Origin of the sequence: Devosia sp. (genome assembly GCF_041917035.1) — a bacterium.
GTDB lineage: Bacteria > Pseudomonadota > Alphaproteobacteria > Rhizobiales > Devosiaceae > Devosia_A.
Genome location: NZ_JAYRYM010000007.1, coordinates 1 through 44676, shown reverse-complemented (window position 1 = coordinate 44676; position 44676 = coordinate 1). Strand labels below are relative to the sequence as shown.

General features: G+C 65.2%; 33 protein-coding genes, 1 tRNA gene and 2 pseudogenes. 19 read left to right on the top strand and 17 right to left on the bottom strand.

Annotated features, from left to right (window positions below; genetic code table 11):
- The coding region (locus tag ACE3TU_RS02005; protein ID WP_374619551.1) for a helix-turn-helix transcriptional regulator at window positions 1-240 on the top strand (240 nt) is incomplete at its 5' end.
- Between the two features lie 391 nt (window positions 241-631).
- Here ACE3TU_RS02005 and ACE3TU_RS02000 read toward each other — a convergent pair.
- The 3 genes and pseudogenes from ACE3TU_RS02000 to ACE3TU_RS01990 all read right to left on the bottom strand — a co-directional run.
- Window positions 632-916, bottom strand: a pseudogene (locus tag ACE3TU_RS02000) (DDE-type integrase/transposase/recombinase); the annotation flags it as partial.
- Between the two features lie 99 nt (window positions 917-1015).
- Window positions 1016-4342 (bottom strand): AAA family ATPase, encoded by a 3327-nt coding sequence (locus ACE3TU_RS01995; RefSeq protein WP_374619549.1) that lies wholly within the window; start codon window positions 4340-4342, stop codon window positions 1016-1018.
- A gap of 714 nt (window positions 4343-5056) precedes the next feature.
- On the bottom strand, window positions 5057-5731 hold the full coding sequence (locus ACE3TU_RS01990) for a Crp/Fnr family transcriptional regulator (RefSeq protein ID WP_374619546.1): 675 nt from the start codon (window positions 5729-5731) through the stop codon (window positions 5057-5059).
- A gap of 108 nt (window positions 5732-5839) precedes the next feature.
- On the opposite strand from ACE3TU_RS01990, the gene ACE3TU_RS01985 reads away from it, so the two are divergent.
- Window positions 5840-6472, top strand: coding sequence for a helix-turn-helix transcriptional regulator (locus tag ACE3TU_RS01985; protein WP_374619543.1), 633 nt, complete (start codon window positions 5840-5842; stop codon window positions 6470-6472).
- A gap of 96 nt (window positions 6473-6568) precedes the next feature.
- Here the strand turns inward: ACE3TU_RS01985 and ACE3TU_RS01980 are convergent, their stop codons facing one another.
- Window positions 6569-11674 (bottom strand): RecQ family ATP-dependent DNA helicase, encoded by a 5106-nt coding sequence (locus ACE3TU_RS01980; RefSeq protein ID WP_374619540.1) that lies wholly within the window; start codon window positions 11672-11674, stop codon window positions 6569-6571.
- Window positions 11675-11856: 182 nt separating this feature from the next.
- Window positions 11857-12098 (bottom strand): annotated as a pseudogene (locus ACE3TU_RS01975) (IS3 family transposase); the annotation flags it as partial.
- A 331-nt stretch (window positions 12099-12429) separates the two neighbouring features.
- On the opposite strand from ACE3TU_RS01975, the gene ACE3TU_RS01970 reads away from it, so the two are divergent.
- Entirely contained in the window at window positions 12430-13368 is a 939-nt protein-coding gene (locus ACE3TU_RS01970; RefSeq protein ID WP_374619537.1) for a carbon-nitrogen hydrolase family protein, read from the top strand.
- 930 nt (window positions 13369-14298) lie between these two features.
- Here the strand turns inward: ACE3TU_RS01970 and ACE3TU_RS01965 are convergent.
- Window positions 14299-14877, bottom strand: a complete 579-nt coding sequence (locus ACE3TU_RS01965; RefSeq protein WP_374619534.1) for a GIY-YIG nuclease family protein — start codon at window positions 14875-14877, stop codon at window positions 14299-14301.
- 126 nt (window positions 14878-15003) lie between these two features.
- On the opposite strand from ACE3TU_RS01965, the gene ACE3TU_RS01960 reads away from it, so the two are divergent.
- Together ACE3TU_RS01960 and ACE3TU_RS01955 are read left to right on the top strand one after the other, a co-directional pair.
- The gene (locus ACE3TU_RS01960) at window positions 15004-15222 is read left to right on the top strand and encodes a helix-turn-helix domain-containing protein (protein WP_374619531.1); all 219 of its coding nucleotides are present in this window, start codon (window positions 15004-15006) and stop codon (window positions 15220-15222) included.
- Window positions 15223-15299: 77 nt separating this feature from the next.
- Window positions 15300-15500: a hypothetical protein gene (locus ACE3TU_RS01955; RefSeq protein WP_374619528.1), complete on the top strand. Its 201-nt coding sequence runs from the start codon at window positions 15300-15302 to the stop codon at window positions 15498-15500.
- Between the two features lie 314 nt (window positions 15501-15814).
- Here ACE3TU_RS01955 and ACE3TU_RS01950 read toward each other — a convergent pair whose 3' ends face one another.
- From ACE3TU_RS01950 to ACE3TU_RS01940, 3 genes are read right to left on the bottom strand one after another with little or no spacing between them, the layout of a single operon-like run.
- Window positions 15815-16579, bottom strand: coding sequence for an ImmA/IrrE family metallo-endopeptidase (locus ACE3TU_RS01950; RefSeq protein WP_374619525.1), 765 nt, complete (start codon window positions 16577-16579; stop codon window positions 15815-15817).
- The gene (locus ACE3TU_RS01945) at window positions 16576-16998 is read right to left on the bottom strand and encodes a hypothetical protein (RefSeq protein ID WP_374619522.1); all 423 of its coding nucleotides are present in this window, start codon (window positions 16996-16998) and stop codon (window positions 16576-16578) included. Before ACE3TU_RS01945 ends, ACE3TU_RS01950 begins: the two co-directional genes overlap by 4 nt.
- Window positions 16995-17579 (bottom strand): RNA polymerase subunit sigma-24, encoded by a 585-nt coding sequence (locus ACE3TU_RS01940; protein ID WP_374619520.1) that lies wholly within the window; start codon window positions 17577-17579, stop codon window positions 16995-16997. The genes ACE3TU_RS01945 and ACE3TU_RS01940 overlap by 4 nt, the downstream gene beginning before the upstream one ends.
- A 148-nt stretch (window positions 17580-17727) precedes the next feature.
- Here ACE3TU_RS01940 and ACE3TU_RS01935 point away from each other — a divergent pair, with 148 nt between their 5' ends.
- The 3 genes from ACE3TU_RS01935 to ACE3TU_RS01925 are packed head-to-tail and all read left to right on the top strand — an operon-like array spanning window position 17728 to window position 20572.
- Window positions 17728-18828, top strand: a complete 1101-nt coding sequence (locus ACE3TU_RS01935) for a multiubiquitin domain-containing protein (protein ID WP_374619517.1) — start codon at window positions 17728-17730, stop codon at window positions 18826-18828.
- The gene (locus tag ACE3TU_RS01930; RefSeq protein WP_374619514.1) at window positions 18825-20201 is read left to right on the top strand and encodes a ThiF family adenylyltransferase; all 1377 of its coding nucleotides are present in this window, start codon (window positions 18825-18827) and stop codon (window positions 20199-20201) included. Before ACE3TU_RS01935 ends, ACE3TU_RS01930 begins: the two co-directional genes overlap by 4 nt.
- Window positions 20198-20572: a DUF6527 family protein gene (locus tag ACE3TU_RS01925; protein ID WP_374619511.1), complete on the top strand. Its 375-nt coding sequence runs from the start codon at window positions 20198-20200 to the stop codon at window positions 20570-20572. Before ACE3TU_RS01930 ends, ACE3TU_RS01925 begins: the two co-directional genes overlap by 4 nt.
- A gap of 158 nt (window positions 20573-20730) precedes the next feature.
- On the opposite strand, the gene ACE3TU_RS01920 is transcribed toward ACE3TU_RS01925, so the two are convergent.
- A tRNA-Met gene (locus tag ACE3TU_RS01920) sits at window positions 20731-20807 on the bottom strand.
- A 203-nt stretch (window positions 20808-21010) separates the two neighbouring features.
- Here ACE3TU_RS01920 and ACE3TU_RS01915 point away from each other — a divergent pair.
- Window positions 21011-22246 (top strand): glycoside hydrolase family 5 protein, encoded by a 1236-nt coding sequence (locus tag ACE3TU_RS01915; RefSeq protein ID WP_374619508.1) that lies wholly within the window; start codon window positions 21011-21013, stop codon window positions 22244-22246.
- Between the two features lie 3 nt (window positions 22247-22249).
- Here ACE3TU_RS01915 and ACE3TU_RS01910 read toward each other — a convergent pair whose 3' ends face one another.
- Both ACE3TU_RS01910 and ACE3TU_RS01905 read right to left on the bottom strand, forming a co-directional pair.
- Window positions 22250-23668 carry a CoF synthetase gene (locus ACE3TU_RS01910; RefSeq protein WP_374619505.1) on the bottom strand — a complete coding sequence of 473 codons (1419 nt, stop codon included), beginning with the start codon at window positions 23666-23668 and terminating at the stop codon, window positions 22250-22252.
- 10 nt (window positions 23669-23678) lie between these two features.
- Window positions 23679-24674 (bottom strand): lipid II:glycine glycyltransferase FemX, encoded by a 996-nt coding sequence (locus ACE3TU_RS01905; RefSeq protein WP_374619503.1) that lies wholly within the window; start codon window positions 24672-24674, stop codon window positions 23679-23681.
- Window positions 24675-24955: 281 nt separating this feature from the next.
- Between ACE3TU_RS01905 and ACE3TU_RS01900 the strand changes: the two genes are divergently transcribed.
- The gene (locus ACE3TU_RS01900; RefSeq protein ID WP_374619501.1) at window positions 24956-26425 is read left to right on the top strand and encodes a lipopolysaccharide biosynthesis protein; all 1470 of its coding nucleotides are present in this window, start codon (window positions 24956-24958) and stop codon (window positions 26423-26425) included.
- A 78-nt stretch (window positions 26426-26503) separates the two neighbouring features.
- Window positions 26504-27004: a response regulator gene (locus tag ACE3TU_RS01895; RefSeq protein ID WP_374619499.1), complete on the top strand. Its 501-nt coding sequence runs from the start codon at window positions 26504-26506 to the stop codon at window positions 27002-27004.
- A gap of 70 nt (window positions 27005-27074) precedes the next feature.
- Here the strand turns inward: ACE3TU_RS01895 and ACE3TU_RS01890 are convergent, their stop codons facing one another.
- Both ACE3TU_RS01890 and ACE3TU_RS01885 read right to left on the bottom strand, forming a co-directional pair.
- Entirely contained in the window at window positions 27075-28190 is a 1116-nt protein-coding gene (locus ACE3TU_RS01890; RefSeq protein ID WP_374619497.1) for a glycosyltransferase, read from the bottom strand.
- Between the two features lie 6 nt (window positions 28191-28196).
- Window positions 28197-29813 carry a GumC family protein gene (locus tag ACE3TU_RS01885; RefSeq protein ID WP_374619494.1) on the bottom strand — a complete coding sequence of 539 codons (1617 nt, stop codon included), beginning with the start codon at window positions 29811-29813 and terminating at the stop codon, window positions 28197-28199.
- Between the two features lie 257 nt (window positions 29814-30070).
- Between ACE3TU_RS01885 and ACE3TU_RS01880 the strand changes: the two genes are divergently transcribed.
- Genes ACE3TU_RS01880 through ACE3TU_RS01870 form a run of 3 tightly spaced genes read left to right on the top strand, consistent with a single transcriptional unit; the run spans window position 30071 to window position 34569 of the window.
- Window positions 30071-31336 carry a nucleotide sugar dehydrogenase gene (locus ACE3TU_RS01880; protein ID WP_374619491.1) on the top strand — a complete coding sequence of 422 codons (1266 nt, stop codon included), beginning with the start codon at window positions 30071-30073 and terminating at the stop codon, window positions 31334-31336.
- Window positions 31333-32598 carry a glycosyltransferase family 4 protein gene (locus ACE3TU_RS01875; protein ID WP_374619485.1) on the top strand — a complete coding sequence of 422 codons (1266 nt, stop codon included), beginning with the start codon at window positions 31333-31335 and terminating at the stop codon, window positions 32596-32598. The genes ACE3TU_RS01880 and ACE3TU_RS01875 overlap by 4 nt, the downstream gene beginning before the upstream one ends.
- Before the next feature lie 3 nt (window positions 32599-32601).
- The gene (locus tag ACE3TU_RS01870; RefSeq protein ID WP_374619482.1) at window positions 32602-34569 is read left to right on the top strand and encodes a heparinase II/III family protein; all 1968 of its coding nucleotides are present in this window, start codon (window positions 32602-32604) and stop codon (window positions 34567-34569) included.
- A 6-nt stretch (window positions 34570-34575) separates the two neighbouring features.
- On the opposite strand, the gene ACE3TU_RS01865 is transcribed toward ACE3TU_RS01870, so the two are convergent.
- Both ACE3TU_RS01865 and ACE3TU_RS01860 read right to left on the bottom strand, forming a co-directional pair.
- Window positions 34576-35718 carry a glycosyltransferase family 4 protein gene (locus tag ACE3TU_RS01865; protein WP_374619479.1) on the bottom strand — a complete coding sequence of 381 codons (1143 nt, stop codon included), beginning with the start codon at window positions 35716-35718 and terminating at the stop codon, window positions 34576-34578.
- A 12-nt stretch (window positions 35719-35730) separates the two neighbouring features.
- Entirely contained in the window at window positions 35731-36738 is a 1008-nt protein-coding gene (locus tag ACE3TU_RS01860; protein ID WP_374619477.1) for a lipid II:glycine glycyltransferase FemX, read from the bottom strand.
- 242 nt (window positions 36739-36980) lie between these two features.
- Between ACE3TU_RS01860 and ACE3TU_RS01855 the strand changes: the two genes are divergently transcribed.
- The 3 genes from ACE3TU_RS01855 (at window position 36981) to ACE3TU_RS01845 (ending at window position 40226) form a co-directional block, all read left to right on the top strand.
- A complete protein-coding gene (locus tag ACE3TU_RS01855; RefSeq protein ID WP_374619475.1) occupies window positions 36981-38252 on the top strand; it encodes a VpsF family polysaccharide biosynthesis protein in 1272 nt (423 codons plus the stop codon).
- A gap of 137 nt (window positions 38253-38389) precedes the next feature.
- Window positions 38390-39847, top strand: coding sequence for an exopolysaccharide biosynthesis polyprenyl glycosylphosphotransferase (locus ACE3TU_RS01850; protein ID WP_374619472.1), 1458 nt, complete (start codon window positions 38390-38392; stop codon window positions 39845-39847).
- Between the two features lie 19 nt (window positions 39848-39866).
- The gene (locus ACE3TU_RS01845; protein ID WP_374619469.1) at window positions 39867-40226 is read left to right on the top strand and encodes a hypothetical protein; all 360 of its coding nucleotides are present in this window, start codon (window positions 39867-39869) and stop codon (window positions 40224-40226) included.
- An 8-nt stretch (window positions 40227-40234) separates the two neighbouring features.
- Here ACE3TU_RS01845 and ACE3TU_RS01840 read toward each other — a convergent pair whose 3' ends face one another.
- Window positions 40235-41398 (bottom strand): MFS transporter, encoded by a 1164-nt coding sequence (locus tag ACE3TU_RS01840; protein ID WP_374619466.1) that lies wholly within the window; start codon window positions 41396-41398, stop codon window positions 40235-40237.
- A 308-nt stretch (window positions 41399-41706) separates the two neighbouring features.
- Here ACE3TU_RS01840 and ACE3TU_RS01835 point away from each other — a divergent pair, with 308 nt between their 5' ends.
- The gene (locus ACE3TU_RS01835) at window positions 41707-43512 is read left to right on the top strand and encodes an ABC transporter ATP-binding protein (RefSeq protein ID WP_374619463.1); all 1806 of its coding nucleotides are present in this window, start codon (window positions 41707-41709) and stop codon (window positions 43510-43512) included.
- Window positions 43509-44676, top strand: a 1168-nt coding sequence (locus tag ACE3TU_RS01830; protein ID WP_374619461.1) for an ABC transporter ATP-binding protein, incomplete at its 3' end; no start/stop codon positions are given. The genes ACE3TU_RS01835 and ACE3TU_RS01830, both read left to right, overlap by 4 nt.

Below are 44676 nucleotides of genomic sequence, written 5' to 3'. Positions count from 1 at the left end.
GACCCATCGGCCACGCTGGAACTGCTGGGCCTCACCCCCGCGGAAGCGCGCCTGGCATCGGAGGTCGGGAACGGGCTGTCGCCGAAGCAGGCCGCGACCAGGCTGGGCATCACCACGAACACGGCGCGATCGACGCTGCAGGTCATCTACGAAAAGCTGGGCATCGGAAAGCAGAGCGAACTGGCCCGGATCGTCACCAGACTCGAGGTATTCGGCAGACCACCCCCCGCAACTCGATAGACCGCGAGCATGGCGTGCTAAGCCGGGATCTCGCTCGCCCTAAGGCAAGGCAAAGCTCACCACCATCGCGACGGTCGGTCGGCCGTAATATTCTGAATATGTTGAGGAAGCTTGGTAGCGGAGGAGGGATTTGAACCCCCGACACACGGATTATGATTTAGCTTGGGATCCGTCCCATGTCGACGCAATTGGCGTCATTCCGCAGCGCTAAGTGGTGGCAAGTGCTCGCAATTTTTGCGCCTCGAGTGAAGCGTACGGTTCCAATGCGTTGCATCCTAGCGCGAGCGAATTTGCACCCTGTTGTTACCCACAGCCTCAGTCAGTCGTCCATACGGGTGCAGACATTGTCGAGTGACCAATGTAGGTCGGGGTGACGTTGCGTAGCGACTTAGTGCCAGTCGATGCGCTGCCGGTCGGCGAAGCCAAGGATGGCGTTCGAGGTGAACTCGGTGCCGTTGTCACTGACGATCATTCTGGGCCGACCTCGGTTGGCGATCAGTGCCTCGAGCTCCCGCGCCACCCTCAGGCCCGACAGCGACGTATCTGCAACCAAGGCCAGGCACTCGCGGGTGCAGTCATCGACCACCGTGAGCACCCGGAAGCGGCGACCGTCGGTGAGCTCATCGGAGACGAAGTCCAGCGACCACCGGTCATTGGGCTGCATCGGGATCGTGAGCAATCGCGCCGGCCCATTGCGTATTCTGTCGATGAACTGCTGCATCTCGCGAAGACGCCAGATGCTGGGGAGGCTCTCGTTTGCCAGCTCAAGGCGATGTCAAGTGACGTGCTTCGCGTTGACCACGGCCGGACGCAGTTGTGCGATGAGGTTCTTCGCATGGACGAGCTCGGGCAACGAATGGCCCTCTGTGAACCAGTCATAGACGGGGGCCACCACATGCAACGCGGCAGCATTCCTGCCCTGAGACCGCAGCAAGTCAGCGTGTGCCACTGCCGCGCGCAATTCCCACCATTTCGCTTCCATCGCACGGGCCTGCCGAATGGCCCTCTGGTATTCGAGCTCTGCGCTCGGGTCGTCTCCGTAGACAAGACGGTGCAGGTCGCCCTTGACGCGAATTGCCTCAGGCAGAAACAGCAATTCACCGCTGCTCTCTGCAGATTCGATGCCGGTTTCGATCGCGGCCCATGCGTCGTCCCGTCGGTCCAGGCGCGCGAGCAACTGCGCCAGGAGCGTGTAGTGCAGGCAGTTGGAGATTCGGGCGCCGATGCTTGCCCAGTCTGCCATTGCCTTCTGCATGATGTCGCAGCCGGTCCGAAGGTCTCCGACATGGGCTATCGCCACGCCATAGAATACCTCGGCTTCGACTTGCCGGATGAAGATCCTGTTTTCCTTGCTGTAGTCGATGCCCTGCTTCGCGAACGATAGCGTCGCCGCCCAGTCGCTGCGAAGACTGGCGACGAGCGCGGAGTGGGCCAGAACGGTGGCAATGGTTACGGGGTCCTTCGCCCGCAATGCGGCCGCGATTGCCGTGTCTTGAGAGGTGACGGCACGATCGGGATACCCCAGGATCTGCGAGATGAACCCGTCGAAGTCCTTGGAGAACACGCCGGCGTTCATTCCGTAGCGGTGGTGTAGAGCCGGTTCGCGCAACTCCTGGTAGAGCGACCAGCTCGTCTCTGCCTTCGCCAGCGCGGGCTGCAACTTGCCTACGAAGAAGTCATCGATCGACAAAGTCATAGAAGCGGCAAGGAGCGCCTCTCGGTCGGGAGTGTGCAACGACATCTCCTCGGCGAGTGGGCTGCTCTTGTCGTATTCCGCGCGCATCAGATAGTAGAGCCAGAGCCCGCTGATTGTCGCGTGTCGCTCGGGAAACTCACCTACTGTCGCCGACAACTCCAGCGCCCGCCCGAAGGCGGCACCGACTTCAGGCGGTGTGTAGCCTTGCTGGCTCCCCAGGGCTGTCCCCAGTCCATGCTGCAGCTGCAGCTCAACCGTATCGCGTTGCATTCCCGGGGGTAAGCGCGGAATGAGCTCCAGGCCGTGACGAAAATGCGCTATGGCTTCCTCGTTTTCGAAGCGTGCGGCGCTGCGCTTCCCGGCCCTTAGCCAGCAATCCACGGCTTTGTCGACCACACCGGCCAGCGAATGGTGATGGGCCAGGAGTTCAGGGCTGCTGGCGGCGCGCTCGGGAAAGCTTCGTTCGATCGCGTCGGCGATCTTGCCATGCACAATGGCTCGTCTTGCGGTCGGCAGGGACTCATACGCGGCGTCGCGCAGCAGGCTATGGTGGAAGCGATAGGTCGACTCTGCCGAGCCCCTCGTGTGCACGAGGATCCGGGCATCGAGGGCGTCAATCAAGTCATAGGTCGGGTCAACGGCATCCGATATGGCGTCAAGCAGCTCGGCGTCAAACGTGGCGCCGATGCAGGCGCCCAGCTGCAAAGTCGCCCTGGCGTGGGCGATCGGTTCAAGGCGCGCCAGCAGGCTGTCCTGAAGCGTCGCCGGTATGGCACCAAGGTTGCGCTCGCGCCCGAGCAAAACGGCTCGGGTAATTTCTTCGGCAAAGAGGGGTACCCCGTCTGCACGTCGAACGATTTCGGTCTGCAGGTCCGCGTCAAGCCATCCAGGTCCGGCAATGTGCTGGACGAGTTGCGCGGTGTGCGAAGCATCAAGTCGCTCGATGATGAGCAAGTCACCATCTGCCCCCTGCCATTTCGGACGGTATTCCGGCCGCGATGTCGCAAGCAGCAGAATCGATTCCTTTCGGCACCGCGCCGCGAGCAGCCCCAGCAGTTCCTCCGTGGTAGGGTCGATCCAGTGAAGGTCCTCGAAGATCAGGATCGAGCCCGACCGCCGGGAAGCAGCACAGAGATAGCTGACCAGGCTTTCCAGGAGGATATCCTTGTGGCGCTCGGCTGACACGTTCAGCTCTTCGCCCGTTGCAATGGAGAGCATCCCGGCGATCACCTGAAGCGCCGTCGCATCGGTCTGGCCGACCCCCGCCAAAATGGCTCGGAGCTTCTCGAGACGACTCAGCTCGTCGTCATCCTGCCGAATGCCGCTCGCGGCCGTGAGGTGTTCGATCACGGGATAGAGAGCTGAAGTGCGGTGAAGGGGTGAAGCCTCGAAGCGCGGCAGCGGCCGGCTAACCTTGATACGATCCTCGAAGGCGTGAAGCAGCCGGCTCTTGCCGATGCCAGCCTCGCCCGACATGAGGACGACCTGCCCCTCGCCCGACGTCGCCTTTTCACAGTAGTCCAGGAGGGACTGCAGTTCGGCGCCTCTTCCCAACAAGACCGAAACGCCGGTACTCGCGGCCCTAGCAGCAAAACGCCCCGTGACATTCGCAACGCCATCCACACGAAAGGCGGCAATGGGGTGCGCGACCCCCTTGAGTGGACGTGGTCCGAGGTCAGTGAGCAGGAACGTTCCGCCCACGAGTCCGCGGGTCGTCGGCCCGATAACGACTTGCCCCGGCTCAGCCAGCGTCAGCAGCCGCGCTGCCAGGTTGGGGGCCTCGCCCACCGCCAGGCCCTGTTCTTCGACCTTGCCTCCGCCTACGGTGACCGTGCCAGTTGCGATCCCCGCGCGCAGTTGCATAGGCGGATCCACGGGAAGCGTCCCGACGCCGGCCCTCAACGCCAGAGCGACGTGGACGGCACTCACCGCGCCATTTTCCTGCGCACGCGGCCAGCCGAAATAGCAGAGCACGCCATCGCCCAGTGTCTGAGCGACATGCCCGCCATATTGCTCCGTGACCTGACGGACAAAGCGGCGAAAGCGTTCAAGCTGGGCCCGCAGTATCTCCGAATCCAGTTCTTGTGAGCGTTTCGTCCAGTCCACCAGATCGGCAAATAGTACAGTGAGTTGGCGCCGCTCCTGATCCAGCAGCAGGGCGTCGTGCTGCATGGCCCCGAGTTCTGCGGCGGCGGCGAGGAAACTCCTTCGCGCCCCAACGGTCAGTCCAAGCGCGACAAGGTCGCTTTCAGTCAAGAGACTGGCGTTCTTCAGGCTGACGTCGTTCGCCTCGAGGATCTCCCGATACCTGGCAAGCCCGGCATGGTTCAGCCAGTTGCGAAACGCACCGGCCTGTGTACTGCCCGATGCCGGGCTGTGTGCGGATAGATCTTCTTCCTCGCTCATTTCCGGGGCTGTCGATTGGAGTTCGGAGGGCGGAAAGGACTTTGCCGTCGCAACTATTACGTATCTTGTCGGCCGTCGCCACCACCAATTCCATCAAGGAGGCCGGTATTCCGCCTGTTGTGTGCGTCACAATGCGCCGCTCCTTTGCCTAAAGTGCAAGAAGAGGGGAATGCTAGGCTCTGGTCGGTGCCGAAGGGAGGATGCGGATGACAGTGTTTGGCTTGGGGCGCCGCCGCCTCCCGTTCTCTTCTTCAAGCTTCGGTTCGGACGATCGGGTGGTTCTCACTGCGTGGGTCCATCGACGGCGATAGCAGGGTGGCGACCTTGTCTGCCGGCCAGGCGATCAGAACAACGGTCTACGTGCGGTTCGCAGGGACGAGATCTCCGGTGTAGCGGGTTGCTGCATGTCCGCGGACGTTCGGTAGATGCGACGGCCTTTGTCAGTCAGGAGTTTGCCGTTCTGGCCGCGCCGCCGTTTTCGCCTCCTTTGGCCGCCGGCCGGACGCATAGAAGTGTACTCGCCCTCGACCCGTTTCTCGCGAAGGCCATGAAGCGCTAGCCGGGGATGGACGAGGCGCGGCGGCTACTGGCCAACTATCTAGCGCTCGAGCCCTCGGTCACGCTCAAGCCCATCCACGACGGGCAGCCGAACCGGGACCCGAGGCGCACCGAGGCAACCGAGACGGGCCTGCGCTTGGCGGGGATGCCGGAAGGCTAGAGTGCCCTGAGCGCATCCGGCTTCAGCAGCACGATACGTCGCTCTTCGATCAACACCAGACCGTCCTTCTCCCAGCGACGCAGGCAGCGATTGACCGTCTCCCGGCTCGCACCGGCCAGACTGGCCAGTGTGGACTGGGCGTCGCTCAGCCTCAACGGTCCCCCCGCAGGTGCGGCCTTGGCGCGGGCAAGGACAATCTTGGCAAGTCGCGCCGGGAGGTCGAAGAACGCAAGGTCCGCCATGCGCTCGTCGGAGCGACGCAGGCGAGCGCAAACCAGCTTCAGCACCCCCTCGGCCAACGACCAGTTCGACCTGAGCATCTCCATCAGGTGCTCGCGCTCGAAGGCCATCACGGTACAGTTCGTGGCGGCGGTCGCGTCAGCAGAGCGCGCACCACCATCAAGCATGGCGATCTCGCCAAACACTGCGCCCGGCTGCAACTCGGACAGAATGACGACCTTGCCGTCGGCCGAGGGGTAGGAGATGCGCACCTCGCCACTCTCGAGCAGCATCATCGAGGTGCCCGGCTCGCCCATTGAGAAGATCGGCTGACCGCTCTCATAGCGCCGGGACCTGCCCGCCTCGATGAATGCGAGCCGTTCCACCGGCCCGAGGAGGGGAAAGATGAAGGACGCCCGAAGGGCGGCGTCGATCCGAGCTGTATCCTTCAATGCTCCCCCCGCTTGGGTGTGACGTCGGTCACACGTGTCCGGCAGTTCCGAATGCTACTCCAAGTGCCATGGCGCGGCGAGAAGGCCGAGCACGAAACGGGTGGGACCATGGCGGCGGCTGACTCTATCGAACGAGAGGGCACCCACGCTGGACGCGACGAAGTCTATCTCGCGCTCCTTACCGAGTTCGGGCTGGGGGTCGTGGTGGTCCGCCAGGACCTCAGACCGCTCTTCATCAATGCCGTAGCGCAGGCACTGATGGGCGATGGCCTCGCCTTGGCGGGCGGTGTCCTTTGGCCGGCGGAAACCGCGCTCCGCAGCGCTCTGGCTGCTGCAGTCGACGGCGTGCTCGCTGAAGGCGCTACGCGGACCGTAACTGCGCCCATGGCTCTGCGGCGGCCTTCCGGGCGAAAGCCGTTGATCGTCCAGGCGTTCCGACTGAGCGCCATGCATGTTGGCGTGGCGGTAGAGGCTGCGGCTTTGCTGCTCATTATCGACCCCGCGCGCGGCAGGAAGGCAAACCCGCTCCGCTCACTGCAGCTCCTGGGCCTGACGCTTGCCGAAGCGCGCATCGCCGCTTTGGTCGGCTCGGGCCTGTCGCCGCGCGAGGCGGCGAAGGCTGCTGGCAACAGCGAGGGCACCGTTCGCAGCACGCTGAAGCAGGTCTACGACAAGCTCGACATCGGCAGGCAGAGCGAGCTTGCCAGGCTGGTCACCAGGTTGGAGGTGGTGGGACCGTGATGCCCCGGGCCGGCGCTGTAGCCGGAGCTCCGGTTTCGCGGCTTCAGCCTGGGAGCAGTCCGTAGGGCTGCGCTGCATGTCGATCCGCAGCAGGGCTCAGAGTGGCCCGAACACCAGCTCTGGAACCACCACCTCCCATTCGTCCCGTCGGATGCTGGTCTGGTACTCCTCCTTGTTGTCCGACTTGCGCCAGCGGACGATGGCGCCGACCTCGCCGCGGAGGAACTCGAGCCGTTCCGGAGGGGACCAGCTCTTGGCCATGCGCCCGAGCGGCCGCCCGTCCTCATCGTGCACAATCCAGCTCGGTCCCTCCCGCCCGATCCGGACCGGATCGCCGACCTTCGCCGCAGCGATCGCAGCCAGCGACGCGTGCCCCGCGCCGAGACGACCCGCCCAGGACAGATCGACCGTCTTGAGGTCCGGCACCTGGTACAGCGCAGTCGACAGTGTGTCTGCGGTGACGGACGGTACCGGACGACGCAGCACATGCTGGCCACCGGCCGGGACGAACGGATGTCGAGCGTTGGCGATGATGGCGAGACTCCGCCGCGCGCGCGTCATGGCGACATAGAATAAGCGGCGGGGCGCATCGGGGTCCTCGCCCTCGGACGGCCGGTCCCATCCGCCATTGAGGATGACGACGTCATCGAACTCAAGACCCTTGGCCCGGTGCGCGGTCAGAAGCAACAGCGCCCGCTGCTCGCTGCGGGTGTCCCTGGCCCACTCGCCGAACCATTCGACGACGTCCGGCACCGGCATGGCCTTGGTGTTGAGCTCGTGCGCCAGCGCAGCGATGCCTTCGGCGATGAGGTCCGTCCAGCGGTTCGAGGGGATCGCGTTCTTGAACTTCACCAGGTCGTGGATCGTGAGCAGTCGCGCCGGCTCATTGCGTATGCTGTCGATGAATTGTTGCATCTCGCGAAGGCGCCAGATGCTGGGGAGGCTCTCGTTTGCCAGTTCCACCGGAACACCGATCGTCTCGGCATAGGCTCGCACTGGGGCCAGCCGTCGCCAATCGCGGGCAATGATTGCGGCGCGCGACCAGGTCCACTCTGGATCGAGCCGCGACAGCCTGACCAGTTCGTCTACCGCCGCCCTTGCCTGCAGCACGTCGTGGGCGGGGCAGTCCAGAACGGTCACCCGTCCCTGCGACACTGGGTCGAGCGTCGTCAGCTCGCCACCCGCCGGCGACTTGCTGCGTTTGCGGTCGATAGCGATGTCGTGCTCGGCCTTCATGCGCGCCGCGGCCGGCGCAATAACCGCATTGGATGCTGCAATGATGTGCCCAGTCGAGCGGTAGTTCTCGATCAGGAACTCCGGCCGCGCCCGATAGTCGGTCTCGAACCGGCGGATGAACTGCATCGACGCGCCGGCAAACGCGTAGATGTTCTGGTCGTCGTCACCCACGGCAAACAGGCTGAGGCGAAGCTCCGGATCCTCCAGCGAGCGCCCGGCCACCGCTGAGATCAGCGTATACTCCTCCGGCCCGATGTCCTGGTACTCATCCACGAGGATCCTGCGATAGCCCTGGATCAGCGTCTCGCGCTGCGCCTCGGCCTCGGCCTTGCTCAGACCCTCGCCGTTCAACAGGCGTACGGCCTCCATCACGATGCCGTCGAAGTCGTGCCCCTCGCTTGCGGAACCGGCAAAACTCGCCCCGACCAATCTCATTGCCAGTGCGTGACAGGTTGAGACGGTCACCGCATTGGCGTCGTCCCCGACGAGGTGCCGAAGGCGAGCGCGGATTTCCGCTGCGGCATGCCGGTTGTAGGTGAGGACCAGGATGTCGCGCGGATCTTCGCGCCGGACGCGGATCAGATAGGCGATCCGGTGCACGAGGACGCGGGTCTTGCCCGAACCGGGGCCGGCGAGCACCAGTACGCTGGTCTGCTCGCGATCGTCGGAAACGATCTTCTGCTGCACCGGATTGTCCAGCGCCTCGACGATGGCCTTCCACGAGGCACCCGTTGTCTGCCGGCGGATCTCCATGCCCTTGCCGGGCATCCAGCGCCGCAGGAAGGCATCGCGCTCCAGCACGAAGTAATCCTCGGAGAGACGCACGGCCTCACTCAGCGCCAGCAGCCCGCGTTCGGCATAGGCCGCCATCACGTGGGTCTGCACCTTCTGTTCGCCGTAGTGCTCCTCGAGCGGGTCGAAGTCCTTCTGCGTGAACTGCCCACCGGCGGGGTTGAGGTGCACGGTCATGGCCGGCCGGAATACGGTTAGGCCCTTGCCCAGACTCACCACATGCTGCTCGTGCAGCCAGAGCAGAGCTCGCTCCAGCAACTTGGTCATGTCCTTGACACCGCTGCCGCGCAGCAATGCGTCGGAGTTCAGCACGCCGAGCATGTCACCGACTGTCGTTTCTACCTGGATGTCCTTGCCTCGAATGCCCTTGGGCACCTTCCCGAGAAGGTCGCCCAGCAAGAGTTCGGCGGCCTGCCGGCGCAGCACCGCCGTCTGGTCCAGCGTCTGCCATGGGCGCTGCAGTGTTACGAAGAGCGTGTTCTTCGAAGCCTTGCGAAGACGCAGGTTTCCGCGCCCGCCATCCTGGTCGCGTCCGTCGCGAGCCATGCCGCGTAGTAGCTGTTCGACGATGTCCGGGCGAACCCCGGCATGGCCGACATCGCGTAGGGTCTGGCAGGCGACCTGCAGGTTGAGGGGAATACCACCATCGTCCTCGGCGTCCGGCGCCGCCTCGCGCAGCAGGTCGATCAGGTCGGTCTCGAGCCGGGCCGCGAGTTCGAACCTCTGGCGAGACTGACCCTCGACCCCGACATGGACGAACGCCGTCACCGCCAGGTCGTTACGGGCGATACGCAGCGTTTCGAGGTCGGCGAGCGCCTTGTTGAGGGCTGCTGCCCCGAGGCCGCTGACACCAGTCAGCTCATCCGTACTGATGCCTTGGTCAATCGGTGCATTCATCAGGCGCCTGACAATGCTCCGCAACTGCTTCCGTCGCTCCTCGGTGATCCCGGCCGCGTTGGCAATGATTGCCTCAGCCTCGTCCATGCGGCGCACCAGGAGCGACGAGGGGAACACCTGTACCCGGTTCTCCTCGCGCGACAGGAGCGCTGCTTCCTCCAGCCAGGAGACGGCGGTCTTTACCCGCGTGTCGTCGGTAGCGCTTTCGCGTTCGAATTCGCGCTCCAGCTCGGCGCGCACGATCTCGCCGGACGTCGCAATAACCGTGCCGGTCTTGCGGGTACGCTCGTCCACTCGCCGCAGGGCCTTGAGAATGGCGCCGATCTCGTGGCGGGCGAGGCGCGAACGAGCCGACAGCGAGAACTGGCGCTCCACGTCCTCAGGCGAATAGAGCAGCACGCAGTCTGCGTGCTCGCGGTCGCGGCCGGCACGGCCCGCCTCCTGCAGGTAGTTCTCGAGCGACCCGGGAATATCGCCGTGCACCACCAGCCGGATATCCGGCTTGTCGATCCCCATGCCGAAGGCATTCGTGGCTGCAATGATCCGGAGTTCGCCGATGCGGAAGCGCTCCTGGATGCTGCGCTTCTCATCGGGCGACAATCCCGCATGAAAATGCTCCGCTGACAGTCCCTGCTGCTTCAAGAATGCAGCGACCCGCTCGGTGGCGCTGCGGGTGGCACAATAGACGATGGCCCCGGATACGCCATCCCGTGGCAGCTTGGACTCGATCACATCGAGTATGTCGGCCAGCTTGGTACCTCTATTGGTCTTGCGCACCTCGAAGGTGAGATTGGTGCGCACCGCCCCGCCATCGAGCAGCAGCAACTCGACCCCGAGCCGCGACTGGAAGTGCTCGCGGATGTCGCGCACCACCTCGGGCTTGGCGGTGGCGGTCAGGCACAGCACCGGAGCGGTCGGCTCATCGCCGGCGCTCTCCTTGATGAAGCGCGCGATGTAGCGATAGTCGGGGCGGAAATCGTGCCCCCACTTCGATACGCAGTGGGCTTCGTCAAGCACCCACAGCCCAATCTCGCGCTGCTTGAGCACCGACCGCACGGAATTGCTGCGAAGCTGCTCCGGTGAGATCAGCAGCATTGACGCGTCGCCCATACGCACCTTGTCGAGCGCGTCCTGCCGCTCGGGCATCGACAGCATGCCGTTGACGGTGACCGCCGACGCGATGCCGGCACGCGCCATGCCCTGCACCTGGTCTCCCATCAGCGCGACGAGCGGCGAGATCACCACGGTGAGCGCGCCGGTCTTGTCAAATCTCGACAGCGCCGGGATCTGGTAGCAGACGGACTTCCCGGTACCTGTTGGCAGGATGCCGAGGATGCTGGCGCCGCGCATCGCTTCATCGACGATTCGTTCCTGCAGCGGGCGGCCCATATCATCGACCGGTTGCGACCGGAAGCCATCGAAGCCGAACCAGCGGGACAGCGCGTGGATAGGATCGCTCTGTTCCCGGCACCAATCGCAATCGGGGCGATCGCAAGCGGCATCCCGCAACCGCCGAACGATGCGCGCCGCTTCGGGAAACTGCATCCTTACCCAGGGCGGCATCACCGAGTCGCCGCCCGCGACGAGGATCCAGGAGAGCGCATAGGCCATCGGCCAACCGTGCTGCGGGCTCGCAAGCCGGTCCAAGACCCGGTCAAGGCCGGACCTGCAGGTCCTTCCCCTCAGCAGCCGTGCGACCGCTTCCCGCGCTTCGGTCGCTCCCGGGGCTTTCGCGCCACGGACCTGCTGAAACACCGCTTCGAATCCGACCGAACCCTCCATGCGTGTGGCGAGATAGTGGTAGGCCGTGATCGCGTCGGGCTTGTCGATGTTCTGCTGCTGCAACGCTCCCAACTGATCCCGCAGCACCTCGAAGACTAGGCGGGCGTCCAGTTCCGGATCGTTGATGTGGCCCGCCTGCAGGCGGCCATCGTGATAGTGCTTTACCAGATGGTGGTAAGGGTTGCGCGTAAACGCCAGCGGGTTGAGCCACAGGGTGTCGATCGGCGATCCGAAGAGCGGCGCCAGGCGCGGCCGCATGGCGACCAGATGCGGCAGGTCGTGGCGAACGATGTTGTGGCCAAGCAAGAACGACGTCTCGGCCAGTTCCCGCTCGAGCCGATCGAGGGCGGCCGACGTGTAGCCCTTCCGGCCGACGATCGCGGGAGTGCCGTCGTTGCGGACCGCGGCAAACGCAAACACTGTGCCGGTCGCCGGGTTCACCTCCAGATCGATCGATACACAGCGCTGCAAAAAGGTCTGAAAACGCTCGAACATACTTTTTGGGCTGGACTCTTCGCGGCGCAGTTTCGGGCTACAATCGTTGGACGGGTCCGGAAAGGCAACGCCAGCCTGGCGACACTCCCCGCCACTGGCCCGACTATCGCGTCCGCACTGCAGCAGCGCTCCGAGTTCGCAGCGGCTTAACCTCTCCCTATGAGCTGCTGCCGGCTTTTGTCTCACGCAGTAGCTAGCATAGCTCGTTCCTCGAACTCGACCGGGCTGAGACAGTGCCGTCGCCGCGGGTTGCAGTAGCCTTCGATGTAGTCGAACACATCGGCTCTGGCATCATTCCTCGTCTTGTAGACCTTGCGGGCAGACCGTTCGGTCTTGAGCGAGGAGTAGAAGCTCTCCATCGCCACGTTCGATCTGCTGCGCAGAACGTCTTGGACTCCCAGACGTTGCCCGACCGGCTCATCGATGAAGGGGATTGCTCGATCGCGCGGAGACCACGATCGATCGCTCGAGCGATCGACCGAACCTCAAGAGCCAGTTCCTGCGCGCAAAGCGATCGGTGGAGCAGCGTCTGGCGACACGTGGACTTTCCACGTCCCAGCCCTCTCGCCGCAGCAGCACATGCACCGCCGATAGCCATGCGGACGCGGGGCTCGCAGAAGATTGGCTGGACAGAAATGGAAGAGGTATTCCACAACCCTAGCTGCAGCGGTCAAGACCACTCCGCGTGAAGAAGCTCCTCTACAGATGCCTTCCGGACGAGAGTGTGCCATGCAACGGCCCAAAGGGATCGATGAATGAGAAAGCCCGCACGCATCGCCACGACGTCGCTTGCCACGCTGGAGCCGTTTGCGCCGCCCTACAACCTCTCCGAGCCGGACCCGGCTGAAACCTTCGCTCGCGGTCTGGCGCTGGTCGACGCTGCCGGTGCTCAGCAGGCAGATCTCGTCTGCTTGCCCGAGACGTTTGCTTCCGCTGGCCTCTCAAGTGCGCGTATCGCTGACATGGCCGAGCCGATCGACGGGCCGTCCTTTGCAGCGCTTTCGGAGCGGGCCCGCGCCAACAGGGTGAATCTCGTCGCGGGTGCCTTCCTCAAGCGGGCCGGGGCGATCGAAAACGTATCGGTCCTCTTCGATAGGGACGGCCGCCTAGTCGGGATCTACTCCAAGCGCCATCCAACCGAGGGCGAGATAGATGGCGGTGTGACGCCTGGCAACGCGGTAGGAGTGTTCGATACCGATATCGGCCGCATCGGCCTCGCCATCTGCTTTGATCTGAACTGGCGCGACTTGTGGGCCGGGATGAAGGCCGAAGGGTCCGACATCGTCGCTTGGATTTCTGCCTATGAGGGCGGTTTTCCACTGCAGGCATATGCCTGTCTGCATGACTTCGTCGTGGTGTCCGCTGTCCAGTCCTATACCGGCAAGATCATCGACAGGTCAGGCAAGGTGCTGACGAGCACCAGTCGCTGGGGCAGATTGGCCAGCGCAGTAGTGGATCTGGACCAGCGCTGGTTCCATACGGATGGTCAGGCAGATAAATTGCTCGCCATCCAGACGCGCTATGGCGACCGGCTGCTTGTCGAGACCCGCGGCGAGGAACACCTGTTTGTCATCTCAAGGCTCGATCCCGCGCTCTCGCTCGACATGGTCATCGAGGAGTTCGGCCTGATCGAACTCGGTGACTACCTCGGCCGCTGCACCACGGCGCAAGAACACGGCCGCCGGGTTCGCTAGGGGAAGGAGGCGGTCGATCACTTCGCCGCCCTCGGGCGGGTCAAGCTTGTCTCAATGGCCGGTTTTTTTTTAGTCCAAGCCGAACTAACGCGGGACATGGTTTGTGGGGCGCAATCAACCCTCGGGCACGCCGGCGGCGGCCATGCCTTCCAAGATATTGGCGTTTCTTCAGCGAGGAGTAAGAACGACTGCGCCCAAAACCACGAGACGCGGATGTTTTGTCAGCGTGTCGGCCCGCGTGCCGAGGCGTCTGGGTCGAGCATTTCCCGGCCTTTTGAATGTCGTTGACCGCCATCCCCGCGTTTGCGGGTAACGCGTGGGGAGCGAAATTCGCCGCGCTGGGTCGCAATACCACCCCCAGAGGTCCGATCGCACGTCGGCTCGTAACTGGCGCCCAGGCACGCGCCCTGCGGGCGTGCCAGATCGCTTCATTGTGCGCCAAGCCCTCCCAACTGTCCCTAGCCTCAGACTGCTTCCCTTCCTAGTCTGGGCCTTCACCTAAGAGGTAAGGAGAACATGCAAGCGACGCAGGACGACAATCTTGGGGAGCTCCACGCACTACTGGATGCAGTTCATCGGCATGCCCCAGCACGGATCGGCAGGTTGACGTTCCGCAGCATGGCGGAGGTGCCGGACTCCGAACAGACGCCGCAAGACGCCCGCAGTCGGCTCATCAGGCAACTGCGCAAGCTGGGTCGAGAAATTCACCGCCATGGAAACTCACTGCACCACGTAACGAGGACGGCGATACGCGATGATCGAGACGCGTCCCTGCTTGCGGTGGCGTGGGATGGGATCGGGGGCTTCTATCGGTAGCACTTAACTGTCCGATCTGTTGGATGATCATCAGCGTAGAGGCCAGCGAAACCTAGGACTTGAATGACTAGGCTCGCGCGCGCGTGTGAGCTGTCCGACTCGATCCACCTGTCTCTACTGCAATCCAAGGCGCCGTCGCATTGCCTGCAGTTCGGCCCTGAACGGATCAGCAGACTCCCTGATATTGAGCGGCAGACGGGGACCCCCGACGATAAGGGCGCTTTCAATCTCCCAAGGGCGAGGGTGCACCATCCACGCCACGCGAGCATGATCTGTCATCCAACCCGTCAGTCGCTGCTCGTCGTCACGCGACATTGCCAACTTGCCCGACGGCAGCCTGACGACCCCGAACCCCAGCTGTCCGCCTAGCAAGGAGGTTAGAGTTCGACGGAGTGTCGAGGTGGCTATCGGCCCCCGCGTGTGGTTCTTCAGCCGGTCCCGCAGCGTCCGCTTGCTCGCGGCGCCGGACCTTGAGGGTGCGCTCGGCGCTATCCCTAGGTAAAGCAACCGACGTGAACCAACCGCGATGCTGTCTTGGTCGGGGACGTTGAGTGTCGCGTCGTCAAACCACCACCCGTAAATCCCTGGCTCATCCGGTACTAGCTTGGGGTCTGCCGCGATGGCTGTCGCCGAATAGAAGGTCGCGGGCGCCAGAAGGGTAGGGGCGATACTTAAACTATGAGTCAAGTCCATGGGCGAACTACTCCGCCGCCTCGGGTGGTTAACTCGGGCGAAGCTTGTTGCTGGGCGTGATGTCGGTGGCTAGGGCCGACGAATTTGACTCATATTCTATGGAGCCGATGCCGGTCTATAGGCGGCATGCGGCCCATGGACGTAAAGTCAAGAGTCGCGAGGAATGTGAGAGCCTTGCGGGGGGAAAGAGGCCTGACCCAAGAGGAGCTTGCTGCACAGGCAAGCATCCATTCGACCTACTTAAGCGCGGTGGAAGGCGGAAAGCGCAACCCAAGCTTAGAAGTACTCGATAGGTTGGCAAATGCTCTGCGAGTCGATGTCAGCGAGCTTTTTAGGAAACCCTAGTTCGGAACTGGGATTGTCCCTGACACGCTCTATTGAGGTCTCTTATCGATCTCCATCTCAAACCAAAGGAGATTGAGATGTCCGAGATCGTTACCCTGAAGTCGATCTGCACCGAACTGAAGCTCGATCCTCGTGAGGCCCGCGAACGGCTGCGGGCAGCTCTGCTTGACCCGAAGAAGCATCCTGCTCTCGCCGAAGACCACAAGCCGAAGTCGGCGTGGCAGTGGGTCAAGGGCTCGCCAAGTGAGAAAGAAGCCCGCGCACTGTTTGCGAAGTGATTTCTCGGCCTCCGGTCCTCGCGACTAGGGGCCGCACTCGCCTTGACCGTCCGCATTGACCCGGAGCGGCCGCTTGAAGCCTGGAGATTGAGCTGTCGTGCACCCCTCACCCCATAAGCAGCTGTCGCTCAAAGCCTGAAAGCAGACATAGCTTCGGGGCAGTCGCGGCAACTGGTGGGTTGGGCAACGGCAAAATTTGGCCGAAGTGAGCAAGGTTCGAGCCATACGTCCGCCACTTGCGCAACATCGTCGACAGGCCGTGATGTGCGGACTGACAGAGGTGGGTGAAAGCGGTCGGCTTCGAGACAGACCCGCTAGCGAGCATGCATTTGATCGTCGTCAAATAGGAGCAACGTCAGCGTCTCATTGCCCGGTAGTCGGATCGACTGTTCGCGGACTTCATACCAGCTCGCATCGTGCCGATCGAACCAGGCATCGGCACCAACCTTCATGGGCAAGTTGATTTCCGGCTTACCGCCGAACTGGACATCGAAAGCGGGACTGTCGGCGCTGAGCTGTTCCTGCGGAAACCAGCGATCGTCGATCATTTGGGAGCGCACGAACCACTTGCGCCCTCCGGCTCCGTGACAGACGAGCATGGCAGGGACCCGCTTGCCCTCAACTACCCGGATTGCGGCCGCAGTAACGCTAGTGTTGAAGGCCTTAGCCAAATTGCGGAACATCGCAAAGTTGACCTTGCCTGCGGCCCGCACAGCCGGATCGAACAGGAAGCGAGGCATCAGCAGGTCAGCCGCATAGCGATCGGCCGCCCGCTCCGAGGTGCTCGCTAGCGGATTGCCGATCTCGTCGCTTCCGCAAACCAGGCACTTTCCACGGTCATGGTGCCAATGGCCAAGTTCGTGCCCAAGCGAAAACCGCCGCCGGCCGGGCAAGGCATCTTCCTTGATCGTCACGATCGCCCGATCATGCGTTCCGACGATGCGAGCCTCACAGTTCTCGAGAGGGCCGTACTTGACCCTCACTCCCTCCGTCCAGGCAATCGCCTCGAGATCAATGTCCGCCGGTTCTTGCACCCCTAGACTGACCAGTAGGCGTTCGGCAGGAGTCAGCTGGTTCACTCGCTGCCCTCGTCCGTGATGCCAAGCTCCTCGAGATCAGCAAGTAAGGACAGCACGTCCCCGTCGGACATTCCGTTTCCCTTCCGCGCCGCCATTGTCAACTTGGCTGTGGCATTTGGGAAGCGCTGCATGATTGTGTTCAGTCGAGTGCGGGCGGCGACAGGGTCCCGCGTGCTTTGTGCTGCACGTCGTTGAGCATCCGCGTTCACAGCCTCGCGGGCAGCCATCAACCGCCGACGACCCTGAGCGAGCTCGGCCTTGCCAAACAGTGCACGCATCCGATCGGCGATGGCCTTGGGGTCATCGCCACGTTCCTTGATTTCCTTGAGGAGGTCCTCATCCGAGGTCTGCAGAATGTCTTCTACTAGCATATCGACCAATAGGCCGATTGGGTCACTCTCGCTGTTGGTGCCACTCATAGTATCCACCCGTTCGGGTATGCTGCGTCTACTCTACGCCGGAACTTCTTGCGCATCGAACTGAACGCGGTGCCGCTAATTCCGGTGTATGCTCGCAGCTCTTCACCATCGAGACCCTCCATAACGCCTTCGGCGAAATCGCGGGCCACCGTGTCGTCGCTGAACAAGCTCAGGATCGCTGCCCGAATTGCTTTCGTCGTCTCCGCCGTCCCGAGTGCGTGCTCGGCGGTCGGTGACGCATCGGCGGGATTGAAGGGCACGCTTTTCCCGTTCTTGTCAGTGGTCTTGTGATCAATGGGCAGCAGGCGTCGCGCCTTCTGGCGGAGGCCGTGGGAGATGCTGCGCATCGTTTCTGAGAGAAAGGCAATGGGGTCGACGTTTCGGGGGCAGTTGCGCCTGCCCTCCGTGACTCTGAAGATTGCCTCGTTGATCAGGTCCTCTTCCGGGGAACCGCACGCCTTACTGTGAAAGCGGCCGATCTCGTGAAGCCGTAGCCATTGTGCGTCCGTCAGCCCGCGAAGCACTGACATGAATTCGCCGACGCTTAACGCGTCCGACTCCTCGGCTGCTTCCTGCAGCATTGGTGCACTTCCTTTCCCCTTCCCGAAGCCATGTGCGCTCCAGGCCCCCCCCCCTCGGACATCCCCAACGAAAAAAATCGCATGTCCGAATGGCCGCTGCGGCCGCGCACATCTGGTCAGTAGCAACACTGCCCGAAAGGCACCGAAAATGACCAGCCAGAACGCAGCGGGCAATCGCCCCAACAACAGCTCCATCAAGATCGAGATCGCGGGTCTCGACCTCAATTTCAATACCGTGCACATCGCCGATGCGACGCCGACCGGCGCCCAGATCGCGGCGGCCGCCGAAGTCCTGCCGGACAAGGATCCGTTCGTCCTTCGTTTCCTGGACGACGGTGAACTCGTGCCAATTCTCGCCTCGGAAGTTGCGCCCATCGATGGCGTCAACGACCGCTTTGTCGTGACCAGCGCTGACCGCGCCTTCCGCCTCAAGGTGGACGGCGAGCAGTACGACTGGCCCGCGCAGAAGATCACCGGCAAGACCGTGCGCAAGCTCGCCGGTATCGCGAACGACCTCCAGCTGATGCTGGCCGTAGAGAACGAGCCCGACAAGGTCATCGACAATCGCGACTTGGTCGACCTCGCGATGGTCAGCGTCGAGCGCTTCTACACCGTGCGCGAGACCTGGAAGATCAAGGTTCAGGACACGATCATCCAGTCCGACCAGCCGACCATCAAGGTTCGCGACGCCATGACCGAGGCGGGCTTCGACCCCAACCAGCCGTGGCATATCTTCCTCAAGGTCAGCGGCCAGCCGAAGCAGGAAGTCGGTCTCGACTTTGACGTCGACCTGCGCACTCACGGCATCGAGAAGCTGCGCCTGACGCCCAAGGACGTCAACAACGGGGAAGCCGGCAACGGCTTCCGTCTCCTAGGTGTCGATGAAGCCTTCCTCATGCAGTCGGGGTGGCGTTGGCGGACGGTGCTGGACCAGGGCCGTCGTTGGCTCATCATCGACAACTACCAGTTGCCGCCGGGCTTCTCGGCAACTGCCGTCGCCATGGCGCTCGAGATCCCCAATACCTATCCCGGTGCTCAGATCGACATGTTCTACGTCGCGCCCGTTCTGCTGCTCGCGAACGGCAGCCGGATCGGCGCAACCGAGACGCTGATCACCATTGGTGGCGTCACCTATCAGCGCTGGTCGCGTCACCGCGGCCAGGTCTCGCCCTGGAACCCCAAGATCGACAACGTCCGCACCCACCTGACGCTCGTCGATGGTGCCCTGAGCCGTGAGGTCAATCAGTGACCCAGCCTTCCGCTCTTGTGATCCCCGCGGGCATCCACGCCGGCCTCAAAGCTCACCTGTTCCCTGGCGACGGCTGCGAAGCCGCCGCCATCCTGCTTTGCTCCCGGTCTCCCGGCGCCCGAAAGCGCCTTTTGGCGCAGCGCCTCATCTCGGTGCCCCATGGCGACTGTGCCATCCGTACCCCCGACTACATCTCCTGGCCAGGGCGCTATCTTGAGGAAGCCATCGACCGCGGCGAAGGTGAGGGATTGTCCGTCGTTCTCGTTCATTCGCACCCCGGGGGCCTGTTTGCCTTCTCGCACGTCGACGACGAAAGCGACGCGGTCACCGTTCGTGCCCTTCATGCGGCCTATGAGGCAGATCACGGGTCGGCCATCATGATGCCGTCGGGCGCTATCCGGGCTCGCACGTACCTCGACGGCATCGCCACCGACTTCGATCTGGTCATCATCCCCGGCGACGATATCCTCACTTTCTGGGTCGATCGAGACCAAAACCAGCGGGCGCCGGTTGCCTTCACCTCGGAGATGACCGCGCAGAACGATCGGCTTTCCGTGCTGGTCATCGGCGCCTCGGGGACTGGCTCCCCGACGATCGAGCAGCTGCTTCGTCTCGGCTTCGGCAGGGTCGTCGGCGTTGAATACGACCTCACCGAATTCAAGAACCTCAACCGCATCCTCAACGCCACCATCGCCGACGCAGAGACCGAAATGCCAAAGGTTCAGGTCATGCTTCGGGCTGCCGAGAGCCACCGCGGGCAAGGTGTGTTCGTTCCCGTAGAGCGGTCGATCTTTGATCGCGAGGCGGTTCTGGCCGGCGCCGACTGCGATTTCATCCTGTGCTGCGTCGATACGCTGGAGGCGCGATACGTCGCCGACCTAATGGGCTCGGCCTTCCTGATGCCGGTCATCGATATGGGCGTTGTGGTTCCGACCCGACAGGCGCCTGCCCGGACTGTTATTGCGGACGTGTGCGGGCGCATCGACTACGTCTATCCGGGCGGCTCAACCCTGGCGGACCGCGGCGTCTACACGCCGGAGGCGCTGGAGGCCGAGTATCTTAGGCTCCATGCGCCCGACGTTCATCGTGAGAAGGTGAAGGAAGGATACATTAAGGGCATGGCCGAAGAGGCTCCCTCGGTGATCTCGCTCAATATGCGAGCATCCGCCGCGGCGGTGAACGAACTCCTTGCCCGGCTTTATCCCTTCCGCCACGAACACAATAGTGGCTATGCGCGGACCTTCTTCAGCCTCGCCGCGGCCGAGGAGGACTATACCGCCGAGGGCAAGTTCAAGCGCGGTGACGAAGTGGAGTTGGCAACTGGCGCTCGCGAGCCGCTGCTTGGGCTCCCGGCTCTGGGGGCAGAGCGATGATCGTTATCGATATCGCGACCAGGTGGATACGGGCCGAGTATGTCCGTTGGCAAAGGCGTATGCGCGGCCTGTTCGAGCGCTGGCGGCCGCCTTATCGGCTTCGGGTTGTGGATGGCGACAGCCTGCCACCTGTGGTTCCGGTTGGCGCCCTTGTTTTGGCTCGCGACGAGGGCGAAGACTGGTGCGTTGGGATGAAGTGCCCGTGCGGTTGCGGCCGAACAATCGAGCTCCTGCTGATCCCCGAAGCCAAGCCAAGGTGGTCGCTTTCGCTGGACCTGACAGGACTACCGTCTCTGTCTCCATCGGTGTTCCTCAGGGACGGCTGCAGATCTCACTTCTGGCTCAAGCGCGGAAGGGTCATCTGGAGCTGAAAAACGGAGCCCAATCGTGACCGGCGTTACCTCAGTCGGCACCAAGCAGCTTCTGGCGCAAATCGCGGCCGCGAAACCCATGTGTTACCCTACACAAGGACTCGCCCGTCGACTGAACGCGACGTTTGTCGTAAAATACTGATAACGCTGCTGAATTTTGGTAGCGGAGGAGGGATTTGAACCCCCGACACACGGATTATGATTCCGCTGCTCTAACCAACTGAGCTACTCCGCCCCGAGGAATGGTGCGGCCGGGTGGGCCGCTGGCGCCGTCGGGGGCGCGGCGCCTTATTAGGTTTGGTGGGGGAGGGTGTCAAGCGCGCGTTGGGCGCGGTGCGGTGGATCAGGTTTGGTACACCATAGGTCGCGATTGCGGGTCGCGGCAACCGTCGGTTCGGTATTTCCGGCCATCGTCTGGCATGAACTCCTGGAGGCCTCATGCGTCTGATCCTGCTCCTTCTGCTTGCGCTCGCTGCGGCGCCGGGCTCGGCCGCCCCGTTGGCGCTGCAGCGCGGTGTCAATGTGCACGAATGGCTCAACTGGTCACCGCTCGCGGCCGACGGAAGCTATCGCTGGCCGCCTTACCAGAGCAGGGATGAATGGCTCAGCCGCTATCGTCCGCTCACCGATTGGGCGGGGGTGGATCCGCTCGTCAGCATCGGCGCGCTCGGCTTCGATTTCGTCCGCCTGACCGTCGATCCCGGCCCGCTGCTGGCGAGCGAGGGTGTGCGGCGCGAGGAAGCGCTCGCGGTGCTGGCCGACAGCGTGCGCGCCGCCACGGATCGGGGCCTCAAGGTGGTGCTCAACCTCCACCCCGTCTCGCAGGTGCCGGCCTATGGCGGCATGGCGATCATCGAGCAGCCGGCCGACAGCCCGAGCATCGCGCGCTACCGGGCAATGACCGTCGACGTGGCGCGGATGCTCGTGCCGCTCGGCCTAGATAGGGTGGCCTTCGAGCCGTTCAACGAGCCGCAGCACTACCCGTGCGAGGGTCGCGGAAACGGGCAGTGGCAGCGGATCATGGCCGAGGGGGTGTCGGCCATCCGGGCCGTCAGTGCCGAGCTGACACTGATCGCCACCGGCGCCTGTGGCGGCGATGTGGCCGGGCTCGCCGATCTCGATCCTCGCTTCGATGATCCCAACATCTACTACAGCTTCCACATGTACGATCCGCACCTGTTCACCCATCAGCGCTCCCCCGAGGAGGGCGGCTTCGCCTCGGGACTCCCGTGGCCGGCCAGCGCGGGGTCGCCTGCCGCCGTGATCGAGGCGCTGCGTGCCCACATGACGGCCGCGGGGATCGGCGACCTGGAGCAAACGCGTACGCTGCTGGCAGTGGCGCCCTACATCTCGCAGTATTTCGACGAGGGCTGGGGCGAAGCGCAGATGGCCGAGGGCTTTGCGCAGGTGCTGCGCTGGGCGGAGGCCCACGATATTCCGGAGAACCGGCTGTTCCTGGGCGAGTTCGGGGTGGTCGCCATGTCCGAGGACGGACGCAGCGGCGCCTTCGACGCGGATCGGCTGCGCTACCTCGAGGCGGCGCGCCGGCTGGCCGAGGCCAACGGCATCCCCTGGGCGGTGTGGGAGTTCGCCAATCCGTGGGGGATGAGCGTCATTGTCCCCGGTGGGCCGGCCGTTCCCGACAGGCGGATGCTCGAGGCCCTGGGGCTTTGAGCCTCACAGCCCGCCCAGGTCGATGTGCTGCACGATATAGGCGCGCTTGCCGCCGCGACCGGCCACGAGGCTGTCGACCCGCTCGACCGAAAAGCTCAGGCGGTTGAGGACGCGCTCCTGCAGGTCCGCGACGATGTTCAGCGCGTCCCGCTCGGTACCGCCTTCGGACGGGACGTAGCGCATGGTGACCTTGCCCGGTTCGTGCTGCACAAACTGGAACTCCTCGACGCCGACGAAGAAGCGCGGCTTTTCCGGCGTCAGGTCGATCGACACGATGCGGCCGCCATCGGCGGCGACGAGGTAGCCGGGCTTGCGGCGTGGCACGATATCGGCCACCTGCAGGCGCTGGCCGTTGGCCTCGCCGGGCAGCTCGACCAGGGTGGCGCTGTCATTGGTGTCGTAGCGGATGAAGGGCATGCCGGTCGACAGGAAGCCGGTGCCGATCAGTCGGCCCTCGCGACCCGGCTCGGTGATCGGCTGGCCGGCCGCGTCGACGAGTTCGGCCAGCCCGTAGAGCGGCTGGAACGTATAGAGCCCTGGCCTCGTCATGCTCTCGTTGGCGAACAGCGCCTTCTCGCTCAGGCCATAGAAATTGGCGATCGGCGCGTCGCCGAACGCCGCCGCGATCGTTGCCCGCTGGTGCGGCAGCAGGGGCTCGGAGATGGGCAGCACGCCCTTGAGCGGCTGCTTGAGCCGGCGGTCCATGCTGATCATGTGGTTGGCCATTAGCACGATGGCCGAGGGATAGCCGTAGAGATAGCGCACGCCATAGGCGTCGATGAGGTCGGCATAGCGCGCGACATCTTCGCGATTCATCGGGAACACCGAGAGGCGAAGCTCACGCAGCGCCGGCTCCCATTCCGAGCTGATGCGGCCGCGTCGGTCCAGCCCGACGCCGCGCAGCACGATCTTGCTGTCTTTTTCGGTGAAGCCGGCGCGGCTCCAGCTGTCCATGACGAAGGCCATCTCGCGCGGGCTGCGGTCCCGGTCGAGGTAGAAGCCGAACGGGCGCTCGGCGTTCGAGCCGCTGGTGTCGGCTCGGTCGAGGCTGTTGCGCGGCACGGTCAGGATGCTGTCGCCAGCGGCCTCAAGGTCGCGCTTGCCCAATATCGGCAGGCGGCGCAGGTCTTCGGGCACGGCGCGCTCGTAGTCGTAGCCGATGCCGAGGTGGCGATCGAAGAGGTCGCGATAGAACGGGCTCTGCTCGTGCGCCTTGTGCAGCAGGCCGCGCAGGGCGGCAAGGTGCGCCTCGTGCGAGGCCGCCGGGTTGATCGCGTTCGCCGCTATGCGACGGCGCCACAGCCGATAGGAGTTGCCGAACTTGGCGCCGGTCGGCACCACCGATACCAGCGGTGCAAGGGACCGACGCACGAAGCGCGGCGCCCGGGCATAGGCTCCACGGGCTACATCCATCACGCTCATCATTGCCTCCTCACAGACTGATCCACTCGCCGGCGAGTTCGTACTCGACGGGTCGCATCGTGCGCTTGAACTGGGTATAGCCGTCGCCCTCGCGCAGGCCACCGACGTCGAAGACGGTGACACCGCGGCGCCGCATCTCACGCATCACGTTCCACATCAGGAAGTTGCCGGCATTGACTTCGCGGCCTTCCGGCCCGAACCAGCCGACGTGGTACTCGGCCACCCGGCCGAAGCGCACGACCGACATGCCGGCGACCGGAACGCCTTCGCGCAACAACTGGAAGACGAGGACGTTGCCCGGCGCGGCTTCGCGCAGGCCACGCAGCAGCCTGGGATTGGCTGCGCGGAAGTTCTTGGCCTGCATGTTCTCGATGTGCCGCGCGATCATCCATTCGTAGCCGGCCGCATCTTCGGCGATGCGGAGTTCGGCGCCCGCCCGCTCGGAGGCGCGGGCGCGGTTGCGGAAAGTCGGGCTGAAGCTGCGCCACAGCTCGTCTTCGCTTCCCGATAGATCGATGCGTCCCGAGCGCCAGGAGGCAACCTGGCGGCGGATGTAGCCGGCCTCGCGCAACAGGGCGATGTTCCGGTCGGTGCGGGGCAGGGCCGGGGCGATCAGCAACGGCGCCGTCCAGAACCGGCCCACGCTGTTGCGCAGCGCGCGGAAGACGCCGATCACCTGCTGGTCGGAGGGGTTCGGATCGAGCAGGATCGGGCCGCGATTGATGCGATTGAACAGCCTCAGACCGGCGCGCCGCAACTCGAGCACCACCGCGAAAGCCACAGGACGTCCGCCCGACGACAGCAGCAGGCGCCGGGACGGCCAGCCGCTCGCGAGTTTGCCTGCGGCAAAGCTGTAGTCCTGCGGCATGTGTCCGACAGGCGCCAGCTCCATCAGGTGCCGCCACTCGGCTTCATCGGTGTTGATGCTCACCTCAATGCCATCGCCGGTGCGCTGGGGTTGCGCAGCAGCCTCACCCGGCACGGTCGGAACGACGTCAAAAGCCATTACACAATATCCCTGGCAAGAGCGCCAGCCTCGCCGCCATCGATAAGAGCTTGTCCGGCCGCTCGAAACCGAAAGGTGACTTTAGTGTTAATGTGACCGGCTCGATGCACCCCCTCACGCGACGCGATGCTGTGACGGCACGGATGTCTGCTGTTCGTGGTTCACCAGCATTTCGATACAATTGTCGATATTCACCGTACACCGGCAATTAACTATCCGGCGAAGGGGCCGGGGCGTAGACGGACATGGGCGGGAATCGATCCCGCTGTGCCGAGGTGCCCGTGCTGCTCCGTTCCACCCTGATCTACGCGCCGGCGATCCTGTTGACCCGTGTCTCGGCCCTCCTGCTGCTGGTCATCGCGACACGCCTGATCGACCAGACGGAGTACGGTCTCCTCGCGCTGGTCGTCACCATCGGTGAACTGACCGACTCGGCGGTGACCAACTGGCTGCGCATCGCGCTGCTGCGGCTGGGCGGCACGGGAGAGGTGACGCGCGGCAGCCTGCGTCTCGCGGCGCGGGTACTCGCCGTCACTACTCTTGTCGGCCTGGCCGTCTCGAGCATCGCCTCTGGCCTCGTTGCACCGGAACGCTGGGCGGAGTTCGCCATCGCGGTCTCGGCCTACCTCGTCGTCGGCGCGGTCAGCCGATTTGCCCTGACGGTCCTGCAGATGCAGCAGCGGCACGGGGCCTACGCGCTGCTCGAGTTCGCCCGGGCGGCGTTGCAGCTGGTGCTGCCGGTCTTGGCCGTCACGCTCGCCCCGCACGGCTTCCTCGTCGTTTCGCTGGCCTCCTCCGTGGCGACCTTGGCGGCCGGACTGGTCGGGCTGCGTCTGGCGCTGGCGCTCGCCGTCGGCGGCCCGCCGCGCTTCACCCACCGCGAGTTGTTCGCGCTCGGCATCCCGCTGATTGCCCTGGCCATCGTCGGCTTCGGGCTCACCAGCGCCGAGCGGGTACTGCTCAAGCTCTACTACGACGCCGGCGCCGTTGCGGTCTTTGCCGCGAGCTACGCCCTGGCGCGGCAGCCGATCGACACCATCGCCAACGCCATCAACATGGGCGGCTTTCCGGAGATGGTGAGGCGCTTCGACCGCGACGGGCCGACGGCGGCCGCCGCCTTTCTGTCGCAGCAATTGTCGCTCCTCGCGCGGCTGAGCTTTCCGGTGGCGGCGCTCCTCGTCGCACTGAGCGGCGAAATCGGCGGGCTGGTGTTGCCGGATGGCTACCAGGGGCCGGTGGGACAGCTCTTCCCGGTGATCGCCATTGCGGTGATGGCCGGCAACTTCGCCACCTTCGTGTTCCAGAACATGATCCACGCCCACAAGCGGCCCTGGCTGCTGATCGTCGTCGGCGCGCCGGGCTCGGCCGTCACTGTCGGCCTGTCGTTGCTTGTCATTCCGCCGCTGGCCGAAGTCGGTGCCGCGCTGGCGCTGGCCGGCGGCATGCTCACCACGCTCGGTGCGGCGATCGTCGTTTCGGGCCGGCTGACACCGATCCCGGTTGCCTGGCGCGACCTGGCCATCTCGGCCGCGATCGCCGTGGCAGCGGGCATGGCCGCCTTCATCGCCAGCGCACTGCTGGGCGCGGCCTGGCCGGTGTTCAAGCTGGCGAGCGGCGGCACGGCCGGGGTGCTCGTCTTTCTGGGTCTCAACGCGCTGCTCCATCCCGAACAGACCCGCGATCTTGCCGGAAGGTTGAGAGCGCGCCTTGGCCTCGCCAGAACGCCGTCGGGTGGTATCCGCGCCGGTTAAGGATAGTCCCAGTTCTCGCGCGCCACGTGAGCCTGGTTGTGTTAAGCCCTTGTTAACCCAAGCGGGAGGCCAGTTCAGATGGAGTTGCGTAGCCTGTGCATTGCCATGCTGGCAGGCAATCCGGCCCTGGCTGGCATCCTGCAGCGCGCCCTCCGCGACGATGGCGGGCACGAGGTGGCGAGCTTCGTCGGTATCGAGGCACTGACCACCTTCCTGCGCATCTCCCCGATCGATGTGGTCCTGCTCGATACCGATCTCCCCGGGTCGCCGGTCGCCGACATTGCGAAGGGCCTCCGCCAGCACCTGCGGCTCGCCAGCCCGGACTTCCGCATCATCGCGTTGACGCGCACGCCGACGCCGTTCCACAGGCCCCTGCATGATGCCGGGATAGATCGGGTGCTGGTGAAGCCGGTGACGCCGGGACAAGTGCTCGAGACCGTCGAGGCGATGTTCCAGCCCCTCCGCGCCGTGGCGGTGGCCGCGAGCCAGCCGCACCTGCCGGCCGCTTCGTCGACGGCCTCCCCCGCGCGGATCGGAAACGTCATTCCGTTGTTCGGCGAAGGTCGGACGCGTCGCTGACCGAACCGTCATTCCGCGCGGTACTCTGCGCCGTTCCGGGAATCCTCCTGTACCCCAGGCCGGTCTCGTCTCAGGCGAGCAGGGCCTCGTAGGCGTCTCCGACGACCGGCAGGGCGAAGTCCGCCGCGCGCGTCCGGAGCCGGTCGGCGGGCAGCGGATCGTCGAGGGTGCGTGACATGGCATCGGCGAGCGCCGTGGCATCGCCCACCGGCACAAGCGGTCCGAGTTCACCATCCTCGAGGATTTCGCGCGGCCCATAGGGTGCGTCGGTCGAGACCACCGGCACGCCGGCGGCCATGGCTTCGATCAGCACATTGCCGAACCCTTCGCTGGTCGAGCTGAGGGCGAACAGGTCGGCCACCGCGTAGCAGGCCGCGGGGTCGTTGACATAGCCCGGAAACAGCACGCGACCGGCGATCCCCAGAGCCTGTGCCTCGGATTTCAGCTCGCCCAGCAGCGGACCGTCGCCAAAGATCACCAGCCGGGCCGGGCGTTCCGCCACAAGGTGCGCAAAAGCGCGCAACAGGGTCGACTGGTCCTTGACCCGCGTCAGTCGCCCGGCCGTGACGATGACGGGGCCTTCGCCCATCGCGTCCAGGTCGGCCTGCCAGGGATAGGTCGCAGCCGGTACGGAGCCGGTGGGCGGCAGCGGGTTGTGAATCACGGCGATGCGTTCGCGGGCCGCACCGCGGCGCACCAGGTCCTCGCCGACGCCTGTCGACACGGCAATGCCCTTGGTGGCCCGCGCCGCCACCACGGAGCCGGTGACCCCGGCGATGCGCGAGCCGAGATCCCGGGTCGGCAGGGCGGCGGCGGCGTGAAAGCTCGGAAAGAACAACGCGTCGCTCATCGACAGGTAGAGCGCGAGCGCCGTGATCAGGTTGGCGAAGTCGGGGCCGCTGAAGACAGCGTCAGGTCGCAGCCGGCGATACAGGTGGGCGGAAGCGAGCAGGCCGCGTATCGTCCTGGACTTGCCGAAACGTCCTCCCCTGGTGATCGGCATGCCGAGGTCGACGAGCCGAACATCAGGGGAGAGCAGCGCGGCATTGGGTCCTTCGCCGTTCCAGACGAATAGCGTGACCTCGTGGCCGCGCGCCGCGAGCTCGTTGGCCATCAGCACCCACACTCGCTCGGCGCCGCCCCCCCTCAGGCTGGGGACGTGGAAAACAATGCGCTTGCCCGACATGATCGATCAGGCGGCGAGCGGCGTCGGGTCCGGCCGCCGGCGGGCCGGTTGCCTGAGATCGCGCAGGATTCCGAGCCCCACGGCGATCAGCATGCCGAGCGCAAAGCCACCGACCGCGCCGGCCATCAGCAGGATCAGGGTCTTGGGCGGCCAGGACCGCTCGCTCGGTGGTACGGCAGGCGAGATCACCCGCACGTTGGTGGTATCGATCTGTTCGCGTTCGGCCACTTCCTTGGCCCGGCTGAGGAAGGCCTCGTAGATCGTCGTCTTGCTGGCCGCGTCGCGTTCGAGTTCGCGCAGTGCCACCAGCGCCTCGTTCTCCGAGAACACACTGGTCTTGAGTTCGTCTGCCCGCGCGGTCAGGGCGGCGAGGGCCGACCTCGCCTCGTCGAGTGTCACCTTGGCGGCGGTCACCACCCGGTCGATCTCGGCGCCGAGTTCGGCCTCGGCCACCATCAGTTCGGCATTGAGCTTGACGATGGTCGGATGCCTGGGCCCGTACACCATCGACTGGCTGTCGAGCTGGGCTCGCACGTCGGAGATGCGTGCGCGGATGCTGGTGAGCGCTGCCGAGGCCTGGGTGTCGGCCGTGGAGGCGTTGCCGCCGGCCGCGCGCAGTTCGTCGTAGGCCGACTGGGCGGCGATGACCCGCGATTGCGCTTCGACGACCTGGCCGTTCAGCTGCGTCAGGGTCTGGTTGCTCACCAGCTGGCCGGAGCTGGCCGACAGGTTGTTGGCGCGCTTGTAGGCCTCGACCCGCTCCTCGGCCTCCTTCACGTCTGCCTTCAGCTCGTCGAGCCGCTGGTTCAGCGCGTCGGCGGCGCGCGAGGCCCCGGCCGACTCGGCCGTCGCCAGTTCGTCCTGGAACGCGGCGACGATGGCCTCGGCGATGCGGACGGACTTCTGCGCGGCCTCGGACGAAACGAGCAGCGTTGCGACAAAGCTCTTCTCGTCGGCCTTGGTGGTCACCTTCTTGGTCAGCGCCGCAAGTGCGGCCAGCCGCGGGTTCGGCTCGGCCTTCTCGCCGCCGAACGGCAGCAGGGCGGAGAGCGACAAGCCCGGCGTCGGATCGTAGAACTCCTTGTCGTCGACGAGGTTCAACTCGTCCACGACGCGCAACAGCACATTGCCCGAGGTCAGAACGCGCAGCTTGCTGGCGGCATTGAGCAGTGCGGAATCGGCCTGCCCGGGCTGCTGGAACAGGTCGTCCGAGACGACCTGCAGGTTGGCCGGGTCGATCATCAGGTCCGTCGCGACGGTGAATTTGGGCGTTCCGAACACGCCATAGAGACCGCCCGCAACGGCCCCCGCCAGGGCCAGGCCGATGGCGAGTTTTCGGCCCCGGCCCATCCACGAGAACAGGCGCCCGAAGTCCAGTTCCAGGAAGTCGCCGATCTTGTTGAGCGTCACCGTTTCGACCGGGACGGCGACGGCCTCCGCAGCGATAGCGGACGCCGGCTGCGGCGCCGGGGCCTCCGGCCGTGCGGTGGACCTGCGGGCTTCCTGCAGCCGCGCGATCACCGGGTTGCGGTGTCGTCCCGTCTCCTCGGCGCCGAGCCGCGCGAAGGCGCGCGCGCCCGATCTGGCGGAGTCGGGGATCGGCCTGTCGGTGACATCGGACATGGCATGCTCTGAACTGGGTGTGGCCTGGTGCCCCCCTTATAGCGCAACCCCGGCCTCTGGTTCGCTGAATGCGCTTTGTTGGTTAAGCCGGCGGGACAATAGATTCAAGTTTAGGCATTAGGATTAACACTTGGTTCAGGGTGTGGTCTGTCGCAGCGTCCGGTAAACCGATGATCCAGAGGTCAAAGTGAGTTTACGGCGGTAAGAAAAGTCTTCCGCATCAGGCTCAGCTACCTAACTTGTCTGCGGTGCGTTCCATGAAGATTGCGGTATTTGGGCTTGGCTATGTCGGTAGTACTACTGCCGGGTGCCTTGCTAGTCGAGGTCACGAGATCATTGGCATCGATGTCAGCGAGACCAAGGTCCGCGACTTCGAGGCGGGCATTCCGCCGGTGCTCGAACCGGGTCTCGACGAACTCCTCGCCACCGCCCGTGACAACGGCTTGCTGACGGGCTCCACCGTGGTCGACAGCCTGCTCGACGATGCCGATCTCGCCCTGGTCTGCGTCGGCACCCCGAGCGCGCTCGATGGCTCGCACAATCTCAGCCATATTGCCGAGGTCTCCCGGCAGATCGCGACCGGTGTCCGTCGCGATCGCAAGAGCCGCCTGACCGTGGCGTTTCGCTCGACCATCCGTCCGGGCACCATCGACGGCCTGGTCGCACCGATCTTCCGGTCGGTCCTCGGCGAGAACTTCGGCGACCTGATCGAGCTGGTCTACAATCCCGAGTTCCTGCGGGAATCCTCGGCCATCGCCGATTTCTTCAATCCGCCCAAGATCGTCGTCGGCACCGTCGACGGGCGGCCGTCTCCCACCATGGACCGGATGCACGAGGGCCTGCAGGCGCAGACCTTTCACGTCGGCTACCGCGAAGCGGAACTGACCAAGTTCGTCGACAACTCCTGGCACGCGGTCAAGATCGCCTTCGCCAACGAGATCGGCCGCATTTGCCAGCAGCTCGAGATCAGCGCCACCAAGGTGCACGAGATCTTCGTGTCCGACACCAAGCTCAACATCTCGCCGTACTATACCCGGCCGGGCGGGGCGTTCGGCGGCTCGTGCCTGCCCAAGGACGTGCGGGCGCTGCAGCACATCTCCAACGATATCGGCGCCAACACGCATCTGCTCGACGCGGTCCTGCGCACCAACGAGGCGCACAAGCACTACCAGTTCGATCACATCGTGCGGAACCTGCCCAAGGGGGCCCGGGTGCTGATGCTCGGCCTCGCCTTCAAGGCCAATACCGACGATCTGCGGGAAAGCCCCAATGTCGACCTGGCGCGGCGACTGATCACCGCGGGCTACAATGTGTCGATCTACGATTCCGGTCTCGATGCCCGCAAGCTGGTCGGCCAGAACCTCGGCTATGCCTATTCGCAGCTGCCCAAGATCGGCGAATTGCTGATCGACCGGGAAGAAGCGGAGGGCGGGGAGTTCGATCTGGTGGTCGCCGCGAACGGCCTGCAGCGGGGGCTTGCCCTGCGCTCGGGCAACGTGATCGACGTGAGCACCATTCCATGAACGCGATCGCTGCTCTTTCGCCTGCAGCGACCGTCGCCCGGACCGACCGCGACATTCTCGCCGAGACCCCGCTCGCTGGCAGGAAGGTTCTCATCATCGTCGAGAACCTGCCGGTGCCGTTCGACCGCCGTGTCTGGCTGGAGGCGACCACGCTTAGAAAGGCTGGCGCGGAGGTCAGCGTGATCTGTCCGATGGCCAAGGGGTACGAGGCGCGTCACGAGGTGATCGACGGCATCCACGTCTACCGCCACCCGCTGCCTGCCGAAGGCAGGGGGCCGATCGGCTACCTCACCGAATACGGCGCAGCGCTGTTCTGGGAAACCGTGCTGGCTTTCAAGGTGCTGCGCGAGCGCGGCTTCGACGTCATCCACGCCTGCAATCCGCCCGATCTCATCTTTCTCGTCGCACTGCTGTTCAAGCCGTTCGGCAAGCGCTTCGTGTTCGATCACCACGACATCAACCCGGAGCTCTACGAGGCCAAGTTCGGCCGGCGCGACCTGTTCTGGCGGCTGATGGTGCTGCTCGAGCGGCTGACCTTTGCCGTGGCAGACGTGTCGATCGCCACCAATCACAGCTACCGCGACATCGCGCTCGAGCGTGGCGGCATGCGGCCGGACAACGTCTTTGTGGTACGCAGCGGTCCTGATCTGGGCAAGATCAAGCCGGTCGCGCCCCATGCGCGCTGGAAGAACGGGCGGCAGCACCTCGTCGGCTATGTCGGGGTGATGGGTGCGCAGGAGGGCATCGATCTGCTGCTCGAGGCGGCAAGCGACATCGTCGTCCGGCAGGGCCGAACCGATATCCAGTTCTGCATCGCCGGCAGCGGTCCCGAACTCGATCAGCTGCGGGCCCGGGTCGTCGCACTCGGCCTCTCGGACTTCGTCACGATGCCCGGCCGGATCAGCGATGCCGATCTGTTCGAAATGCTCTCGACCGCCGACGTCTGCGTCAATCCGGACCGCGTCAATCCGATGAACGACAAGTCGACGATGAACAAGATCCTCGAATACATGGCGTTCGGCAAGCCGATCGTGCAGTTCGAGGTGACCGAGGGACGCTACTCGGCGGGCGAGGCCTCGCTCTATGCCCGGCCGAATGATCCGGCCGACATGGCCAGGCAGATCCTGACGCTGCTTGCCGACCCGGCACTGTGTGTCCGTATGGGGCGGTTGGGTCGCGAGCGCGTCGAGGAGAGGTTCAGCTGGAGCCATCAGGTCCGCCCGCTGGTTGCCGCCTATCAGCGGGCCCTGTCGAGGGCCTGAGCCATGTCGCTGGCGTGGTATATCCATCGGTTGCGGGCCATGAGCGTGGGCGAACTCGCCCACCGGGTGGCCGAAAAACTCAAGAAAGAGCGGGCGCGCGGCCGGCTCGAGGGCTGGGGGCGCTATCCGGGGGCGGAGGTACTGCCGCTGCCGGGCCTGCGCGAGCAGCTGCTGACGGCGCCCGACACTCTCCGTCAAGCCATTGCTGCAGCTGCGGAAAACGCGCTGTCCGGCCGCTACGCCGCGCTCGGCGTCGCCTGGCCGTCACGCGGCAGCGATGCGCTCTTTCCCGCTGAAGTCTGGCGGCTCGATCCGGTGACCGGCGGTCTCTGGCCGAGCGCCGAGGCCTATTGCTTTGACATCGCCTACAGGCACGAGCGACAGCTTGGCGACATCAAGTACGTGTGGGAGTTCAACCGCCTGCAGTTCCTGCAGCCGCTCGCGGCGCACGTGCTGCTGTGCTCCGATGCGGCGAGCCTTGCCGCCATCGAGGCGGCCATCGGCAGCTGGTACCAGGGCAACCCGCCGTTCCGCGGGCTGGGCTGGAACTCCGGCATAGAGGTGGCCCTGAGGGCGATCTCGCTCCTCGTCGTCGTGTCGCTGGTCGGCGAGCGGCTGTCGCACGAGTGTCGGAGGCAAGTCGGTTCGATCCTCGCGGCGAGCGCCGCCTGGCTCGAGCGCTTTCCGTCGCGCTTCTCGTCGGCCAACAACCACCTGATCGCCGAACTCGCCGGGGAATTCCTCATCGGGCTGGCGATGCCCGGTCTCGGCCGGGCGTCCCGTCTCGTCTCCTCGGCTCGCCCCAGGCTCGTCGCCGAGGCGACCCGCCAGATCCTCGTCGACGGCGTGCCGGCCGAGCAATCGCCCACCTATGGTGCCTTCACGGCCGAGTTCCTGCTGTTGTGCGCCGCGGTCGCGGAGGGCGCCGGACAGCCGCTTCCGCCCGCGCTTACCGACCGGCTCGGCGCGTTCGCCGCGTTCATCGGCTGGATCGCGCTCGACGACGGCACCGTTCCCGCCATCGGGGATGACGACGAAGGACGCGTGCTGACCCTCGGCGGCCACGAGACCGCCTATGCTGGCTCGGTCGCCAATGCGATTGCCGGCTTTCTCGGGCGGGGAGCTTGGACGACGGTGCCCCCCGGCTTCCGCGAAGCCCTGCTCGGCCGCCCGGCCGCAACACAACTGCCGGTGCCGCGCGGGCTGCAGGTCTTTGCCGCGGGCGGCTACTCGGTCGTCAACGAGCAGGTCGGCGGTCGTCGGCTCAACCTTGTCTTCGATCACGGCCCGCTGGGCTACCTGTCGATCGCGGCGCACGGTCATGCCGATGCGCTGGCGCTGACGCTGGCCGTTGACGGCAAGCCTGTACTGGTCGATCCCGGCACCTACCTGTACCACTCGGGCGGTGCCTGGCGCGACTGGTTCCGCGGCAGCCGGGCGCACAATACCCTGACCATCGCCGATGCCGACCAGAGTACGATATCCGGCGCCTTCAACTGGTCGCACAAGGCGACCTGCCGTCTCGAGCACCACCGCGCCGGCTCCCATTGGAGCCTTGCGGCCAGCCATGATGGCTACCTGAAGCGCTTCGGGATCGTGCATCGCCGCAGCCTCGAGCGGGTTGAGGATCGCCTCGTCATCACCGACCAACTCCTCGGTGCGGCGGCGCGGCCGGCCCGGCTCGCCTTCCAGCTCGCCCCCGACCTCGATGCGAGCGTCGCCGGCCACGAGGTGGTTGTCCGCAGGGACGGGAGCACGGTGCTGACCCTCGCCTTCGAGCCGGGCGAACTGTCGATCGATCGCGGCCTCGCCGGGGGGGCGGGCTGGGTCTCGCCGGCCTTCGGCTCCCGGGTTCAGGCGAACTGCATCGTCTGGAAGGGTGTCGTCGGCGCTTCGGGCCGTCGTGTCGCCGTCCGGCCCGAGCCTGTGGCCGGAAACTCCGGCGTCACCCGCCGCTTCGAGACCGTGTAGGCCGGATCAGCCGCGCCCGACCGCCGCGCGAAGCGTCGTGCCGCTCGGCTCGGCGACTCGCGTCGACCGGGCGACGCCTTCGACCACATCCCGATACCGCTCGACCAGGGCCGGCACCAGCCGTTCGCCGGTGAACTGCTCGAGGATGCGCCGACGTGCGGCCTCGGACATCCCTCGCCAGTCGCCGCCCGCGAGAACCGTTTCGATTGCGGCGGCATAGTCCTTGCCGGTCGCCGTGATGTCGAGGACGATCCCGGTATCGGCGATCACCTGCCGGTTGAAGCCATTGTCGGCCGCCACCGGCACGAGGCCCTGGCTCATTGCTTCGGTGAGGGCGTTGGAATGGCCCTCGCCCCGGTGCCGGGTCGGGAAGACGAAGAAGTGACTGTCGTGCAGATGCGCGGGAACCTCCGCATGCGGCACGGCCCCGAGCCAACTCACCGGGAGGTCCGCAGTGTCGACCTGCAGCCGGTCCAGATAGGCCTCGTCGCCGCGCCCGATGACCTTGAGCTGGACCTGCCGTCCATGGGCCTGCAGCGCGCGCACGCAGTCGATGGCGACCTCGATACCCTTTTCCGGCACGATGCGGCCGAGGAAGACGAGATTGATGCGTGTCGAGGGCATGGCGGGGCTCTGCCCCACCGTTCCGGCGTCGACATAGTTGGGCAGATAGAGTGCGTTCCGCCCGCGCACGTCGTCGAGCTCCAGATAGGTCTCGCCTTCGACGCAGACGAGATCGGCGGCCGCGAGGATGCGCTTCAGCGCGGCCCGGCGCAGCCGGCTCGGGCTCGCCACATCCTCGGCGATGGCGCCGGCCCGCAGGTCGACGACCAGCCTCGCGCCGCGGCGGCGGGCGAGCTGGCACAGGATGTACTCGGCCAGCATGAACTGGCGACGCAGCGGGGTGATGTGGAACACGTCCCAGCGCTCGGCGCCCGTCGCGATGCGCCAGGCCAAACCGGCGAAGCCGGTGCCATATGCCATGAGTTTCCGCCAGGCCGGCTTCCGCTCCGGCGCGTACGGCAACTCGATGACGGCAAGGCCGGTGCGGCGAAGATCGTCGATCAGCCGGCGGTTGGCGGCTTCGAAGCCCCCCCGTGCCGGCTCCCCGGAGGCCGCGATAGGGCCGCAATAGGCGATGGTCAGCATCAGGTCTGGTCCCTACAAACCGACATATTCCCCGAGCAGGAAGTACTCCGTCCCGTTCATCCCGCTCTTGAAGCTCGAGAAGCCCTTGTCGCTGTTGATGCCGCCGACGTCGTAGGTCAGGCAGCCACGACGCTGCATCTCCTGGATGGCGCCCCAGGTGATGGCGTTGCCGGCCTTCACCTTGCGGCCGGCATCGCCGAACCAGGCGACGATGGAGTCCGCGGCGGTGCCGAACTTCAGCATCACGAGGCCCGCAACCGGTTCGCCCTCATGCAGGGCCTGCAGCAGGACGTAGTCCGATCCGGCGCCCTTGCGCAGTTCGCGCAGGAACGTCGCGTCGTGTCCGGTGAAGCCCTTCTCGGCCATGTTCTGCAGGTGACGGTCGATCATCCACTCGTGTTCGGCTTCGCCGTCGACGACACGCACCGTCACCCCCGCCTTGTCGGCGGCGCGAATGGCCTTGCGCCAGCTATGCTCGAAGCTCTGGAACACCGCGTCGATCTGCTGGCGGAGGTCGAGACGGGCCGAGCCCCAGCCATTGCCCCTGCGCGGTCGGAAGCCGGCCCGCGCCATGATCACGCGATTCTCTTCCGTGTCCAGCAGGGCAGGAGCGAGGAGCAGGACGCCGAACGGTAGCCGGCCCCAGCGATTGCGCACGGCGCGATAGACATCGGTCACCAGTTGCGCGGTCGGGTTGGCCACCAGCAGCATCGGTCCGCGATTGATGCGGGTCGCCACCCGCACGCCGAGGATGCGCTTTTCGAGGGCCTGCACCACCGCCACCGGTCGACCGGCCTGGGTCAGCAACTGGCGGCTCACGTGCCAGCCGGATGCCGCCTTGGCCGCGCCGTAGGCGAAGCCCTGCACGCTGTGCGCGCAGTCGGCCTGCTCGAGCAGTTCTCCCCATCGCCGGGGATCGGCGATGCTCTCGAAGGCGACGCTGCCGTGGTGGTCGAGGCCCGCACTGAAGCGCTCCTCCGCGGGAAAGCTCGATGGCTGGAGGTGTAGGGCGTGGGACATGAGGTCTTCGGGATTTTCGGTCGTTCACAGCCTACCCGGCGGCACGCGACCGAACCAACGCCAAGTGCCCGGATGATTAATGGCGGAGGGCCGGCGAGGGCCGTCCTCTTGGCGCGCGCGGTTAAGGATAGGATCATGGCCGCCGCGCCATGTCGGCGTCCTCGTGCTATTCGCCAGTTTGGCACAGGTTCGCTGCAGCGATCGCATCGGGACCTGGTCGCTGCAACCGGAGACGGCGAGACGTGAGTTCTTCCGCCATCGCGACCGACATCACCTCCGATACCACCCGACGGGCCAACGCGGTTTCGCTCGCGCTGTTCCTCGCCATCTTCGTTGCCCTCGCCGTCCGCATCTGCGTTCCCCCGGCAACGCTCGACGGATTGTACAACTATGTCAGCGAGGGCGGCGCGTTCTACGAGAAGATGCACCTGGGAACCTATCTGCTGGTGCTGCTGCTGCCGGTGGCGCTGTTCACCCGCCCGGTGTTCCTGCGCGGTCGGGAAATCGCAGCGTTTCGCGATCTGGTGCGCTTCTTCGCTCTGCTGACCCTGCTGGTCGGCTTCCTCGTCGCCACCGGGCGGGCAGAAGCGATCGGCAATCTCGTCGACACCTATCTCGCCGCCGGCGCAGCCGGCCTGGTCCTGCTGGCGCAGAACCCCTCCTATCGGCGACGGCTCGGGGATGCCGTGCTGTTGTTCGTCCTCGTCAGCGCGGCCATGGGGATCTTCGAGGCGGTCACCCGCATCCGCTTCTTCCCCTTTGTCGAGGGGGAGGCGGCCTTCCGCCCCACCGGCCTTGCCGGTCATCCGCTGATGCTGGGCCTGTGGTGCGCCAGCGCGATCGCCTTCGTGCCGCTTACCGGCTGGAAGCCTTGGGTGAAGACTGCCGCGATGCTGCTGCTCTTCGTCGCCACTGCTGCGGCAGGTGCACGTTTCGCGCTGATCGTGGCGACGGCCGAGGTTCTGGCCCTCGTGCTGCTGGTGCCGTGGTCCTCGCTCAAGCCCGCGACCGAGCGCAAGGCGAAGCTCGCCGTGCTGGTGCTGGTGCTCTCCGGCGGCGCTGTCCTGATTGGCGTACTGGCGGCGGGCGGCCTGCTGTCGCGCTTCTCGGACGGCGTGGTCGACCAGAACTTCTTCGCCCGCACCGACATCTACCGGATCTTCGACCACGTCAGCTGGCAAGAGGTGATGTTCGGCAAGGATGCGGTGGAACTGCTGAAGATCGCCAACGACAAGCTGCGGCTCCCCTTCATCGAGTCGACGCCTGTCGAGCTGACCTTCCAGCTCGGCCTGATCCTCGCCGTCCCGTTCGCGCTGCTGGTCATCTGGCTCCTGCTGCGCCTCCTTCGCGGCCAGCCACGCACCGCCTGGATCGGCACCGGAGTCTTCCTCACTGTCGCGCTCTCCAACAACACGCTCAGCCAGAAGACTGCGGTCGTGACGTTGATCTTCGTGATGATCGTCGCCTACCTCCAGGCGGTGCCGCCGCGAACGGCCCGGATGGCCGGGCGCTGAAGCGAAACCGGTTCAGGACCCGCAGTTAACCCTGGCTTAACCCTGCGATTGGGTACGGAACATTGTCCGTGCTAAGTCCCTCATCGAGTAGCAGGCGTGAAAACTCCTGCAATGCCAACAATTTGAGGCAAATCGTCGTGGCGCAGGAACAGTTCGGACTGGGGCATCGGATCGAACGGCGGAGTGCGCCGCGTCACACCTCCAGCCACCAGGTTCTGACCTGGGGTCTCGGGCTGGCGGAAGGGGCGCTGGCCAGCCTCACCATGCTGGTTCCGGCGCTGCTCTACCACGCCGTGCTGCTGCGGGTTCCGGCAAACGAGGTGCCCTTCGAGCTCTATGGGGCGTATTCGACCCTTGTCGGGGTGCTCTACGGCGCGTTCTCCGTCTCCTCCGCATCGCGCTTCCTCACCCGCTCGGAGCGCCAGCACAACATCGTCGCCGACGCGGCACTTGGCTGGACAGCGGCTTTCGCCATCGCGCTGTTCGGCGCCTTTCTCGCCGGCGTCGCGGGTGATCTGTCGCGCGTCTCGCTGAGCTCGGCCTATCTCGTTGGCGTGCCTGTCCTGCTCTTCGCGCGCAACGTCGCGTATGCCCGGCTGGGGGCCCGCATCAGCACCGGACGGCTGCAGTATCAGAAGGTCTCCGTGATCGGGGCACGGGGCGATGTGGTCCGTTTCCTGCTCAACGGCAACCTCTGGAAGTCGGGCTATCAGCTCGCCGGCACGCTCTATGTCGATGAACTGCGCGGGCCCGATGGCCGCATCCCGTCCAGCGCCATCGTCGAGTTCGCCCAGCACTGGCTGGCGCGGGGGTCCGAGAACATCGTGTTCGTCGGCGAACTTGGCGACATCGACGGCCTGGAACGCATCGTCGGCGAACTGAAGCGCTTTGCCATCAACGTCGTTTGTGCGCCCGCCACCAGCAATACCAGCTTCAAGTTCCTCGATGTGGTGCCGATCGGGCCGAACAATGCGCTGCGCTTCCTCAGAAAACCGATGAGCGACGGTGCCGTGCTGCTGAAGCGGGCCTTCGATCTTGCCGGCGCGAGCTTGGGCCTGCTGCTGCTCGCCCCGCTGCTCCTCCTGGTCGCCGTGCTTATCAAGCTCGACAGCCGCGGCCCGGTCTTCTACCGGCAGGAGCGGCGCGGCTTCAACGGCGAGACCTTCTTCATCTGGAAGTTCCGCTCGATGACGGTAACCGAATCCGGCCGCAAGATGACGCAGGTGCGCGTCGGTGACCGGCGCATCACTCGTGTGGGCGCCATCATCCGCAAGACCTCGATCGACGAGCTGCCGCAGTTGTTCAACGTGTTGCGTGGCGAGATGAGCCTTGTCGGGCCGCGTCCGCATGCACTCGTGCACGATGATGAACTGGGCGAACAACTGGCCAGCTACGCGCACCGGCAGCGCATCAAGCCCGGCATCACCGGCTGGGCCCAGGTCAACGGCTATCGCGGCGAAACCACCACCTTCGAACAGATCGAGGGCCGCACCCGGCATGATCTCTACTACATCGACAACTGGTCGATCTTCTTCGACTGCTGGATTGTCATCCTCACCGTGTTCTCGCCGAAAACCCGTCGCAACGCCGTCTGAAAACGGCTATGCGTTGCCGATGACGTCGCGGTTTCTTCCCATATTCGCCTGGCTGCTGCTGGCTGCGGTTGCGGTGGTGACCATTGCCCCGATCGGGTTCCGGCCAGTGACGTCCTTGTCGGCCAATGCCGAGCGTTTCCTGACCTTCGGCCTCGTCGGCTTCGCCTTCGCGCTGGCCTATCCGCGCCACCTGGCACTGATCATTTTGGTGGTGCTGGCGGCCGCGGTCGGGTTCGAGTTGCTCCAGGCGCTGCAGTCGACGCGCCATGCGCGGCTGCCGGACATGGGCATCAAGCTGATCGGTGGTGGCGTCGGTATCGCGACGGGCCTGCTGGCAAACCGGCTATGGCACCGGGTCGCCGCGCGGCGGGCAGGGTAGGCAGCCCGTCAGGGCCGGCCCTCCCCGTCACCCCTCGGAACGCGGCGCCAGATCACCAGCGACAGCGCCACCAGCGGGGCACCGATCAGGGGCAGCGTCATCGCACCCAGTCCGTCGAGCACCGCGCCGCCCAGTGCCGCGGCGATGGCCATGCCGATCTGGAAGGCCGACATGTTGAGCGAGATGGCGACGGGCACTGCGGTGGGCGCGATCTGCGCCATGTGGCTCGCCACCGCGATCGAATAGGTGCGCACCACGAAGCCCTGCGCGCCGACCGTCAGCATCAGGGCCGGCAGCGAGAGGTCCCCCGGCACATGCGGCAGCAGGACGAAGATCGCCATGACCGCGATCACCGCCACCCCGGCGATCGATGCCGTGCGCTTGCTGCCGAACCGGTCAGACATTCGTCCGGCCGTCGCGCTGCAGGCGATGGCGCCGACGCCGCCGGCCAGCAGGACCAGGGGAAGGGCCTCGTAGCCGACATGGGCGGCGGTGAGCAGCGCGCTGATATAGACCATCAGCGGTGCCGAGCCGATCATGAAGACCAACGTGGACAGCAGCGCGGTGCCAATTCCCGGGTTGCGCAGCACCCGCAGGCGCTCGCCGATGGTCATGGTGTCGCCGGGCATGCCGCGCGGCAGCCGTACATAGAGGGCCAGCGCGGCGAGGGAGGCCATGATCGCCAGCGCAGCATACTCGAAACGCCAGCCGAGATTGGCGGCCAACAGCGCGCCGAGTGGCACTCCGGCCAGCGATGCGATGGCCTGGCCCATGCTGATCACCTGCATGTAGCGGCCACGCTGCCCCGGCGGGGCAATCATCGCCGCTGTCGCCATCGCGGTCCCGGTGTAAGTGCCGGCCGCCACGGCCAGCACCGTGCGCACCAGCACGAGGCCCTCGAACCACGGCATCAAAACGATCGCCAGCGCACACATGGCCAGGGCGAATTCCGACCACGCGAGGATGCGCCGTCGACCGACGCCGCCGAGCAGAAGCGCCAGGAGTGGTGGGCCGAAGGCGTAGGCCAGCGAGTAGAACAGCACCAATAGGCCGGCCTGTCCGAGGCTGACTTCCAGGTCTGCACTGATCAAAGGCAGGATGCCGGCGATCAGCCCGCCTTCGATGGCGCCGACGAAGGCCGCCACCGCGAGCCAGAACACCCGAGAATCCATGATTTCTCCCCGCTGGTACACATAGCGGGCTCTTCCGCACATTGGGAGAGGCATGTCCGAGCTTTGGCGCCGCAGGTCGGCGTCACCCGCGCGGAGACCGACGCGTCTGCCCGTCGCCAGAACAACCGTGCGGTTTTTCTGCATATCTGCCTTGAACCAGTCGCAAATCGGCGTAACAGAATAGTTCTTCCTTTGGTTCTTGCGGGCCGAGTCTGCCGCCTCCGGCGAGGGCGGGCCCTACTCACATGTCTGGATCAGCAAGATTGAGCTCTCGTGCTCCGAGCAGCACCCGTCCGGCCGGCGGGGCAATGTCACATGTTGCGGCGGTGCACGCGGGCAAAGGCTTGGGAACGCTCTGGCGCATCATGGTGCTGACGCTGCGCCACCCGGTGCAGATGTGGGTCACGGTCGGCGCCACCGTGATCGCCTGTGCGCTGCAATTGCTGGTGCCCAGACTTCTCGGTCAGGCCGTCGATCAGGCGGAGGGCGTGCTGGGTGGCGGCGTGGGCGCCACCGATGCGCTGTGGGGCACGGCGCTGCTGCTCCTCGTGGTGTCGATCGGGCGCGGCATCTTCACCATGGTGCACAACTACTATGGCGAGGCCGTCGGCCACCACACGGCTTACGAGCTGCGCATGGCGGTCTACGAGAAGATCCAGCGGCTGAGTTTTTCCTATCACGACAAGGTCCACACCGGCGACCTGATCACGGTGGGCATGATCGATCTCGAAGGCGTGCGCATGTTCTTTGCCACGGGCGTGCTGCGCGTTGTGCTGCTCGGCATCCTCATTGGGGTCGGAGCCTACATGATGATCAGCACCGACTGGCTGCTCGGGTTGCTCGCCCTGAGCTTCGTGCCGTTCGTCGCCTGGAGTTCGTCGGTGGCGCAGCTCAGGCTGCGTGCCACCTGGCTGAGACTGCAGGAATTGCTGCAGAACGTGTCGCGGGTGCTCGAGGAGAATCTGGGCGGCATCCGCGTGGTGCGCGCCTTCGCCGGACAGAAGCACGAGATGGCAAAGTTCGATGCCGCCTCGGATGCCGCGCTCAAGCTCGCCCACCGGCGCGTCGACATCCGCGTCAACTCCACGTCGGCGATGAACTTCTCCTTCCTCGCTGCCATGTGCCTGGTGCTCTGGGTGGGCGGCGAGAAGGTGATCGGCGGGGAAATGACGGTCGGCACGCTGGCTGCGTTCCTCACCTTCATGACCATCCTGCAGATGCCGGTGCGTCAGCTCGGCCTGCTCGTCAACTCTTTCGCCCGGGCCTCCACCTGCGGCAATCGCCTGTTCGCCTTTCTCGACCTCGAGATCGAGATCAAGGACGAGCCCGGTGCCAAGGACCTCAGGCTCACCGATGGCACGCTGCGCTTCGAGAACGTCGATTTCGCCTATCCGAGTGCCCCGTTCCGTCCGGTGCTGACCGGCGTGAGCTTCGAGGCGAAGCGCGGTCAGACGGTCGGCATCGTCGGGCGGCCGGGCTCGGGCAAGTCGACCATCGCCCACCTGATCCCGCGCTTCTACGACGTCACCGGCGGGCGGGTCACCATTGACGGGCAGGACGTGCGGGCGCTGACTCTCGACAGCCTGCGGCAGGCGGTGGCCGTGGTGCAGCAGGACAGCTTCTTGTTCACCACCAATATCGAGAACAACATCGCCTACGGCGACCCATGGGCAAAGGAGACTCGCATCGCGCGCTCCGCCGAGTTCGCGCAGTTGCACAACTACATCATCGGCCTGCCGACGGGCTACGACACCATCGTGGGCGAGCGCGGCGTGTCGCTGTCGGGTGGACAGCGCCAACGGCTCAATATCGCCCGCTCGCTGATGCTGCGCCCAACCATCATGGTGTTCGACGATTCGACCGCCGCGGTCGATGCGGGGACCGAGCAGCGTATCCGCACAGCCATGAAGCGCTTCGCCAAGGATCGCGTCACCCTCATCATCTCGCACCGGCTCAGTTCACTGATGCATGCCGATCAGATCCTGTTCGTCGAGGACGGACGCATCGTCGAGCGCGGCACGCATGCCGAGCTACTCGCCCTCGGGGGGCGCTATCGGGCACTCTATGACCTGCAGGTGCGCCCCGGCGACGATCACCAAGAGGCCGCGCAATGACCGACGCCGCTGTCCCCGAGGACGACGAGAGCGAGGACCGCCGGCGCCGCCCGCCGCGCGCCGTCGTCGGCTCGAGCCTCGACAAGGAAGAAGAGATCTTCGGCAAGGCCTACGATCCGAGGATCGTCAGGCGCATCTGGGCCTTCGTGAAGCCCTACCGGAGCCAGATCTACATCTCGGTCGCGGCGGTGCTCCTGTTCACCCTGACACAGCTGGCGCTGCCGCTGATCATCCGTTTTGCCATCGACCACGGCATGGCACGGGGCGGCGGCGGACGCGCCGTGCTGCTCTGGACCGTCGTCGGGTTCGCCGCGACGATCGTGATCAATTTCGGTGCCAGCTGGGTGCAGGAAACGGTGGTCGGCAAGGCGGCCGAGAACGTGCTGTTCGACATGCGCCGCGCGATGATCGCGCACCTGCAGCGCGTATCGCTGAGCTGGATGGACAAGACGGAAGTCGGCCGGTTGATGTCGCGCCTGATGGGCGACGTCAATTCCATGCAGGAATTCCTGGAAACTTCCGTGCTTTCGGTCGGCGACATTGTCCTGCTGTTCGGCATTGTCGGGGTTCTGCTCTGGCTCGATCCGGTGCTCGGGCTGATCACCATGGCGACCATGCCGATCCTGTTCATCGTCCGCCTGTTCTGGCTGCCGCCGGCCAAGAAGAGCTTCATGGACGCACACCACACCAATTCGGCCGCCAATGGAGCGCTGGCCGAGGGCATCAACGGTGTGCGCACGGTGCAGAGTCTCGACCGGCAGAAGGTCAATTTCGACCTCTACGAGGAGAAGGCCCGCGCCAACCTCCTCAGCCACCTGCGCGCGGCCAAGTTCGCCCAGGTGATGGTGCCGATCGTCGATACGCTGACCGGCATCTCGATGGCGACCGTCATCGTCGTGGGCGGACAGATGGTGCTGGGCAAGACGCTCGACGTTGGCGTCATGGTGGCATTCCTGTTCTACATCCAGCGCTTCTTCGATCCGATCCGCTCGCTCACGATGCAGTACTCGGTTTTCCAGCGCGCCATGAGCTCCGGCCAGCGCATCACCGAGGTGCTCGATGTGCCGGTCTCCATCGCCGACAAGCCGGATGCGGTCGCGCTGACCGCCGACATGGATGGGTCCGTCGAGTTCAGGGAGGTGACGTTCGGCTACCGCAAGAACC

Bases quoted from the DNA above. Each gene is read 5' to 3' on its own strand.
- ACE3TU_RS01995 (WP_374619549.1), bottom strand. From the start codon at position 4,342: ATGAGCGAGGAAGAAGATCTATCCGCACACAGCCCGGCATCGGGCAGT.
- ACE3TU_RS01985 (WP_374619543.1), top strand. From the start codon at position 5,840: ATGGCGGCGGCTGACTCTATCGAACGAGAGGGCACCCACGCTGGACGC.
- ACE3TU_RS01980 (WP_374619540.1), bottom strand. From the start codon at position 11,674: ATGTTCGAGCGTTTTCAGACCTTTTTGCAGCGCTGTGTATCGATCGAT.
- ACE3TU_RS01970 (WP_374619537.1), top strand. From the start codon at position 12,430: ATGAGAAAGCCCGCACGCATCGCCACGACGTCGCTTGCCACGCTGGAG.
- ACE3TU_RS01965 (WP_374619534.1), bottom strand. From the start codon at position 14,877: ATGGACTTGACTCATAGTTTAAGTATCGCCCCTACCCTTCTGGCGCCC.
- ACE3TU_RS01960 (WP_374619531.1), top strand. From the start codon at position 15,004: ATGCGGCCCATGGACGTAAAGTCAAGAGTCGCGAGGAATGTGAGAGCC.
- ACE3TU_RS01955 (WP_374619528.1), top strand. From the start codon at position 15,300: ATGTCCGAGATCGTTACCCTGAAGTCGATCTGCACCGAACTGAAGCTC.
- ACE3TU_RS01945 (WP_374619522.1), bottom strand. From the start codon at position 16,998: ATGAGTGGCACCAACAGCGAGAGTGACCCAATCGGCCTATTGGTCGAT.
- ACE3TU_RS01940 (WP_374619520.1), bottom strand. From the start codon at position 17,579: ATGCTGCAGGAAGCAGCCGAGGAGTCGGACGCGTTAAGCGTCGGCGAA.
- ACE3TU_RS01935 (WP_374619517.1), top strand. From the start codon at position 17,728: ATGACCAGCCAGAACGCAGCGGGCAATCGCCCCAACAACAGCTCCATC.
- ACE3TU_RS01925 (WP_374619511.1), top strand. From the start codon at position 20,198: ATGATCGTTATCGATATCGCGACCAGGTGGATACGGGCCGAGTATGTC.
- ACE3TU_RS01915 (WP_374619508.1), top strand. From the start codon at position 21,011: ATGCGTCTGATCCTGCTCCTTCTGCTTGCGCTCGCTGCGGCGCCGGGC.
- ACE3TU_RS01910 (WP_374619505.1), bottom strand. From the start codon at position 23,668: ATGAGCGTGATGGATGTAGCCCGTGGAGCCTATGCCCGGGCGCCGCGC.
- ACE3TU_RS01905 (WP_374619503.1), bottom strand. From the start codon at position 24,674: ATGGCTTTTGACGTCGTTCCGACCGTGCCGGGTGAGGCTGCTGCGCAA.
- ACE3TU_RS01895 (WP_374619499.1), top strand. From the start codon at position 26,504: ATGGAGTTGCGTAGCCTGTGCATTGCCATGCTGGCAGGCAATCCGGCC.
- ACE3TU_RS01890 (WP_374619497.1), bottom strand. From the start codon at position 28,190: ATGTCGGGCAAGCGCATTGTTTTCCACGTCCCCAGCCTGAGGGGGGGC.
- ACE3TU_RS01885 (WP_374619494.1), bottom strand. From the start codon at position 29,813: ATGTCCGATGTCACCGACAGGCCGATCCCCGACTCCGCCAGATCGGGC.
- ACE3TU_RS01880 (WP_374619491.1), top strand. From the start codon at position 30,071: ATGAAGATTGCGGTATTTGGGCTTGGCTATGTCGGTAGTACTACTGCC.
- ACE3TU_RS01875 (WP_374619485.1), top strand. From the start codon at position 31,333: ATGAACGCGATCGCTGCTCTTTCGCCTGCAGCGACCGTCGCCCGGACC.
- ACE3TU_RS01870 (WP_374619482.1), top strand. From the start codon at position 32,602: ATGTCGCTGGCGTGGTATATCCATCGGTTGCGGGCCATGAGCGTGGGC.
- ACE3TU_RS01865 (WP_374619479.1), bottom strand. From the start codon at position 35,718: ATGCTGACCATCGCCTATTGCGGCCCTATCGCGGCCTCCGGGGAGCCG.
- ACE3TU_RS01860 (WP_374619477.1), bottom strand. From the start codon at position 36,738: ATGTCCCACGCCCTACACCTCCAGCCATCGAGCTTTCCCGCGGAGGAG.
- ACE3TU_RS01845 (WP_374619469.1), top strand. From the start codon at position 39,867: ATGACGTCGCGGTTTCTTCCCATATTCGCCTGGCTGCTGCTGGCTGCG.
- ACE3TU_RS01840 (WP_374619466.1), bottom strand. From the start codon at position 41,398: ATGGATTCTCGGGTGTTCTGGCTCGCGGTGGCGGCCTTCGTCGGCGCC.
- ACE3TU_RS01835 (WP_374619463.1), top strand. From the start codon at position 41,707: ATGTCACATGTTGCGGCGGTGCACGCGGGCAAAGGCTTGGGAACGCTC.